Below are 54,940 nucleotides of genomic sequence, written 5' to 3'. Positions count from 1 at the left end.
ATCGTTCGAGTTCGGGAACGGCGATGAGCATTGCGACCGAGAGCAGCGTGACCCCGAGCAAGAAGGGCAATTGCAGACGCACGAACAACTGACGAGGAAGAAGGGGCGTCCAAATTGATCGATCGGGCATGCCGCCCCCTTCCGCGCGCCACAGGACGGCGCTGCCTCGTGCGATTTTGCCAGCATCTGGGATGAGGTTCTTTGCGCCGACCATCACGGTACTTTCCGGGCAAGATATCTCATATGGGAGCTTCGGTTGTGGTTGTGGACGACGACGATGACATCGCCGATCTGTTGCTGATGGGTCTCGACCGAGCAGATATCTCAGCCGTTCGGGCGAGCAACGGGGAGGAAGGCGTCGACGCCGTGCTGCGCGAACGGCCGCGCGTCGTTCTTCTCGATTGGATGATGCCCGTCATGGACGGCATCCGAGCGTGCGAGAAGATTCGGGCGACGTGCGGTATCGAGCAGCCCCGCATCCTCATGCTCACCGCCCGCGCGCAGTCGGAAGATCAGTGCCGAGCGCGCGAGTCGGGCGTCGACGCGGTCATCTCGAAACCTTTCCGACCGCGGGCGGTCGTCGCCCAGGTTCGGGAGATCCTCGAGGGTTGACCGAGGACTCCGGCGGAGCCGCGTCGCCGCGCCCTAATCCGCCTCGACACCCGGCGCAAGACACACCGGCCATGTCGGAGGTCCCCACTACCGTGTGAGCATGGGCCTGTTCTCCCGCCACCCCGCGCCGCACGACACCGTCCGTTCCGTCCCCCCGGCGGCACAGACGCCATCGAAGAGCCTGTGGTCCGACGGCTTCGGGCGTCTCGCCATCCGCGCCGTACAGATCATCATCGTCGTGGTGCTGGTGACCGGGCTCATCTGGGGCATTCGTCAGGTCACGCTGGTGATCATCCCACTGGTCCTCGCCCTCATCTTCGCGTCGGCCTTCGGGCCGGTCACGATGTGGATGAGGCGAAAGGGCGTGCCCGCCATCTTGGCGACGCTGCTGACGCTGCTCGCGGTCGTCGTCGTTCTCGGGGCGCTCGGCTGGCTGGTGGCGAACGCCGTCATCAATCAGTGGGACTACCTCAGCTCGCAGGCCACGCAGGGCTTCGAGCAGGCACAGGACTGGTATCACACGCTCCCCTTCGCCATCTCGCCCGACCAGGTGAATCAGGCGCTGCAGGGGGTCCAGAGCTTCGTCACGAGCTCGGAGTTCGGCACCGGAGCCCTCGCCGGGGTCAGCGCTGTCGCATCGTTCGTCACCGGCTTAGTGCTCATGGTCGTCATCCTGTTCTTCTTCCTCAAGGACGGCCCCCGCATGTGGGAGTTCGTGCTGCGCCCCTTCCGCGGCAGCGACTACGAGCGCGCACGCCGGATCGGAGACAAGACCGTCACCGTGCTGGGCTCGTACGTCCGCGGCACGGCCTCCGTCGCCGCCGTCGACGCGATCGGTATCGGCATCGGGCTGGCGATCCTGCAGGTACCCCTCGCCCTCCCCCTGGCGGTTCTTGTCTTCCTTCTCGCTTTCATCCCGATCGTCGGCGCCGTCACCGCCGGCATCTTGGCCGCTCTCGTCGCCCTCGTCACCAACGGGCCGATCGTCGCCCTGATCGTGGTCGGCATCGTGGTGCTGGTCAACCAGCTCGAGGGCAATTTCCTGCAGCCGGTTCTCATGGGTCGCTCGATGAAGCTGCACTCCTTCGTCGTCCTGGTGGTGCTCGCCGGTGGCACCGCGATCGGCGGCATCCTGGGCACGCTCCTGGCCGTCCCGCTGACCGCCGTGGTCTGGGGCGTGATCAGCGTCTGGAACGGCGATGACAAGCCGGCCGAGTGGGCGCGCCGCAAGAAGCGTCGCAACCCAGTTCCGCTCGCCGGGGGCGAGAGCGAGGACTGACGCCGTGGGCTATGACATCCCCGCACCGATGCTGGCGAAGTCGGTGCCCCAGGTGCCCGAGCACGCCAAGGTCGCGGGCGGGTTCAGCTACGAGCCCAAGTGGGACGGCTTCCGCGCGCTGGTGTCGTGGGACGGCACCGACGTCGAGATCGGCAGTCGCGGGGCGAAGCCCCTCACCCGGTACTTCCCCGAGCTGGTCGCGGCGTTCGCCGAGATCCTGCCCGAGCCGTGCCTCATCGACGGAGAGGTCGTGGTCGCCCGCGGCGAGGCCGGCGCGCAACGCCTCGACTGGGAGGCCCTGTCGCAGCGCATCCACCCCGCGGCCTCGCGCGTGGCCCTGCTGTCCGAAGAGACGCCGGCGATGTTCATCGCGTTCGACCTGCTCGCCCGCGGCGACCGCGACCTGCAGAACGAGCCGTTCTCGGAGCGCCGCGCGCAGCTCGAAGACCTGTTGGGCACCGTGCCGCACCCCGTTCACGTCACCCGCACGACCGACGACCCCGACCTCGCGCGCCGGTGGCTCGCCGAGTTCGAGGGCGCGGGCCTCGACGGCGTGATCGCCAAGCCGCTCGCCCAGCCCTACGCCCCGAACAAGCGCACGATGTTCAAGATCAAGCACGCCCGCACGGCAGACGTCGTGGCCCTCGGCTACCGCATCCACAAGTCGGGCGAGGGCGTGGGTTCGCTCCTCGTCGGTCTGTACGACGACGAGGGTCGCCTGCACGGCGTCGGCGGTGTCTCGGCATGGACCGACAAGAAACGTCGCGAGCTCATCGACGAACTCGCCCCGCTCGTCGAGCGAGATGCCGATGGCGCCGCCGTCGTCGGCGAGACCGACCGCTCACGCTTCTCGGCGTCGAAAGACGTGTCGTTCGTCCGGCTGCGCCCCGAGCTCGTGCTCGAGGTGCGTTACGACCAGCTCGAGGGCATGCGCTTCCGCCACACCGTGCAGTTCGACCGCTGGCGCCCCGACCGCGACGCCCGCTCCTGCACGTTCACACAGCTCGAGACGGTGTCGTCGTACGACCTGGGCGACGTGCTGGACTGAGTCCGGCGACTCCCGCACTGTCGCTCAGTCGGTGGGAGCGGCATCCCTTTCCCGCTCGGCCCGCCGCGCGATCACGACGACTCCCGCAGCCGCAGCGGCGAACATCGCCGCAAGAATCGCCCACCCGCCCGTGCCGAGATCGATCGCCGTGAGCGTCACCACGGCGGGGGCGATCATCGCGCCGACGGCGTACCCGGTGCCGTAGACGCCCTGGTAGCTGCCCATACGCTCCTGCGGGGCGAGGTCGAAGCTGAGGCTCCACCCCGCAGCGCTCGAGGTGATCTCGGCGAGGGAGTGCACGACGGCCGCGGCCAGCAGCACCACGATCACCGCCGCCACCGGGCCCCACCCCTCGCCGCCGATCCAGCCGGCGCCCGCCCAGAGCGCGCACGCCGCGACCATGAGCCACCCTGCCCTGCTCATCGCGCGTCCGGCCCCGGCGAAGGTGCCGGTCCCGCGACTCATCCGCACCTGCAGCAGCACCACGACGACCGTGTTGACGAGCAGCAGTGGGCTGACGACCACGTCGGGGGCGATCGTGTGCGCGACGACCCACAGCGGTACGCCGATCTCGAACACACCGAACTGGATGCCGAACACTCCCATGAGAGCGGTGAGCCACAGGAACCGCGGGTCCCGATAGGGACTCCGGCCTGCCTCGGCGGGGGCGTCCGGCGCGGGTTCGGCGGTGGAGACGTCGACGCGAGCCGGGTCGAGTCCGGCCACGAGCAGCGCGGACAGCAGGAAGAACGATCCCGAGACGGTCATCGTCACGTGGAAGGCGAACGGCGTGCCGAGGGCGAGCGGGATCGCCGCGACCGCGGTGCCGATCCCGATCCCGACGTTGGTCACGGTACGCATGGCGGCACGGATGCGTACGCGGTCGTCTCCGCGGAACGCCCGCCCGACCACGGACGAGCGCACGCTCCCGCCGCCCTGCTGAGCGAGCAGCACGAGCGAGGCGACGATCACGAGAGAAGCAAGATCCCTCACGAAGAGGTAGCCGATGAGCGCCGTGCCCTGCACCACGTGCAGCACGATCAGCATCATCCGTGCGCTGAAGCGGTCCGAGAGGTGGCCGAAGGCGAGCGAGCTGGCTACCCCCACCGCGCCGGCGATGGTCAAGCCGATACCGACCGTCACGGGCTCGAGTCCCACGATGAGCGTGAGATACAGCGTCGTCAGAGTGAAGAACGCGCCGCGTCCGAGGGTGTCGACCAGCGTGATCGTGAGCAGGCGGCGCAGAGTCTTGTCCGTCTGCGCGAGAACTCTCAGGGGGACGGCGGGGATCGTGCTGGTCACCCCTCCATTGATCCAGTCGGCAGAGAGGCGTTCAATCGATGTAGCGTGAGGCTTCATGATCCGGTACGAGCTGGAGGCCGCCGACATCTCGGCTATCCGTTTCGGCATCTCCCCGTTGTCGGAGCTGGGGCTCGGACTCCGCGCCCTGTCGCAACCGGAGGGGTACCCGCTGCAGGCTCCGTGGCTCCGGCAGATCGCAGACGTGCGCCCGCTCCTGGATCTCGAGGTGCTGCTCGCGCTGATCAATGACCGCAAGTGGACGGCCGACTTCGTCAACCCGCGGCCCGCCTCCCCTCTTACGTCGTTCGACGACGAACTGGCGGAGCTCGGCCGCATCTCGCGGGCGCGCTTGCACACCGATCTCGAGCGGGTGCACGGGGAGGTGCCGACGGTTTTCCGCGGGCGCCACGATCTCGTCGTCGCTCGTCTGCAGCGAGCGCTCGCGACCACGTGGGACCTCTGCTTCGCGCCGCACTGGGCGCGCATGAGCGCGGTCCTGCGCTCCGACATCGCCTACCGTGGGCGCGTCGCCGCGCAATCCGGCATGGGTACGGTCCTCAACGGCCTGTCGGATGCCGCGCGCTACGACGGACGACACCTCGACGTGCGGTTGTGGAACCCCGAGGTTCGCCGCCGACCGGTCCTCGGCGAAGGCCTCACCCTCGTCCCGTCGATCTTCACCGTCCGGGTGTCCACGCCGATCGACGACGACCTCCCTCCCACGGTGATGTACCCCGCGCGCGGGCAGGGGGCGATGTGGTCCACCAGCGCGCAGCCCGCACCCGACGCCGTCGTCGACCTGCTCGGTCGCACGCGCGCGACACTTCTCGTGGCGCTGGGTGAGCCGGCATCCTCCACCGATCTCGCCCTGCAGCTCGGTGTCTCGACCTCCGCGATCAACCAGCACCTGCGCGTGATGGAACGCGCGGGGCTCTTGAACCGCACGCGATACGGACGCGCCGTGCTCTACTACCGCAGCGCCGCGGGCGACGCGCTGAACCCCTAAGCGTCTGGGGCCTTCGCCCGCGAGGGCTGCACGCGCGGCGGCTCACCCGGCATCTTCGGGAACTCGGGCGGGAACGGCAGCTCGCCCAGCCCGGCGTCGAGGTCGCGCTGCCACCATTCCAGCAGCGTGTCGATGCGTCCGGGCTTCTCGCTGAACCCCGCCCACGGATCCCCGACCGTGTCCAACCGCTCGGGAATCGAGCGCACGGTGAACGCGAGCGGGTCGAGGCCGTCGAGCTCGTCCCACGACACCGGAGTCGACACGGTCGCGGTGGGCAGAGCCCGGGGCGAGTACGCCCCCGCCATCGTCCGGTCGCGGTTGGCCTGGTTGAAGTCGACGAAAATGCGCTGACCCCGCTCTTCCTTCCACCAGCTCGTGGTCACGGCATCCGGCATCCGTCGCTCCAGTTCGCGCGCGGCGGCGATGACCGCGTGCCGGACGTCGAGGAACTCGTGCGTCGGCTCGATCGGGCAGAACACGTGCAGGCCGCGGTTGCCGCTGGTCTTGATCCAGGCCTCGAGGCCCGCTTCGCGAAGGACCGTACGCAGTTCGTGCGCCGCGCTGACCGCCTCGGCGATACCCGTTCCCGGCTGCGGATCGAGGTCGATACGCAACTCGACGGGGTGGTCGGCGTCGCTCGTGAGAGAGGCCCAGGGGTGGAACACGATCGTGTTCATCTGCGCGGCCCACACCGCCGACGCGATCTCGCCGAGGAAGAGCTGCGGATGCCGGCGCCCGCTGTTGTACGTCACAGTGACGGCCTCGACGAAGTCGGGCGCCCCCTTCGGCGGGTTCTTCGAGAAGAAGGCCTCGCCTCCCACCCCCTCGGGAAAACGCTCGAGCGACACCGGCCGATGCCCGTTCGCCGCGATGAAGGGGTCGGCGACGGCGATGAGGTACTCCGCCAACTCGCGCTTGGTGATCCCCACCTCGGGCCACAGCACGCGATCGGGGTTCGAAATGCCCACCTCCCGATCGCCGTCGGGGCCCGGCACGGTCAGCGTGATGCGGGGGGATGCCATGTCCCGACGCTAGTGCGCGGGCGACGGTCGTGTCTGCCGGGTTGCGCGAGAGGGCGGAAGCCGTGGTACCCCGGAGACGTCTTCGAGCAGAGCGGGCGCCGCCTCGCTGTCCAGCCCGAGTCCTGGCATCCGGCAGCCGTTTACGCTCGGACCATGACCTCCGCAGCCGCCCGGACCGCCCTCGACATCGCCGACTGGCGCCGACGCGTCTTCGCGCTGTACGACGCGGTGCGCGAAGCCGACGACCCCGAAGACGCCCACGAGCTGTGGCGCATCGAGCGCGACGCGCTGTTCGCCGATCATCCGGCCACGCCGTTGCTCCCCGAGCAGCGCGACGGCTTCGTCGGTCTGCCGCTCGCGCCCTACGACGCCGCGTGGCGCTTCGAGGTTCCCCTGCTCGACGCCGACGAGGCCTCGTTCGTGGCCACGACCGGCACCGACGGCGAGGTCGGCTTCGAACGCATCGGTCGTGTCGAACTGCCCGAGACCGGATCCCTCGACGTGTGGCGGCTGACGTCGTACGGCGGCGGGCTGTTCGTGCCGGTTCGGGATGCCGCGGCCGGCCGCCCCGGGGGCACCTACGGCGGCGGGCGTTATCTGCTCGACACCATCAAGGGCGCCGATCTCGGCCGGGGCGCCGCGCCCGACACCCTCGTCATCGACTTCAACTTCGCATACAACCCCTCGTGCGCGTACGACCCGATGTGGGCCTGCCCGCTGGCCCCGGCCGGCAACGTGCTCCCGGTGGCGGTGCCGGTCGGCGAGCTGTACGGGGTCTGACACGAACGACGGCGGGCCGCCCCGAGAGGGAGCGGCCCGCCGTCTTGTCGTCGAGTCAGGCGGTGGGCTCGGAGCCCTCTTCCGCCAGAACGATCACCGGAGCGAGCTCGTCGCGGTCGATGCGGATCCACGGGCCGGCAGGATCGATCAGGATGCCGGTGAGTGCGGCGTCACCGGCCAGAGCCTTCGCGAGCTGTGTGCGCTGGATGGGCAGCGGCTGGTCACCGCGGCCGAGGGCGAGAAGTTCGAGCGGGTGCGTGAAGACCTCGAGGAAGCGCTCGCCCGTGGCCGACCGCGACTCGGCGACGCCGATCGGGCCGCCCTCCTCGGAGCGGTTCACGCCGATCCACAGGGGAGCCTCGGCGACGATCGCGTCGACAATCTTCGACGCGGTGGAGTCATCGCGCGTCTCGCACAGGGCGGTCTTGATGCGCAGTTCGGGGTCGACCTCGGCGACCATGCGCTCGAGGAGAGCCTTGGGCAGCACGGCGCGGTTCGGCTGGGAGGCGGGGTCGAGGATGATGCCCGCGTAGGGACCGGCGAGCACGTGACGCAGCAGCGCCATGACGGGTTGGCCCATCGCGGACGTGTCGCGGTCGCCGTCGGCATCGACGCTGGCACGCAGGGCGAGTCCGCCGCTGTAGGCGAGGACGAGCTGCTCGTCGCCGTTGTTCGCGACGGCGAGCGGGAGGTCCTTGCCCTCGGCGAGGAGCGCTCGGGCGTCGCCCTTCACGCGGAGGAAGACGTGCCCTTGCAGCAACTGCCGCGCGATGTTGAGCAGCTGAGCGGGCTCGGGCTGCCCGTCGACCTCGGCGAGGGCATTGCCGAGCAGGACGTTGTCGCGAAGGCCCGGCACCGTCTCGGGTGCCTCGGGGGCCTCCATCGCGCCGGGCTGGCGCGCCGAGGGACGAGCTGCCACCGGCGGAGCCGACGACGGCTCGGGAGTGTCGGGGCCGGCGCCCACCCCGCGGAACGACGACATCGAGATGCCCACGGTCGGGGCGGCTTCAGCCGGAACCTCCGCGGCCGGAGCGGCATCGCTCGGGCCCGCGGGATCGACGGGCTGTTCGCCCGGCTCGATCGCGGTGTCGGGCCGGTCGGCCGATACGTCGTCGGAGTCGGACTTCTTGCGGCGCGAGAAGAGAGCCATTGCGCAAGCCTATCCGGGCGGTCCGCGGGCCGGGCCCGGCGGGGTGCCCGCGAACGGCGTCCGCGCCCCGGTCGAGGCCACGACCGCATGGCGTTCCTGCGCGGGACGGCGCCTGCGGGCACCGATAAACACGATCAGCGCCGATAAACGCGAGGAGCACGCGTTTCTGCGCGTGGATCGCGTTTATGCGTGGGACGGACCCGCCGCGCCCGCACCCCCGACGGCGCGCACGCGCTCGCGCTGGCACCCCCACCCGCGCTCGCGCTGGCACCCCCACCCGCGCACGCGCACGGCACGCGCACGCGCCGCCGTACTCATGCCCGCCGCACCCGCGCCCGCGCCTCCGCGCACCCACGCACGCCGCACCCGCGAACGCGCACGGCACGCGCCCGGCTCACACCCGCGGCCCCCCGCCCGCGCACGCGCACACGCCCGTGGCACCACACGCCGGGCACGGCACGCCGACGGCCCGGGCCAGGAGCCCGCGAACCGCCTCGCGACGCGTTCTACAGCTTGGTGATGGGCGCGATCTTGACGAGCAGCTTCTTCGGCCCGACCGTGTCGAAGCGCACGTGTGCCACGCGCTTGGCGCCTTCGCCGGTCACGGCGTCTACACGGCCCTCGCCGAAGTCGTCGTGACGGATGCGGTCGCCCGACGCGAGCTGCATGTCGCCGTTGTCACGGACCTTCGCCGGGATGCGGTTGGGGAACTTGCTCGGGTCGGCCGGCGCGCGCTTGGGCAGCGGCACGAGGTCGTCGCCGTAGCGGTTACCCGCGCTCCCGGCCTGGCCGGGGCGTCGTCCGCGGGCGTTGAGCGCACGCGACTGCGAGCCCCCGCGGCCGTTGACGTCGCCGGGCGACTGCCGCCAGTCGATGAGGTCGGCGGGGATCTCCTGTAGGAACCGGCTAGGCATCGCGACCGTGACCTCGCCGAACTGCGCGCGGGTCATCGCGAGCGAGAGGTGCAGACGCTTGCGGGCGCGGGTGATGCCGACGTAGAACAGCCGGCGTTCCTCCTGTGGCCCGCCCGGCTCGTTCGCCGAGATGCGGTGCGGGAGCAGGTCTTCTTCGACGCCGGTGAGGAACACCGCGTCGTACTCGAGGCCCTTCGCCGTGTGCAAGGTCATGAGCGACACCGAGCCCGACGCGTCGTCGAGGTCGTCGGCATCGGCCACGAGGGTGACCTCGGTGAGGAAGTCGATGATCGTGCCCTCGGGGTTGTTGCGCGCGAACTCCCGCGTCACCGCGACGAGCTCGTCGAGGTTCTCGAGACGCGCCTCGTCCTGCGGGTCTTTGCTCGCGCGCAGGGCATCGAAGTACCCGCTCTTGTTCAGCAGCAGCGTGAGACCCTCGGTGACCGAGGTGGAGGGAGCGAGCTCTCCGGATGCCGGGAGCATGACCGCCGTGGCCTCGGTCAGCACCGCGTCGAGCTGGTCGATGGCCTTCTGCAGCTTGGGGCCGACGCCGATCTGGGCCGAGTTGGCCAGGGCATCGCGGAAGGTGATCCCGTGCTCTGCGGCGTAGCGGGCGATGGCCGTCTCGGTGACGTCGCCGATACCGCGGCGCGGCCGGTTGAGGATGCGCCGGAGGGCCATCGAGTCGGCGGGATTGGCCACGGCGACGAGGTATGCGAGGGCGTCTTTGATCTCGGCGCGCTCGTAGAACTTGGTGCCGCCCATGATCTTGTAGGGCACGGCCGAGCGGATGAAGATCTCTTCGAGCGCACGCGACTGCGAGTTGGTGCGGTAGAACACCGCGACGCCCGAGTAGTCGACGCCCTTCTTGTGGAGTGCCTCGATCTCGTCGGCGACGAACTGCGCCTCATCGTGCTGCGAGTAGCCGGTGAAGCCGATGATCGGATCGCCGGCGCCGACGTCGGTCCAGAGCTTCTTGTCTTTGCGGTCGAAGTTGTTCGAGATCACCGCGTTGGCCGCGGAGAGGATGTTCTGCGTGGAGCGGTAGTTCTGCTCGAGCAGTACGACCTTGGCGCCCGGGTAGTCGCGCTCGAACTCGCTGATGTTGCGGATGTCGGCGCCGCGGAAGGCGTAGATCGACTGGTCGGAGTCACCGACGACGGTGAGGGATGCGGCGTCTTCGCCCGCCGGCTCGGCGTCGAAGATCATCATGCCGCCCGACGAGAACGGCTCGGCGTCGGCGCCCGGAGGCCGTGTCAGCTCGTGGATGAGCGCGTATTGCGCGTGGTTGGTGTCCTGGTACTCGTCGACCAGGATGTGCCGGAACCGCTTGCGGTACCGGTCGGCCACCTGCGGGAACGCCCGGAACAGGTAGACGGTCTGGGCGATGAGGTCGTCGAAATCGAAGGCGTTGGCGCGCTGCAGCTCGCGCTGGTACGAGCCGAAGATCTCGACGAACACGCGCTCGGCCGGGTCGCTCATGTTCGCGGATCGCGCGTAGGACTCGGCATCCGCCAGCTCGTTCTTCAGCTTCGAGATGCGGCTCTGGGTACCGGCCGGGGTGAGGCCGAACGAGTCGCCTTCGTGCTCTTTGACGAGACGCTTGATGAGGGCACGCGAGTCGCCGGAGTCGTAGATGGTGAACGACTTGGTGAAACCGAACTGCTCGGCCTCGCGGCGGAGAATGCGCACGCAGGCGGAGTGGAACGTCGAGATCCACATGCCGTCGGCCTTCTGACCGATGAGCTGGTGCACGCGCTCGCGCATCTCGCCCGCGGCCTTGTTCGTGAAGGTGATCGCGAGGATCTGGCTGGGATACGCCTCGCGCGTGCGCAGCAGCGAGGCGATGCGCCGCGTGAGCACGCTCGTCTTACCGGAGCCCGCGCCCGCGACGATGAGCAGCGCCTGGCCGCGATAGGTCACGGCCTCGCGCTGCGGACCGTTCAGCCCCTCGAGGAGGTCGGCGTCGGGTCGGGATGCCGACGGTCCGGGACCGTCGACGATGAGGGGCGTGGAGGCGTCGGTCATGGCGGGGTCAAGTCTAGGCGGGGCCTCCGACATCGGCCCCGTCGGGGCTCAGCTCCGCGCCTCCCCCGCCGCCCCCGACGACAACAGCGACTGCGCGCGCGCGAAGTGCTCGGCATCCACCGTCACGTCCCAGCGCTCGGCCTCGAAGCCCTGCACCGACGAGAAGTCGCGGCGTCCGCCCGTGAACGCGTGCCCGGCGAAACCGAAGACGGCACCCCAGACGGCTCCGAGCACGAGGCCCAGCAAGACGAAACCGAGGAAGCCGTTGACGCTGAGCAGACCGATCAGCACGCCGATCATCAGGCCGAACCAGGCCCCCGACGCGGCTCCGAGCCCGGCCGCGCGACCGCGCGTGAGGCGGCCCGTCACCTGCTCGACGATCCGCACGCCGGTTCCGACGATCGCGGTGTGCTCGACGGGGAAGCCCGCGTCGGACAACCGGTCGACGGCGGCTTGTGCCCCGGTGTAGTCGGTGAAGCTCGACAGGACGCGGCGTTCGGGCGTGGCCCGGGTGATGTCGGACATGGCGGTTCCTTCCCTCGGTGGCCCCACGCTAACGGCGCCTCCCGCTCGCCGCGGGGCGGTTGCGCGTCGAGGGAGCCCGGGTTAGGGGCCAAGAGTCAAACCCGCACGCCATTCAGCCGACACCTGGATGATGGAGGCATGCACCTGATCCTCAACGTCCTCTGGCTCGTCCTCTCGGGCTTCTGGCTCTTCCTCGGCTACCTCGCCGCGGGGGTCGTGCTGTGCATCTTCATCGTCACGATTCCCTGGGGCATCGCGTCGTTCCGCATCGGCCTGTACGCCCTGTGGCCGTTCGGTCGTGAGATCGTGGCGAAGAGGTCGGCGGGAGTCGGCTCGTTCCTCGGCAACGTCGTCTGGGTGATCCTCGCCGGATGGTGGCTGGCCCTCGGCCACGTCTTCACCGGACTGCTGCTGTGCGTCACGATCATCGGCATCCCGCTCGGGGTCGCGAACTTCAAACTGGTCCCGGTGTCGCTTATGCCGCTGGGCAAAGAGGTGCGTGAGATCGGTCGCGGCGGGCCGTTCGACCAGACCCTGGGACGCTGACGCTCAGCGCCCGTACACGCGGCGCGGCAGAGCGAGCAGGATGCCGACCACCAGCGCGACCCCGCCGATCACGGCCGTGGTCGTCATGATCTCGAGGGGAAACGCCCCTTCGCGTGCTCCGCTGAAGCGCGCGAGATCCCAGGGAAGCACTCCGATCTGCTCGTTCCAGGAGCGGAGCGCGTCGTGCGCCCCCATCACCGCGATGGTCCCCGCGGGCAGGGCGTAACCGACGCCCATCCCGGCGAGGGCGACGCCCGCAGCACGACGGCGGCCGAGCTGCGCCGAAAGCGACCACCCGGCCACGACGAACACCCACGCCACCAGCGCGAAGGCGACCGCGAGGTAGAGGATGCGCACCCACGGCTGCGCCCAGATCGTCGGCCAGACGCCGTCCGGCCCCGACAGCGACACGGCCGACAGCGCGACCACGCACCGCAGTACGAGGGCCCCGCCCACCGCCGCGATGATCGGCCAGGGCGAGCGGCGCCCGAGCAGCAGACGCACCGTGGCGGCGAACACGAGCCACCCGGCGACGGCGATGAGGATGCCCCACAGCCCGTCGCGCGGCGTCTGGACGACCCGCGTCATCACGAGGAGCGCGCCCGGCACCAGGATCATGAGCCAACGGTCCAGCGGCAGCAGGCCGAGGCTCGACTCCCGCGACCGCCACGGCCGGGTGGAGGCGATCCACGACGCGCGCGCGGCAGCGGCGCCGGGTCGTCGAACCAGACGCGTGCGCGCGGCGATCGCACCGATCAGCAGCCAGACCACGCCGAAGACCAGCAGCACGCGCGCGACCCATTCCGCCGTCGGGTCGACCGTCACCTGCTCGCGCGTGAACGGATCCACCAGCACGGCCAGAACCGTGCCGACGGCGAGGAGGATCACGGCGACGCTGAGGGCCAGGATGCCTCGCCCCGCCGTCGTCGCCATGTACCCACGTTACCCGCCCGTTCCTGGGCTTCCGCCCGGCCGGCGGCGGGCATCGGAGCGGGTGAATTCGAGCGTGGGCCGGGGTGACGGCATCCGTTCCGCTCGAGCATCGCCGTCACGCGGAGTCCACCGCCGACACGCCGTCCCCCGCCCGCGGAGACCGGCGTGTCCCGCCCCGACTCCGCCGGACGGTCCCGGATGCCGGGAACCCGCCGCCCCGCCCGGCCGAAACACCCGCCGCCCGACACCGCCCCCGACCGACCGTCCCGCGGAGTCCACCGCCGACACGCCATCCCCCAGCCACGGCAACCGGCGCGTCCCGCCCCAACTCCGCCGGACGGCCCCGGATGCCGGGAACCCGCCGCCCCGCCCGGCCGAAACACCCGCAGCCCGACACCGCCCCCGACCGACCGTCCCGCGGAGTCCACCGCCGACACGCCGTCCCCCAGCCACGGCCACCGGCGTGTCCCGCCCCGACTCCGCCGGACGGCCCCGGATGCCGGGAACCCGCCGCCCCGGGCTCACCCCCTGTCGTGCAGGGTGACGTGGTAGCCGTCGGGGTCGGCGAAGGTGAAGGTGCGGCCGAACGGTCCGTCGATCGGGGCCATGACGATCCGGTGCCCGTCGGCGGCGAGGGCGTCGTGCATCTGCTGCACCTCGGTGGCGTGGAGCCAGACGGCGACGCCGACGCCCGGCTGGTCCACGCCGGTGAGGTCGGTGCCGGGCGCGAGGTCGCGCAGAGCGAAGGCGATCGGTGCGGTGTCGAAGACGACGGCGTGAGGAGGGCCGGTGGGCGAACGGCGCAAGCCGAGGTACTTCTGGTAGAAGGCGTGGGAGGCGGCGAGGTCGCGCACCTGCAGAGAGATGAAGTCGGGTCCGGTGGCGGGCATGGCATGCTCCTTGCGTGTCAGTTATCTGACACAGAGCGTATGTCAGAATACTGACATGGCGCAAGAGGCAATCGACTTGGACACCTCGCTCGGCTACCTCCTGAAAGAAGCGGCGAGCGCTCTGCGCGCAGCAATGGAAGACGTGCTACGCCCACTCGGAATGACGATCACGCACTACTCCTGCCTCGAGCTGCTCGCCCAGCGGCCCGGCCTGTCGAACTCCGACCTCGCGCGCGGCGCTTTCGTCACACGACAGTCGATGAACGTGCTGCTGCAGAGCCTCGAGCGCGACGGCATCGTCGAGCGACCGGACACCGCCCCTGTCGGCAAGGCGCTCCCCACCCGCCTCACCGAGAAGGGCCGACGCACCCTCGCTGCGGCGAGCGCCGCCGTCCGGTCCGTCGAGAAGCGCATGCTGAGCGGGATGACGGATGCCGAACAGGCCGCCGCCCTGCACGCGTTGCGATCGATGATCACGGCGCTCCGTGACTGAGACGTACGACGACGCGCAGATTGTGTAACAATCCATGCATGCTTCCCGCCCTCGCGATCCTCGCCGCGGCGCTGTGTTTCTCCACCACGGGCACGGCGCAGGCCCTCGCGGGCGTCGACGCCTCGCCGCTCGCGGTCGGGGCGGCACGGATCGTGGTGGGTGGTGGCATCCTGGGCCTTCTCGCCCTGACGCAACGCGCGCCCGTGCGGCCGCACCGCGGCTCTCGAACGTCGACGTCGGCACTCATCGCCATCGGAGCGGTCGGAGTGCTCGCCTACCAGCCCCTGTTCTTCCTCGGCACGCGCGAGAACGGTGTCGCAATCGGCACGGTCGTCGCCCTCGGCTCGGCGCCCATCGCCACCGGGATCGCGGATGCCGTGCGCCTGCGCCGCGCCCCGTCACCGCGCTGGATGCTGGCGACCGCCGTCGCCCTGCTCGGGGTCGTTCTCGTGTCGGGCATGACCGGCGGCGCGACCGCGCTCGCCCCGGCGGGCCTACTCGCCTCGGCGGGCGCGGGAATGTCGTACGCCCTCTATACGGTGTGCGGCAAAGCGTTGATCGAGAGGGGGTGGAACTCCACGCGCGTCATGGGGGCGGTATTCGGCGTCGCCGCCGTGGCGAGCCTGCCCGTGCTCCTGCTCGCCGGAGCGTCATGGCTCCTCACCCCGAACGGTCTTGCCCTCGCCCTGTGGCTCGGGGTGGTGACGACGGCGATCGCCTACCTGCTGTTCGGGTGGGGCCTGGCGCGGCTGAGCGCCGTCACGGTGTCGACACTGACGCTGGCCGAACCCCTCGCCGCCACCCTGCTCGGCCTCTTCGTACTGCGCGAGCAGCTCACGCTGGTCAGCGGCATCGGCCTGGCCCTCATCGCGGTGGGCCTCGCCGTGGTGTCGGCTCCGTCTCGTCGTGGTGAGGAGGTTCCGGATGCCGCGGCACGGGCCTGACGCGAACGAAGGCGCTGCGGCCGGGGCGGGCCGCACCCCGCCAGGAGAGGCCGAGCGCATCGCCGCGGATGCCGCGGCACTCACGACCGCAGCCGCGCGCCGATCTTCGCCGTCCGTCCCCGGCCCCCGCACCGCCGACGCGGTCGCCGCCGCTGTGCGCTCCGAGATCCTGTCGGGCGAACTCGCGCCCGGCACCCCGCTGCGGGAAGAGGATCTCAGCGCGGCGCACGGCGTCTCGCGGCACACCGCGCGCACCGCTCTCGCCACGCTGACCGCCGAGCGACTCACCACCGCCGAACCGTACCGCGGAGTCCGCGTGTCCCTTCTCGACGACGACGCCCTGATCGCCCTGCAGCAGTTGCGATGCGCCCTCGAGACCGAGGCCCTGCGGATCGTGCGCGATCGCGGCATCCGCCCCTCCGCCGCCGGCGCCGCGCTCGATGACCTGGCCGTGGCCGAGGCCGCGGGCGACTGGCCCGCCACCCTCGATGCCCACGCTCGCGTGCATCTCGCACTCGTGGACGCGTCCGGCTCTTCGCGCATCGCCGAGGAGTACCGCCGCCTCGACGGCGAGATGCGGCTGCTGCTCACGCACGTGCGGCCGGCGTACGCACCGGGGGCACTGACGGAGGAGCACCGCGCGTACGTCGAGGAGGCGTTGCGAGCCCCGGAGCGGGTGGTCCGCGCGCACCTCGAGCACTCGACGCGGGCGATCATCGACGGGCGCGCCGGTCGCTGACGAGCGCCCCGAGCGCCATACGACGACACATCGCGTCACGCCGCGCAACGCCTCTTCGCCCCTCCCGCACCCCGGGTTAGCGTGGGGACACATCGCGGCGATCCGGGCGGTCCCGGGCCTCGGCTCATAACCGAAGGCGTGGCGGGTTCGACTCCCGCCGTCGCGTCTACGCCTGCCCGGTCAGTGCCCGAGTTGTACGATATATCACGGAGGTATACCCGTGATCCGACACGTCGACCGAAGCCGCGCCGCGCACGTCGTTCGGGCCGCGCGACTCGACCGGGGCATGTCGCAGGCCGACCTGGCACGCGCCGCAGGGATGAGCCAGCCGAATGTCGCCGCCATAGAGAACGGCACGAGGAACCCCAGCGAAGACGCCCTCGAGCGGCTCCTCCGAGCCGCCGACTACCGACCCAGCCTGGCCCTCGAAGACAACGCCGAGGCCATCGTCGAGGCAGGACGACGGCACGGACTCCATGACATCCGCGTATTCGGCTCGATTGCGACGGGCGCGGATCATTTCACGTCGGACATCGACTTTCTCGCTCGCATCGACAGCGGCCGTGGGTACTTCGACATCGCCGCCTTCACGAGCGCGGTCGAAGAGCTCACGGGGTTCACCGTCGATGTGATCGTCGACGATGAGCAGCGTCCCTCTTTCCTCGACTCGACGGTGATGGCGGCCCTGTGACGGCTTCCGATCCACAACCGGCGAAGCGCTTCACGCGGGCGCCACGGACAGAGCGCCCCCTCACAGACCATGCTCGGGCGAACTTCCTCGAGAGCGTCGACGCGATCGCGGCCTTCCTGAGCCATGCCGTGGGGAGCGGGAGGGGTGCTTTTCTCCGCACCTCCCCCTCGTACGCGTCCGGCTCGATGGCGATCATCCGGACTGCCGCACTCTTCGAGACCGACGACTTCGCACCGTTCGTCACGGACACCCCCGCCGAGGTCGTCGCGGCCCTGCGGACGATGCGCAACATCGCGTCCCATGCGGGTTATCGCGCGATGAACGATGAGCGCCTGTGGGTGACCCTGACGACCGAGCTCCCCCCGTACATCGCCGACTGGCGGCGCGCCGGCGAGAAGCCCCCGTCCGACTGATCCCGCACGACTACGCCTCAGCCGACACCGTTCCTCGCGCGACCGGCCGGCGCTTGCGCACCTCGCGCAGCACGATCTGCTCGGGACACACGGTCGACAGGAAATCCCCCACCGACAGCGCCAGCCGTTCCCCGACGAGCGAATACAGGATGCGGTTGGCATCGCGACGCTCCGTGACGAGACCGGCTTGGCGCAGCACCCCGAGGTGTCGCGAGATGGTCGGTCCGCTCGCGTCGAACCGCGCGGCGATCTCGCCCGCGGCCATCTCGCCGTCCTTCAGGTCTTGCAGGATCTGGCGCCGCGTCGGGTGCGCGAGAGCCGCGAAGATGTCGGATGCGGTGTCGGTCACGCCACCCAATCTAGCACTGTAGCTAAATTGCGTGTAGCTTCTTCGCTAAATAGCCAAGGAGGCGTCATGACCACTCAGACAAACATCGGGGGCAGCACGAACCCGGTGCCGGCGATGGCCGCGACGATCGTCCACCGCGTCCTGGTCAACTACCGCGTCGACCCCGACGCCGCACGATCCCTGCTCCCCCGGGGCTTGCGCCCTCAACTCGTCGCCGGCAGCGCCGTTGCGGGCATGTGCCTGATCCACCTCGCCTCCGTCCGTCCCGCGTGGTTCGCGCCCGCCATCGGGCATCGCAGCCGCAATGCGGCGCACCGCATCGCGGTCGAGTGGGATGCCGCTGACGGCCCGCGAACCGGCGTCTACATCCCCCGGCGCCACAGCTCGTCCCGACTCGTCCGACTCGTCGGCGGTCGCGTCTTCCCCGGCACACACTCCCCCGCCACCGTCTCCTTCGACGCCTCGCGCGCCAGCCTCGCGGTCCGCGTCGACGCGAGCGACCTGCACGTTCGCGTCGCGGGTCGCCGGGGCCCCGGCATCCCGTTCGACAGCCGCCTCTTCGAGAGCCTCGACGACGCGTCGGCGTTCTTCCGGAAGGATGCCGTTGGCTGGTCGCCCGCGCGCGCGGGAACGCTCGAGGGGCTACGGCTCGACACCGACGCCTGGCGCGTCGAACCCCTCGCCGTCACCGACCTCGCCTCGAGCTTCTTCGAAGCCCTGCCCGCCGGCACCGCCGAGTTCGACCACGCCCTGCTGATGCGCGACGTGCCGACGCGCTGGAGCAGCGTTTCCGAACCCGCACCGGCCGCGTGACTCCTGCGAGACTGGATTCATGACCACCCCCGCGCCCCAGGATGTACCCATCGGCAGTGAGGGCATCCGCCTCGGCCCGTTCATGAAGTTCGCCGGCATCCTCGACTCGGGCGGAGACGTGAAAGAGGCGATCATCGACGGCTACGTCGAGGTCAACGGCGAGGTCGATCGCCGCCGCGGACGCCAGCTGCAGGTGGGCGACGTCGTGACGTTCGAGGGGCGCTCGTTCCGCGTGCAGGCCTGACCGGGGGCACGCGAGGATACCCGTGCGACATCGACAACCGCGGGGATGCCGTAGCCCGGCGTCGTGGGCCCCGCTCCGAGCTCACCCCCTCACGCACCGTGCGCATTGTCGGTCCAACCGAGGGGTAGGAGCAAGTCCCGCCCATTGCGGATGTCGTGAGCGGAACCAACTCCGCGGTTCAAAATGCGAGAAGCGCCGAAATCTAAGTTGCAGGCGATCTCAATCCCCACCCGTTGGCAGAAAGATCCCCGACTGCAACGCTTCTGACGCGTGTTCAGTATCACGCGAAACGCATCAGGTAGAGGCTTTGCGAGACACACTAGGACTGAAACCTGTATCGTCATCCGTGGTTGCGAGAGAGTCGTGATTTGCCGGAAATGACTGAAGGAGTGGGCATTGAAACTCGAGCCCTGGGAGCCCGATCTGAAGAGCCTGCACCTTAGATACACGGAAGGGAGCCTCGACCTGCAACCAGCCTTCCAACGTGGATTGGTCTGGCCCCGAGAGAAAAAGGCAAGGCTAGTCGACACAGTTCTGCGGGGTTGGCGGGTTCCGCCCGTGCACCTCGTCGTCGAAGAGGACGAGAGCCTTTCCGTCTTGGACGGCCAACAACGCCTCCAAGCCCTGTTCGATTTCATAGAGGGCAAAGTCACAGTTGGCACGTTCGCCCCTGTGGATGAGAGCGTGTCCCAGTACAAGGGGCTGACATTCAGCCGACTGCCCCCCCTCATACAGAGGAGGATCCTGTCGGCCCGTATCAGCACCTACCGCCTGTACGACTTCGAGCCCGATGAGCCCTACGAACTCTTCTTCAGACTCAACCTGCCGACGGGACTTACGTCGGCCGAGAAGCGTAATGCCCTGTCGGGAACGACGCGCCGCCAGATACGCGAGATAGTGCAAAGCGCTGCCGCTATGGGGTGGAGCAAGGACCTCTTGGGCTTCTCGGATGGGCGGCTCGCATACGACGATGTCGTCGCCCGCTTGTGTGCATATCTGTTGCGAGGGTCGCTCAAAACTCCCCTCACTGCCCGCGATATGGAGGCCATCTACAGAGACCAAGACGGCCTTCCTGCTGGCGTCATCGAGCGCGCGAACCAGAGCGTCGAACTATTCACATCAGAAGCTCACACGTTGCACGCTGTGAAATTCAATAAAGCTACCTTGCTGACGTGGCTTCTCGTGGCCGCGCGGGCTAGTACTTCAAATGCGCCTGCGCCACTGAGACTCGGCGAAGCAATGCAGCTTCTCGAGCGGGGCAGAATCATGACCTCGAAGGGCGACCTCGCCGCGTCATCGAAAGAGTTCAAGAATCCAACTCGCACTGCGCCACTCGTTGCGCTGTATGCCGACCGAGCCAGCCTCCGTGTGGCGGACGTGCTGTCAGTTCAAGCTCGCGACGCTGTTGCCTGGCTAGCTGTATCGGAGTACAACGAAGCGATAAGTTTGCCGGACATAGTGCGTGAACTAGACACACGCGTTCGAGACATTCAGTGGGAAGGAGCTGATGCATTCGAGCTTCAGGTGCTGGAGCTCGTTTCGGAGTGGGACGAGTGGAGTGCGATCGCATGAAGTCCGTGCAAGCCAAGCATAGCTGGGACCGCGTCACCTCCGACTGGACTGGACGCCAATCGATGTCATCATTGTCAACTCGCAGCGGACAAGGGTTTGCTGACAGCAACGTGACCATGTCGGGCGGCTTGTTGATTTTAGCCGGCGTGAATTCTGGCGGAAAATCGCGCATCCTGCGCTCCATTTGGTCCGAGCGAAATGACCCCCAGTCCTCCAACACCGTACTGACTTGGGTTGGCGACGAACCCGATGACTTCGTGTACGTCGATCTTTTCGAGCTACTATCCCGTCAGTGGCGATCACACCGAATTCCAGATCTACGAGAACAGGTCGACGCGGCCGGTCTGTCACCGCTTCGATCTTCGGATACGGCAACTTTGTCTTACGTTCTCGGCCGAGAATATGACTCGATCCGAGTCGCTGAAATCGATAGTTCTCTCGTGACTGACGAAACGAGCACGGAGGGTGTCCCCTTATACAGGGAGGAAGTTGTTCCGTACTTCGAGATGACCACCAGCGGTGGCACGCACAGTTCGCCCAGCCTGAGCAGGGGTGAATTGAGTGCGCTTACGCTTCACTGGGCGCTGAAAAGCGCACCCCGAAACGCAGTTTTGCTTCTCGACGAGCCGGACATCATGCTTGCTCCGATGTCTGCTCGACGGGTGTTGGACTTGATCGTCGATCACGCAAACAGCCAAAAGTCGCCCGTCATTATTGCTACGCACTCCTACCTGAGCCTTGCCGATGCACCACGGAGTGCGCAAGCGCTTCTGCGGGTCGGCCTGGACGGAAAGTCTTCCCTCGCCAAGCCAGATGATTACGCACTGTGGGACGCATTGCGGGTCGCCGCACCGAAGCAAATAGTTTTCGTGGTCGAAGATTCGATGGCTAGACTCCTACTGAACCAACTTCTGGTTATGGCAGACTTTCCACACTTCGATGTGAGCGAAATTTGGATCGGAGGCAGCGCGGCGGAAGTCCGCGCGGTAGGCAAGCTTCCGCAACTTAAAGAGACTAAAATTTCCCTATGGGGCGTGCTCGATGGGAATGAGAAAATATCACCCTCGGAAAAGAGGTGCTTGAAACTCCCGGGCATTTTGTCGCCGGAAGAAGGAGCGCTCCTCGTGGCCGAAAATCATGAAGATCTTCTTTCCACAGACGCCGGAATGTTGAAGCGGGCGCTCGAGCGCACGGTGGGGGATAACCCTCACGATCGCGCGAATTCGGTTGCCTCCGCCGTGGGCAAAAGCGGTTCCCAATTTGTCGTCGAAACTTGGACCGCCTGGTTGACGGCAACAGTCGAGGGGCGGGAAGCCCTCGAAACGTTCCGGCAGTCGCTCCGGGCGGTAACACCACCGGAACGACCTGTCTGAGTCCGAGGCCCGCCACCCCGAAAGGGGAAGCGGGCCTCGCTGCATCCTGAGCTCGTGACACAGGATGCCGCTCGAGCTCAGTGCTCGTCGTAGTGATCGGCGTGCAGCGCGTGACGGTGTCCGTCGTGCACGTAGTCGGCGTGGCCGTCGTGCTCGACCTTCTCGTGACCGCAGTCATCGCCGTGGGCGTGCTCGTCGACGGTGTGCTCGGCCTTCGACTCGTGCTCGTCGTAGTGGTCGCCGTGGAGGGCGTGGTGATGGGTCCCGTGCACGTAGTCGACGTGGTCGCCGTGCTCGATCTTCTGGTGGCCGCAGTCGTCGCCGTGCGCGTGCTCGTCGACGGTGTGCTCGGCGTGGGTCTCAGCGATGCTCATTGTTCGTTCCCCTGGTCGTTCGGTTCCTGGACGTGGGCGATCGCATCGAGCACGACATGAGCGACGTGCTGGTCGGCGAGGGCATAGCGGATCTCTTTGCCCTCGCGTTCCGAGCTGACGAGCCCCGACTGCCGCAGGGTCCGCAGGTGCTGTGACACCAGCGGCTGCGACAGTCCGGCGCGCTCGGCGAGCGCGCCGACCGTGAGCGGTTCGCGGCTCAGCAGCCAGACGAGCGCCAGACGCGACTCGTTGCCGAGAACCTTGAACAGCTCGGCGGCCTCGTCGAGCCCCGCGATCTTGTCCACGACACCTAGACCACCACACACATGCACGGATTGCAATGTGTTCACCTATCTGGGAACGGTTCTCGTTTCCGTTATCGCAGCGACCCGGCGATCACCCCTGTCGACCCTTGAAGCGCGGGTTGAGCTTGTTGATCACGAACACCTTGCCGCGCCGACGCACGACCTGCGCACCGGGCTGTTTCTTGAGGGACTTGATCGACGCTCGGACCTTCATGGCATCCTCCTTGTTGATAAGCGTTATCAATAACAAGCTAGAGTGTCCCCACTCCCCTGACAAATGAGAGGTGGATGCCATGCCCCGCACGATCGCCATCATGGGCGTGTGCGCCCCCGAGCGCCGGACCTACTCGGAACGGACCGCCGTCGCCCTGTCGCGGCCCCTTCATCTGCTGCGGTACGCCGACCTCCGCGTGCCTCACGCGCTCCCGCTCCCCCGGCCGCGCGCGGACGACACCGCGTCCGTGGTCGATCTCGGCACCGACGTCGACCTCATCCACTCGATCGCGGCACGCGGCGGATCCGAGGTCGAGGCGGTGTGCGTCGTCGACGCCCGCCACATGAGGTGTGCGTCGTCGACGCCCGCCACATGATCGGCGACCTTCTCGACGACGCCCCCCTGTCGGCAGCCGCGAATCACGGTGACACCCGCGGTGACGTCGGCGCGCGGGCGCGTCAGGCCGCCCTCGCGCTGGAGCTCGCGACCCGCATCGTCTGGGTGAACTGGGAGCAGGTGCCGACCCCGGCGCTGGCGGTGCAGATGGCACTGGCCTCGCACCTGAACCCGACAGCGGTCGTCCGGCTGTCGCGCGACCCGGTGAGCGACCTGCACTCGGCCGCGACGCACGAGGGCGAGATCCTGGAGCGCGCCGGATGGGTGCACGCCCTCAACGGCGAACACGACCCCTACATGCGCGACAACCGCGTGATGACGCTCCGCCACGAGCAGCTGCGGCCGTTCCACCCCGCGCGCCTCTCGGCGGCACTCGACCGGCTGGACGCGGGCGCTGCCGGACGCCTGGTGCGCTCGGCGGGCTTCTGCCGCCTGGCGTCTCGCCCCGGCATCCTGGCTCGGTGGGAGCACGTGGGCTCCGCGATGTGGATCGAGCCGCTCGGCACCGACGACGGCCGCATGGGCATGGGCCAGGAGATCGTCTTCACCGGACTCGATCTGTCGGCACCGAAGCTCGCGCACGTCCTCGACCACGCGGCCCTCACCGACGACGAGCTCGCCGCCGGGCCCTCGGCGTGGCTGGCGTTCGATGACCCCCTGCCTGCCTGGCCCGCGGTGGATTCGTCGATCCCGGATGCCACCGACTGACCGTGTCAAGCCGGTCGCCCGCACCGCACCGGAGGAGGAGCGTGAGCGCATGAGCACTCCTGACATCCCCTCCCGCCACTCCGACGACGCTCGCGCCGACTCGGCCGCCCCCACCGACGCCGTGACCGACGAGGTCCGCGAAGACGCCGCCGAAGCCGAGGAGCACGTGAGCCTCGACGACCACACCGGCGACGCCCTCGACGGCGACGACGCTCCCGCCGCCGACCCCGGGTTCCCGGCGGCCGAAGGACACGCCTGAGTCTCGCAACGAACCGGAGGGGCGCCCATCCTGATCCAGGAGGGTGCCCCTCGCCCGTTTGCGCGCGCACGGCCACCGTGAGCGATGACCGGCGGCACGCCCGGCGGGCGACGGCGGCCGACGGGCCGCGCTAGGCGATGCGCGTCCCCGGCGGCAGCCTCTTCGCGGGCGTGCGCGTGCGGGCGACGCCCCATGCGAGCAGACCACTCGCCAGCAGCAACTGGACGAACAGCCCGACGAACCAGCTCGGCGCGGTGCCCGCGACTAGCTGCTCGGTGCTCGGGTAGGCATCGACGTTCCACCCGCGGGATTGAGCACATCCGTCGAACGACGTGGTCGCTTCGGGAGCGATCTGCGCCAGACGGACGCCGGAGGCGATCTGCGAGAACAGGTCGGTCGGGTAGCCGTCGACGTACGTCGGCGGAGTCGCGTCGGCGAGGATCACGAAGGGGTTCGCCGCGAGGATCCACCACACGCGATCGAAACGCGGCTGCTCGGAGAGGGTGCGGGACTCGACGCACGGCAACTGGTCGTAACTCGGGCAGTCGGTCGAGCGCACCGGGGCGCCGGGGTCGCACCCGGCAGGGATGGCGTTCCAATCGACCTCGCGGCTGATCGTCGTCGTCTGGGTGCGCAGAGCCGCACCCCCGAGTCCGAAGGCGATCAGCGTCCCCACCGTCAACGCCGCCACCAACAGATACGTCGACGCGACGGAGAAGATCGGCCGGGCGATCACCGCGCTCAGCCCCACCCCGATCGCTGCGACGACGCCGACCTCGATGATCGGGATGCCGAGCGAGGTCACGATCGCACCGGGGTTGAGCACTCCGGCGAGGGTCGCAACGACGAGGAACGGCAGCGCCACTACGAGGAATGCCAGTCCCGAGATCCACGCGGCGAGGAACTTGCCGATGACGATCTCGGCCGTCGTGACGAGAGTGACCTGGACGGGGGCGAGGGTCGCCGCATCCCGATCGCCGTTCACCGCGCTGCCGCTCAGCGTCGGTGAGACCAGCAGCGTAAGCAGCAGCACGAGCATGATGACGAGCGAGAAGAACCATTCGCTGCCGCCCGTCGTGAGCGAGAACGCGGCGAACGAGAGGCTCAGCAGGGCGATGAGGATGACCGCGAAGATCCCGAGCAGCACGTACCAACCGACGGAACGCACGCGCTGACGCAGCTCGATGCCGATGATCGTGCGAAGGCGATGCAGGTTCACGAGGCGCTCCCGTCGTCGGTACGGTCGGCGGGCGGCTGCCAGGAGCCGGGTGGTGCGGGATCGACCACGGGTGTGGAAGCGCCCTCGGGTACGGACGGCGATGCGTCGGCCCGCAGATCGAGGAACGCGTGCTCGAGATCGCCGACGGCCGGGGCGAACTCGACGATCGGCAGCCCCGCGCTCACGAGCGAACGCAGACCCGCGACGGCGCCCGCCTCGTCGACGAAAGGCACGAGCACGTCACGCCGGTCGACGCGCACCTCGCCGGCCGTGCGCCCGAGGGCGGCCGCGACGTCGTCGCGCACGGCGTCCGGGGAACGCGCGACGTCGGCGGGGACCCGCACCCGCCACACCCGCACGCGGGTCGCCGCGGCCGCGACGCGGTCGGTGCCGACGGTGCGCCCGTCGACCAGGAAGACGGCGTCGTCGACGACCTCTTCGAGCTCCGCGAGCACGTGGCTCGAGATGAGGATGGTGCGCCCCTCGGCCGCCAGCCGCCGCAGCAGCACGCGCAATGCGATGCGCGCTTGAGGGTCGAGGCCGGAGGCGGGCTCGTCGAGCAGCAGCACCCGGGGGTCGTGCACCAGAGCACGCGCCAACGCCAGTCGCTGCTTCTGCCCCCGTGACAGCACCCGGGCGGGAGAGGCGGCGAGCGCGCCGAGGTCGACGAGCTCCAGCAGGTGGTCGGCCCGGGCCCGCGCGTCCTCGCGCGAGAGGTCGTAGAGCTGCGCGGTCGCCACCAGCACCTCGCGCGAGGTGAGGCTCGGCCAAGCGCCGAGGGAATCCGGCATCCATCCGAGAAGACGACGCGCGCCGGCGGGGTCGGACACGGGGTCGATGCCACCGATGCGCATCTCGCCCTCGTCGGGTCTCAGGAGCGACGCGAGCATGAGCATGAGCGTCGTCTTGCCCGAACCGTTGGGCCCGACGAGTCCGGTGACCCGGCCGGGCAGGGCCGTGAACGTCACCTGCTGTACGGCGTGCACCGCTCCGAAGGAACGTTTGACTCCCGCGACGTCGATACCGGCATCCATAGCCTCACCATAGAGGGAGCCTCCGACACCGCCGAGGACTCTCGTCGTCGAGCGGCCGTCACGCGCCGATGATGGCGAGGTTCACCAGGGCTTTTCGCTCGGTCGCCGCCCGCGCGTGTCCTCGATGCCCTTCAGGATGCCGCGAGCGCCCGCCCCAGCGCGTCGCCCGAGGTCCACGCGGTGCGGACGGCGGCGCTGTCGCCCCACGCGTCTCCGCAAGCGGAGAGCCCCGGCGAGCGGAAGAACGGTTGCCCGGTCGTTTCGACCGGCCGGGCGAAGGTCCAGCGATGCGCGCGCGTCGACACCGGTTCGACATCGATGCCGAGCAGCCGCCGGGTCGCCGCGAGCACCGGGGCGATGGCCGCCTCGGGGTCGTCGAGGTGCTGTCGGGCGCGGTCGGCCGTGGTGTGGACGACGAGCACGGCAGCGTCGTCCCCGCGGCGGTCGCCGTCGTCGGCGAGGAACGACACGTCGGCGTCGCCGTCGGCGAAGGCGCCGTGCAGGTCGGCATCCCACTGCCGCTGATCCCACCGCAGGACGACGGCGATCACCGGATCCCACTCCTGGGCGCCGCCGGGCGCCTCACCGGTCAGTCGCGCCGCCTGCGGAGCCGGCATCGCCAGGACGACCTCGCCCGCATCCTCACCGTCGACCCGGAAGGGCCCCGCGCTTTCGACGACACGCTCCGACGAGACCTCGAGCCCCTCGGCGAGGTCGAGAGCGAGCGAGCGCAACCCGGCGGGAGCGGCCCACCGCATCGGTCCGGGCTTGGGCGTGCACCCGCCATCGGGGTCGATCACCTGGAACGTGTCGGTCCACGGCCGCGCGAGCCCGCGCTCCTCCCAGTCGGCGACGACGTGGGCGAAGCCCTCCGCCTCCCCGACCACGAAGTACGACGCCCCGAGATCCACGGGCCGCCCGTCGATCGTGCGGCTCGACAGACGTCCGCCCACCCGGCGCCCGCGATCGAGCACACGCACCGCGCGACCGGCCTCGTGAACCGCCCGCGCGCACGCGAGACCCGAGATTCCGCCGCCGATCACCGTCACATCCATCGTCATGCGGCCATCCTGTCGGCTGCGCGCGTGCCGGGCGTCGGGGTTGCGCGGGGCGAAACTCCTGAGAATCGCCGCCTCGACGCGGTCCAGCGGCCGAAACGACCGACACGCGGGTCGAAACTCAGGAGTTTCGTCCCGCCCCGAAGAACTCGACGCCCAGATCGGGATGATCCACGAACACCCCGTCGAGCCCGGCGTCGCTCAACACGGTCCACTCGCGTCGCCAGTCGCCGAACGCGGCGTCGCCGCCCGGCCCCCGATAGGCGGGCAGCAGGAAGGCGTTCTCGGGGCGGCACGTCCACGTGAAGACCCGCAGGCCCCGATCCTGCGCCTCGCGCACGAACCGCGCCGGTCCTCGCGCGACGCCGCGCTCATCGGGCGCGAGCACCGAGCGTTTGTCGGGGCTGATCCCCTGCACCTCGCCGGCGAGAACATCGAGACCCGCCGCAGTCAGCATCGAGGCGTACGAGGCGGCGTCAGTCCCGTCGCGCTCCCGCAGATCCCACGGCGCCCCCTGCGCGTCGATGAGCTGAACGAGCGGGATCCGGATGCCGCGCTCTCGCAGCCGCGCCAGGACCAGGGGCTCGAACGACTCGATGACGAGCGCGTCCTCGGCGTCCTGCCATCCCGCCGCGCGCAGCTCGGCGTCGACGAGCTCGGCCAGGTCGAACCCGAGTCGGGCGAAGAACGCCGCGTGCTTGATCTCGAGCACCACGCCCACCCCGCCCTGCCGGGCGAGGTCGAGGACGTCGCGCAGGCGCAGCAGTGGTTCGGTGTCGTCGTGGGCGGCGCTGTCGGGACGGAGCGCGGGGATCCGCTCGCGGCAGTGCAGGGTCCGCAGCTCCTCCCACGTGAAGTCCTCGACGAACCAGCCGGTCAGCCGCTCCCCGTCGACGATCTTCGACGTGCGCCGCTCGGCGAACTCCGGTCGCGTCAATACGTCCGTGGTGCCTGAGATCTCGTTCTCGTGCCGCACGACCAACACGCCGTCGCTCGAGGGGACGACGTCGGGCTCGACGGCATCCACCCCCTCCGCGATCGCCCGTAGATACGAGCCGCGGGAGTGCTCGGGCAGATATCCGGGGGCACCGCGATGACCGATGACGACAGGCACCTCGACACGCTAGCGAGACCGTGTGACGAGCGGGTGCGCTCAAAGCAGAATCCCAGTCAGCACAAGGAATCTGCCGCCCTGCTCGGCTAGTGTTGTCTGACAGCACGGTGCTGTGATCACCATCTTTGGAGTGTGAGTTCCCGTGGCCCTCAACAACCCGGCATTCAACAACCCGGCGTTCCAGGACCCTCGAGCCGGTGGCGCGAATACGCGCTACAGCCCGCCCCCGGCCGTCGATCCCGCCGCCGCCGCCTCGATCGAAGGCGCGTACGCCGCCCCGTCGGCGAGCGCCGTCGACACCGGCCGTATGACGGTCGAAGACACCGTCATGAAGACGCTCGCCCTGTTCGGCATCCTCGTCGTCACGGCCGTCGTCGGCTGGATCTGGTCGATGGCCGGCGTCAGCGCCGCCAACCCGAACCCCAGCGCTGCGCCGATGATCGTCGGTGGCCTCGTCGGCTTCGTGCTGGCGATGGTCGCAACGTTCAAGAAGAAACCCTCCGTCCCCGTCTTCATCGCCTACGCGGCGTTCGAGGGCCTGTTCGTCGGTGGCATCTCGGCCTTCTTCGAGTTCATCTTCCCGGGCATCGTCCTGCAGGCGACCCTCGGCACCCTGTCCGTCGTCGGTGTGACCCTCGCCCTGTTCGCGAGCGGCAAGATCCGCGCCTCGGCGCGCGCCACCAAGATCTTCATGATCGCGATGGTCGGCTACCTGGTGTTCAGCCTGGTCAACCTCGGCCTCATGCTGTTCAACGTCCCGATCGCCGGTGGCGCGTTCGGCCTGCGCAGCTCGATCGAGATCTTCGGCATCCCGCTCGGCGTGATCATCGGCGTCTTCGTGGTCATCATGGCCGCGTACTCGCTCGTGCTCGACTTCGACCAGATCCAGCGCGGCGTCCGCAACGGCGCTGCCCGGGTCTACGGCTGGGTCGGCGCTTTCGGCATCATGGTCACCGTCGTGTGGCTGTACGTCGAGATCCTGCGCATGATCGCGATCCTGCGCGGCAACAACTGACGCACTCGCTTCACACGAAGGGCCGTCCCGTTTCGGGGCGGCCCTTCGTCGTAGAGTGCCGGCATCCGGGCTCCCCCCTTCTCTCCCTCACTCCCCCACACGCCCACACGCCCACACGCCCACACGCCCACACGCCCACACGCCCACACGCCCACCACCATTGAGTGTCCGAAACACCCGGACCCCTCGAGAAACTGTCCGGGCGCCCTGGCCTCTTAACGCCTCGCAACGCCCCGGCACCCCGCCCCGTTACGAGTGTCCACAACACCCGGACCCGCCGAGAAACTGTCCGGGTGTCCTGGACACTCAACACGCCGCAACGCCCCCGCACCCCGCCCGCAAGGGGTTCGAACCCCGAATGCCGCGGCGCTAGCCTCCCGCCATGAGCCCCGCGAAGACCCCGGCCGAGATCCTCGACGTCGACGGCCACGAGGTGCGCGTCACGAGCCCCGACCGCGTCGTCTTCCCCGAGCCCGGCCTCACCAAACTCGACCTCGTGCGGTACTACCTCGCCGTCGCCGAGGGCGCCCTGCGCGGAGCGGGCGGTCGTCCGATGGTGCTCAAGCGCTTCTCGAAGGGTCTCGATCATGAGCCCTTCTTCCAGAAGCGCGTCCCCGAGAACCACCCCGCCTTCATCGACACCGCCACCCTGTACTACGCCTCGGGCACCTCGGCCGAAGAGACGGTGATCCGGGATGCCGCGGGACTGGCGTGGGTCGTCAACCTCGGCTGCCTCGACCTCAACCCGCATCCCGTGCGCGCCGAAGACCTCGATCATCCCGACGAGCTCCGCGTCGACCTCGATCCGATGCCCGGGGTCGACTGGGCCCAGATCGTGGACGTCGCGTTCATCGCCCGCGAGGTGCTGGAGGATCACGGGCTCGTCGGATGGCCGAAGACCTCTGGGTCCCGGGGGCTGCACATCCTCGTGCGCATCCGTCCGGAGTGGTCCTACGCCGACGTCCGCCTGGCCGCCGAGACCCTCGCCCGCGAGGTCGAGAACCGTGCGCCGGGTCTCGCGACCGCCCGCTGGTGGAAGGAGGAGCGCGGCGAGAGCGTCTTCGTCGACTTCAACCAGAATGCCAAGGACCGCACGGTCGCCTCGGCGTACTCGATCCGCGCACTTCCCGACGCTCGCGTGTCGACGCCGCTCACCTGGGACGAGGTGCGCGACCGTCGCCCCGGGGAGTTCACCGTTCTCACCGTGCCCGAGCGCTTCCGCAGCGTGGGCGATTCCCATGCCGGCATCGACGACGCGGCGGGCTCGCTCGATGCACTCCTCGCCCTGGCGAAAGAGCTCGGCCCCGCCGAGAAACCCCCGCGCGGCTCCGACGGTTCGGGTCGCCGAGCCTCGACCATGCCGCTCATCGAGGTCGCGCGGACGAAGACCAAGACCGAGGCGCTCGACGCCCTCGAGACCTGGAAGCAGCGGCATCCCGACGCGGCATCTGAGCTCCACCCCGCCGACGTGCTCGTCGACGGTATGCGCGGGTCGAGCTCGCTCTGGTACCGCGTGCGCGTGAACCTCCAGCACGTGCCGGATGCCGAGCGCCCGGCGCAGGAGGACCTGATCGCCGACTACGACCCCTGGGCCGGCCGCTCAGCTCCCTGATCCCGCGTGAGCGAGGCGACCAGGTGGCGCCGACCGTAGCGGTACGCGTCGTCGAGGTCGCCGCCGAGGCGGAAGGCCCCCGCGAGCTCCATCGTGACGAACCCGGTGGCCCACGCCGTCAACAGCCGAGCGGCGTCGAGCGCGTGCGCCTCACCCACCGCCGACGTCGTCGCGCGCAGCACCGGCGCGCTCGTGGCAGCAAGTCGGTCGGCATCCACCACCGTCGTGGACAACAGACGGAACGCCTCCGGCCTGTCGTGCCCGAACGCGCGAAAGGCGACCAGTAGGTCGTCGAGATTCGCGGATGCCGTCTCGAGCCGCACCGTCAGGTCGTCGGCCGCGGCTGCCCCGACGAGTCCGAGCAGGGCCTCGCGGTCGCGCACCCTCTTATACAGCGACGGAGCCTTGACCCCGACCGCCTGGGCGACGGCCTGCATCGTCACGACGCTGGGTCCGCCCTCTTCGAGCAGTCGCGCGGCCGCCTCGACGATCTCGTCGAGCGACGTTCTCTCCGGTGTGGGCACGGACCCTCCTCATGGCTACGCTAATAAGCTATCATGGCTAATGTTCGTAGCCATTCAGAAAGGCACCCCGTGAGACTCGCTCCATCGCTCCACCGCATCGGCAACGACATCGTCGCCTCTTACCTCGTCGTCGCCCCCGACGGCATCACCCTCGTCGACGCCGGACTCCCCGGCATGTACGCCGACCTGCGCCACGAACTGGACGGCCTCGGCCGAACCCTCGACGACATCCGCGGCGTCATCCTCACCCACGGCGACAGCGACCACGTCGGCTTCGCGGAGCGGCTCCGCCGCGAGCACGGCGTCCCCGTCTTCGTGCATGCGGGCGACGCCGATCGCGCCCGCGGGGGCGACAAGCCGAAGAGCGCGATGGGCCCGTTCCGCCTCGGCCCACTGCTGAGCTTCGCCGCCTTCGGCATCCGCAAGGGGATGCGTCCGCAGTGGCTGACCGAGGTGCGCGAGGTCGCCGACGGCGAGACCCTCGACCTCCCCGGAAGCCCTCGCATCGTCGGCATGCCCGGTCACTCCCCGGGTAGCGTCGCGGTCTTCTCCCCCGCGGTGCGCGCCGTGTTCGTCGGCGACGCCCTCACGACGCGCCACGTCCTGACCGGTCGCACCGGCCCCGGACCCGCGCCCTTCACCGACGACCCGGCCGAGGCGCTCGCCTCGCTCGATCGCATCGCGGGACTGGATGCCGACTGGGTGCTGCCCGGCCACGGCCCGGCGTTCCGCGGCTCTCCGGCGGATGCGGCGGACGCGGTGCGGAGGGTCGCGCGCGGCTGACGCGGACGCCTACGCGGCTCGGACCGTGTCGGTCGGAGCGGGACGTACGGGTGGGCGAGGACCCCGGCACCGCCAGGCCGCGCCTCGGCTCGGCTCGAGCGACAACGCACACGGAACGCAATCCCGGGTTGCGCGATTCAGCGCCGGCGCGACCGCCCCAGCACCTCTTGTGCCACAGCCGCGAGGGTGCTCATCGCGCGCGCCGGGCTCACGGCATCCGCTGCCTGCCGCGCCTCGGCCGCAAGACTCTCACGCAGCCCGTCGTCGGTGAGCACCCGCCGCAGCGCATCGACCAGAGCGTCGTCATCGCCGTCCGGAACCAGGATGCCGCCACCCGACGCGAGCATGTCGCGCGGGCCGTAGCGGATATCCCACGCCACCACCGGCGTCCCGTGCGCGAGAGCTTCAGCGAGAGCGAGCCCCTGCCCCTCGAAGGCGGAGGTCGTCAGGTACACGGCGGCTCGGTCGAGCACAGCGCCCGGCTCGGTGGTGAGCCCGGGCAGCGAGACGGCGTGTTCGTGTCCGTGTTCGGCGACGAGAGCCTCGAGTGCCCCGCGCTGCGCTCCCTCGCCCCAGAGTTCGAGCCGAGCGTCCGGCACGTCGCCGAGAACGCGCGCGAAGGCGTCGATCGCCCGGTCGAGCCGTTTGCCGGGGGCGAGTCGCCCCAGCACCACGACGAGGCCCCGCTCACGCTGCGACGCCGACACAACGGCATCCGGAGCCTCCACGCCGTGCGGTGCGACCACGTCGTTCGCCGCGGTGCCGAAGCGCGCCCGCACGTCATCGCGCTGGTACGCGGTCGGCCACAGCACGGCGTCGAAGCGCGGTGAGATCTCAAACCACCGCGTCCACAGGGGGTTCAGCTCCGAGTCGGCCTGGAACGGCGGCTCGAGGTGGATCGTGTGCACCGCGTGCACGATCCGCACGTCGTCATCGCCCCAGCCCGCGATGAGCTCGCCGAGCTGCCGCGACTCGCAGATGACGACGATCGGCCGGTCGTTGTCGACACGGAGCCGGTCGGCCAGGTGCGTCAGCCACGCGCGGTACAGCGCCCCGAATCCGTCGATCACGCCGACGGGTCCGCCCGCGGCATCCCGGATCACGATCGGCGCGGTCGCGAGGTGCCAGTCGGGGTCGATGACCACGGGGAGCTCGACCGCTCCCCCGGCCACGAGGCGGTACTCCAGCGCCGGGTCGGCGTCCCCCGCGTGCGCCGCTTCGCGCAACCACGCCGCGGCTCCCCCCTCGGCGTCGACGGCCTCGTCGAAGAGGTTGCGGAAGATCCCGGATGCCGAGGCCGCCCCCCGCTCGACGAAGGTCGCGCGCTGCGCAGAGTGAGCGTCGGCGTCACCCGGGTCGACGGTCAGCAGGAGGGGGTCCGCGCCGGCCTGGGCCATCTGCCGCGCCCGCGCGAGGGTGGCGATCGTGTACCCGCCGTCGAGGTCGGGTATCAGCCGGCTCGACAGGATGAGGTACCACGCGTCGGGGAAGTCGCCGGAAGTCACGCCCCCATCCTCCCCCACCCGCCGCGTCCCCCGCGGCACGTCGGAGACACGGCAGCCCTGTCCTTCTTTCCGCCGGAAGCGCTGGAACGCACGCCCAGCCGCGAACGCGAGGACACGTGACACGCCCTCCCGAGTCGATCGGGCCAGCGTCCCGGTTTTGCATACCCTCCGCGGACAGACGGAGCGCCGCCGACGCCGGACGGCGAAGGGGCACCGTCTTCGGGTCGATCGGGGTAGGGGCCCCGCTCTCGACCCGAAGGCGGTGCCCCGGAGCCGGCCGACGACGTCGGCGCGGGAGCGGGCTAGACGCTCACTCCCATTCGATCGTCCCCGGCGGCTTCGACGTCACGTCGAGAACCACGCGGTTGACGTCGCGCACCTCGTTGGTGATGCGGTTCGAGATCTTCGACAGCACGTCGTAGGGCAGGCGCGTCCAGTCGGCGGTCATCGCGTCTTCGCTCGAGACCGGGCGCAGCACGATGGGGTGTCCGTAGGTGCGGCCATCTCCCTGGACGCCCACCGAGCGCACGTCGGCGAGCAGCACGACGGGGCACTGCCAGATCTCGTTGTCGAGACCGGCTTTGGTCAGCTCGGCGCGGGCGATGGCGTCGGCCTCACGCAGGATCTCGAGACGGTCAGCGGTGACCTCACCCACGATGCGGATGCCAAGGCCGGGCCCCGGAAAGGGCTGACGGCCGACGATGGCTTCGGGCAGGCCCAGCTCGCGTCCGATGGCGCGGACCTCGTCCTTGAAGAGGGTGCGCAGCGGTTCGACGAGCTCGAACTGCAGATCTTCGGGCAGGCCGCCGACGTTGTGGTGGCTCTTGATGTTCGCGGTACCGGCTCCGCCACCCGACTCGACGACGTCGGGGTAGAGCGTTCCCTGCACGAGGAAGCGCACCTGCTCCCCCTCGGCCTTGGCCTCGGCGACGAGATCGGCCTGCACCTTCTCGAAGGCGCGGATGAACTCCCGGCCGATGATCTTGCGCTTCTGCTCGGGATCGCTGACCCCGGCGAGGGCGTTCAGGAACGTCTCACGCGCGTCGACGGTGATGAGCTTCACACCGGTGGAGGCGACGTAGTCGTTCTCGACCTGCTCGCGCTCGCCCTGGCGGAGCAGACCGTGGTCGACGAACACGGCGATGAGCTGGTCGCCGACGGCCTCGTGCACGAGCGCGGTCGAGACGGCGGAGTCGACGCCGCCGGACAGCGCCGAGATCACGCGGCTGGTGCCGACCTGCTGGCGGATGCGCTCGACCTGCTCGGCGATGACGTTGCCGCTGTTCCAGTCGGCGGGGAGGCCTGCGGCCTTGTGCAGGAAGTTCTCGAGCACGTGCTGGCCGTGGTCGGAGTGCTTGACCTCGGGGTGCCACTGCACGCCGTACATGCGGCGCGCGTCGTTCGCGAAGGCCGCGACCGGGGTGTGGGCGGTGCGGGCGAGGACCTCGAAGCCCTCGGGAGCGCGGGACACCTGATCGCCGTGGCTCATCCAGACGTTCTGCTCGGCGGGCTGCCCCTCGAGCAGCGTGCCCTCGGTGACGACCGTGGCATCCGTCGCCCCGTACTCGCGGAGACCGGTGTTCGCCACCTCTCCGCCGAGCGCCTTGGCCATGACCTGGAAGCCGTAGCAGATGCCGAGCGTGGGTACGTCGAGGTCGAAGACGTCGGCGTCGAGGCTGGGCGCTCCCTCTTCGTACACCGACGACGGGCCACCCGACAGGATGATGCCGACGGGGTTCTTGGCGGCGATCTCCTGCGCCGACGCGGTGTGCGGCACGATCTCGCTGTAGACGCCGGCCTCGCGGACGCGGCGGGCGATCAGCTGCGCGTACTGGGCGCCGAAGTCGACGACGAGGACGGGGCGCTGGGACGTTTCGGTCTGTTCGGTCACCGGTTGCCTTCCGGGGCGGGAACGGGAGCGGCGGCCTTCGCGGCCTCACGCTCGGCGAGATAGGCGCGCACGCGACGGGCGGTGCGCACCTCGAGGATGAAGGAGAGGAACGGCACCACGCCACCGAGGGCGAGGAAGACGAACCGGCGGAACGGCCACCGCATGAGGCTCCACACGCGGAAGCACGAGATGAGGTAGACGACGTAGAACCAACCGTGGACCACCAGGATCGCCAGCGAGACGTTCACGCCGTCGCCGGTCGACAGGATCGAGCAGCCGTTACCGCCGGGGACGAAGAGCGAGAACCACTGGCAGTCGGGGCCGGGCACGGCATCCGCGAACCACAGGAATCCACCGGATCCGCCGAGGAACAGCTCCACGTGAATGGGCGTGTACTTCAGGATCATCTCGGCGACCAGCAGCAGCAGGCCGATACCCGTGATGATCGAGCAGATCTGGTAGAACTTCAGGGCTCCGCGGATCGCCGGGAAAGAGGCGAGCTTGGGGGCGCGGGGCATGGAGGCCAGTCTAGTCGCGGGATTCCGCGGCGCCCGCCGCGAGGGCCTCGGACTGTTCGTCCTCGAGATCTTCCACTTCTTTCTCCCAGGCGTCGCGCGCGAGGCGATACCAGAGGTACAGCGCGAAGCCGGCGAAGATGGCCCACTCGGCCGCGTAGAAGATGTTGAGCCAGTTGACGCGCGAGCGCTCATCGGGCGCGGGCGATGCGATCGCGTCGAGCGGGCCGATCGCCGTCTGCGACGCGATGTATTGCCGGTAGACATCGAGACCCTGCGTGTCGTGCCAGCGGCCCAGCAGCATGGCCGGCGACATCTTCACGAGCGTCAGAGGATCGGCGTCGGCGGGCGGAATGGACGCCCCCTCGTCGGAGATGAGACGGCCGGTGACCTCCACCACCGCGGTGGGATCGGCCTCGGCCTCGGCGCGCAGCTCATCGGCGGCCGCATCGGCCTGATCGCGGCTGCTCGTCCACCCGGTGGCGACGGCGATCGACGTCGGCTGAGCCGCGCCGGCGACGCGCAACTGCCCGGTCACCCAGTAGCCCTGGACGTCGTCGTTGTACCGCGACGAGACGACGATGAAGTCGGATGCCACCCAGGTGCCGCTCGTCTCGACCCGCTGTCCCACGAGGGGCTCGGCAAGGTAGTCGCCCGGCTGGACGACGTCGGCGAGCGGTCGCACGATCTCGGTCTGACCCGGCTCGGGGGGTGCGGTGTCGACCGCGCGCCCCAACTGCCACTGCCCCAGCCACGCCAGCGCGCCCGCCACGATGAGCGAGAACGCCAGCAGCGCGATCCAGCGCGGCCGCAGCATGACCTCCCGCAGCGTCGGCGGAAAGATCTGCGGCGGAGCCGGCTCGGTCGTGGGGGTGGAGGTCATGGGGCTCCGGGATCAGTGCCCGTAAGGGGCGACGACGACCTCGACGCGTTGGAATTCCTTGAGGTCGGAGTACCCGGTGGTCGCCATCGACTTCTTGAGGGCGCCGATGAGGTTGGCCGTGCCGTCGGCGACCGGAGCGGGGCCGTAGAGGACCTGCTCGAGCGGACCGACGCGGTCGACCTCGACACGACGACCGCGGGGAAGCTTGGGGTGGTGCGCTTCGGGACCCCAGTGGAAGCCGCGGCCGGGGGCATCGGTCGCGCGGGCGAGCGCGACTCCGAGCATGACCGCGTCGGCGCCCATGGCGAGCGCCTTGACGATGTCGCCCGAGGTGCCCACCCCGCCGTCGGCGATCACGTGCACGTAGCGTCCGCCCGACTCGTCGAGGTAGTCGCGGCGAGCGCCGGCGACGTCGGCCACCGCGGTGGCCATCGGGGCGTGCAGTCCGAGGGTGGCGCGCGTGGTCGAAGCCGCTCCCCCGCCGAACCCGACGAGCACGCCCGCGGCACCGGTGCGCATGAGGTGCAGAGCGGCCGTGTAGGTGGCCGCCCCGCCCACGATCACGGGGACATCGAGGTCGTAGATGAACTTCTTGAGGTTGAGCGGCTCGGCGACCTTCGACACGTGCTCCGCCGACACCGTGGTGCCTCGGATCACGAACAGGTCGACGCCCGCGGCGACCACGGTCTCGTACAGGTCCTGCGTGCGCTGCGGCGTGAGGGCGCCCGCGACCGTGACGCCCGCGGCCCGCACCTCGGCGAGGCGATCGCGCACGAGCTCGGGCTTGATGGGCTCGGCGTAGAGCTCTTGCATGCGACGCGTGGCATCGGCGTCCGCGAGCGTGGCGATCTCGGCCAGCAAGGGCTCGGGGTCGTCGTAGCGCGTCCACAGCCCCTCGAGATCGAGCACGCCCAGTCCGCCGAGGCGGCCCAGCTCGATCGCCGTGCGGGGGCTGACCACGGAATCCATGGGGGCACCGAGCACGGGGATCTCGAAGGGGAACGCGTCGATGGTCCACGCGGTCGAGACGTCTTCGGGGTTGCGCGTGCGCCGCGACGGCACGACGGCGATGTCGTCGAAGGTGTACGCGCGGCGGGCGCGCTTGGCGCGGCCGAGATCGATCTCCATGGTCACCCCCTCAGCCTACCCGCGCCCTCCGACATCCCCGTCGGGATCGTCCACCGACGAATGTCGGCCACCCAGCGCGCGTGTCAGCGGCCCGTCGACGACGTACAGCAGGAACGCCCAAGAGCCCAGCCACGGGCTGAGCGCGACGACACCCGCACCGACGACGACGGCGGTGAGACCGGCCCGCCCGGCGGCGCGCGTCTCGACAGCGGAGAGGTCGGCCACGGCGCCCGACCGCGCGGCCCAGAGCCATTGCAGCCAGCTGAAGAACAACGACACCAAGAACACCCCGGGCAGCACGAGTTGTCCGAGCCTCAGGTTCTCGCCGCCGTAGTTGACGGAGGCCGCGAACGGCACCAGCACGACGAACAACAACCGCAACGTGTTCAACCACATGCCCAGGGTGTCCACCCGCACGATGTGCTCGAACTGTTCGACGTGCGTCATCCACAAGCGGCAGAGCACCAGGAACGCGATGACGAACGTCGCGAGCGTCGGGGCGAGCTCGGCCAGCGCGGTACCGAGCGCCGCGTCGGAATCCAGCGCCCCCACGGGGTGGTCGGTGAGCCCGAGAACGAGCAGGGTCGCGGCGATCGCGAACACGCCGTCGGTGAAGGCCTCCGTCCGGCGCGCCGAGACCGAAGCTCGGGGGTGACTTCTGCGTCCGATCATGCCGTCAGCGTAACGGCGGGCGATTCGGGCCCACCTCGTGACGCCCTCCCGGGTCGCAGAACGGCCGGGCACTCGTGCACCCGGCCCTTCGCTGCGACGCTTACTTCTTGTAGTTCGGCGCCTCGACCACGATCTGGACGTCGTGCGGGTGCGATTCCTTCAGACCCGCCGACGTGATGCGGACGAACCTGCCCTTGGACTTGAGCTCCTCGACGGTGCGTGCACCGACGTAGAACATCGACTGGCGAAGGCCCCCGATGAGCTGGTACGCCACCGCGGCGACCGGCCCGCGGTACGGGACCTGACCCTCGATGCCCTCGGGGATGAGCTTGTCGTCGCTGGGGACGTCGGCCTGGAAGTAGCGGTCCTTCGAGTACGAGGTCTTCTTGCCGCGCGTCTGCAGAGCGCCGAGCGAGCCCATCCCGCGGTACTGCTTGAACTGCTTGCCGCCCTGGAACACGATCTCGCCCGGCGACTCGTCGGTACCGGCGAGGAGCGAGCCGAGCATGACGGTGTCGGCGCCCGCCACGAGGGCCTTGGCGATGTCGCCCGAGTACTGCAGGCCGCCGTCGGCGATCACGGGCACGCCCGCGGGGATCGCCGCCTTCGCGGCCTCGTAGATCGCGGTGACCTGCGGCACGCCGACGCCCGCGACCACGCGGGTGGTGCAGATCGAGCCCGGACCGACGCCGACCTTGACGGCATCCACTCCCGCGTCGATGAGCGCCTGGGCGCCCTCGCGGGTCGCGACGTTGCCACCGATGACGTCGATGTGATCGAACGAGGAGTCTGCCTTGAGACGGCTCACGATGTCGATGACCCCGGCCGACTGCCCGTTCGCCGTGTCGACGACGAGGACGTCGACGCCCGCGTCGCGCAGGGCCTCGGCACGCTGCCACGCGTCACCGAAGAAACCGATGGCAGCGCCCACGCGTAGTCGCCCCTGGTCGTCCTTGGTGGCGAGGGGGTACTTCTCGCTCTTGTCGAAGTCCTTGATCGTGATGAGGCCGGCGAGCTTGCCGTCGTCGTCGACGAGCGGGAGCTTCTCGACGCGGTGCTTCGCGAACGTCGCGATGACGTCGTTGGCGTGGATGCCGACGTGCCCGGTGATCAGGCCGTCCTTCGTCATGACGTCCCTGACCTTGGTCGTCTGGCGCTCGAAGCCCGAGACGAAGCGCATGTCGCGGTTCGTGATGATGCCGACCAGAACGCCGTCGAGATCGACCACCGGCAGGCCCGAGATGCGGTACTGCGCGCACATCGCGTCGACCTCGGCCACCGTGGCATCCGGATTCGTGGTGATCGGGTTCGAGACCATGCCCGACTCGCTGCGCTTGACCTGGTCGACGATGCCGGCCTGGTCCTCGATCGAGAGATTGCGGTGGACGATGCCGATACCGCCCTGACGCGCGATGGCGATCGCCATGCGCGCCTCGGTGACGGTGTCCATCGCGCTCGAGAGCAGGGGCGTGGCCACCGTGATTCGGCGGCTCAGACGCGACGACGTGTCGGCCTCGCTCGGGATGACGTCTGTGTGGCCGGGAAGCAGCAACACGTCGTCGTAAGTCAGTCCGATGAAACCGAACGGGTCGTGCTGCTCCATGAATCCTCCTGCGCGCGCGGCGCCTGCTCGAAAAGGGACGTCGTCGGCCGGGGCGCGTGCGGCGCGCTCCGCCTGAAAGTGTAAGCGCCGTAGGGACCTCTTTTCTTCCCCGCTCGCGCGATATACCCCACATCACACGCCCGCCACTACCCCCGTTGCGCAGGGGTGAAGACGCCCCGAATGCGCAACGCACAGCGAATACATCGCGTCCGGGTATCGTTCTCGCATCGACTGCTGCGATGGAAACAACGCGGCAATAATCCCGGACTACGGTGTCCGGGCGGCGACGGTCCACGTCGTCGAACGACCAGGAGGTTTCGTGACCACTCGGCAAGCATCTCCACGGATGCCTCGCCGTCGACGCTCGATCCTGACGCTGCTGTCAGGACTCTTCGCTGCCGCTCTGGTGCTCGGGTTCGCCCCCGCATCGACGGCAGCCGTCAACGACGAGGATCTTCCCTATTCCATCACGGTGAACGTGCGCTCCGAGGGAGAGCCCGTCGCTCAGGCGAAGGTCACCGCCACCGACGGTTCCTTCACGGGCGAGGCCACGACAGACGAGCGCGGTCGCGCGACAATCAAGGTCCCCACCAAAGAGGGGTCCTGGACAGTGGACCTGGATCGCAACTCCCTCCCCTCGGGTGTGACTGTTCCGGACGGCCAGGAGTTCGAGCGGCAGGTGCAGTTCGGCAGCTCCAGCACCGTCTCGAGCAACTTCACCCTCGGCGCCGCGGAACGCCAGACGGTCGGCTTCATGGACCAGCTGCTCTCGCGCACGGTGAACGGCCTGAACTTCGGCCTCATGCTCGCCCTCGCCGCGATCGGACTCTCGCTCGTGTTCGGCACGACGGGCCTGTCGAACTTCGCCCACGGCGAGATGGTGACCTTCGGCGCCATCGCCGCGTTGTTCCTGAGCGCGGGCACCGGATGGTCGATCTGGATCGCGATCCCCCTCGCGGTTGTCCTCTCGGGAGTCTTCGGCCTCGCGATGGATGCCGGGATCTGGAGGCCCCTTCGAAGGAAGGGTCTCGGCATCGTCCAGCTCATGATCGTCTCGATCGGTCTGTCACTGGCGCTGCGCTACGTGTTCCAGATCTTCATCGGCGGCGGCACGCAGCAGCTCCCGGGCGCGTCGAGCGACATCATCCCGGGCCTCGGATCGATCCGCATCAGCGTGACCGACCTGACGAGCATGGGCATCTCGATCGTCGTGATCGCGGCCTTCGCGTGGTTCCTCACCCGGACGCGTCTGGGCCGGGCCACCCGTGCGGTGTCCGACAACCCCTCGCTCGCCGCCGCCAGCGGCATCGACGTCGACAACGTCGTGCGCATGGTCTGGATCCTGGCATCCGCTCTCGCCGGTCTCGCGGGCGTGCTGTGGGCCTACTTCCGCCCCGGCATCCGCTGGGACATGGGTTCCGGCATCCTGCTGCTCATGTTCGCCGCCGTCGTGCTCGGCGGACTCGGTACCGCGTTCGGAGCTCTCATCGGCTCGATCGTGGTCGGCCTCCTCGTCGAGGTGTCCACCCTGTGGATCCCCTCCGACATGAAGTATGTGGGCGCCCTCGTCGTGCTCATCGTCATCCTCCTCTTCCGGCCGCAGGGCATCCTCGGCCGCCGAGAGCGAATCGGGTAGGTAAACCATGGACTTCCTGCAGATCCTCTCGAACACGGCCTCGCAGATCCTCGCGCCGGCCACGTTCGGTTACGCCCTTGCGGCCATCGGCCTGTCGATGCACTTCGGCTTCGCCGGCCTTCTCAACATGGGCGTCGCCGGCTTCATGGCCATCGGCGCCTACGGCTTCGCGATCTCGATCCTGACGTTCGGCCTTGCGTGGCCGCTCGCCGCTCTGATCGGTTTCGCAGCGGCCGTCGTGTTCGCGCTCATCATGGGCATCCCGACGCTTCGGCTGCGAGGCGACTACCTCGCCATCGTCACGATCGCGGCCGCCGAGATCCTCCGACTGGTGTTCCTCACCTCGACCTTCCGTGGCGTCACGGGCTCGGCCGACGGCCTGTTCAACTTCCAGTCGGGGTGGCGCGGCGAGAACAACCCGCTCCCGGCAGGGGACTACGGCATCGGCCCGTGGACGTACAACGCCAACCGCTGGTACGTCATCCTCATCGGCCTGGTCGCCGTCGCCGTCGCGGTCCTCCTCGTCTGGATGCTCATGCGCAGCCCCTGGGGTCGTGTCATCCGCGGCATCCGCGAAGACGAAGACGCCGTGCGCGCACTCGGAAAGAACGTCTTCGCCTTCAAGATGCAGGCACTCGTCATCGGCGGTGTGATCATCGCCGCGGGCGGCATCATCACCGCCATGGACACGAACGTGAACCCGAACGTCTACGTCACCTCGCAGACGTTCTTCGTGTACACGGCGCTCCTGCTCGGTGGTGCGGCGACGATCTTCGGCCCGGTGCTCGGCGCCGTGCTGTTCTGGGTCGTGCGCGCGTTCCTGTCGAACCTGTTGCCGGCGCTGTCCTCGATCGGACTGCTGCCGTTCCTCACCGCAGACCAGTCCCAGATGCTCGTCTTCGTCATCGTCGGCGTCGCGCTCATGCTGCTCGTGATCTTCCGCCCCCAGGGCATCCTGGGCAGCAAGAAGGAGATGACCTTTGTCCGATGAGTCCACGCCGGTCGTGCCCAGCGCCTCGGCGCCGCGGGTGAAGGCGACCGGGCTGCACAAGGGCGAGATCGCCCCCGGCGTCGCGAAGGTCGACCCGATCATCATCGCCGACAACGTCCGCCGCGACTTCGGCGGCAACACCGCCGTCGATGTGAAGCACCTAGAGATCCCACGAAATGCCATCACGGCGCTGATCGGGCCCAACGGTGCGGGCAAGACGACGCTGTTCAACCTCCTGACCGGCTTTGACAAGCCCAACAGCGGCCAGTGGTCGTTCGACGGCCGCAACCTCGCCGGTATCCCCGCGTTCAAGGCGGCCCGCATGGGTCAGGTGCGCACGTTCCAGCTCACCAAAGCGCTGGGTCTGCTCACCGTCCTCGAGAATATGAAGCTCGGCGCGACGAAGCAGAAGGGCGAGAGCCTGCTCTCGAGCATCCTCCCGTTCGTGTGGCGTAAGCAGGAGACCGACAACGACGCCAAGGCGCGCGAGCTGCTCAAGCGTTTCAAGCTCGACAGCAAAGAGACCGACTTCGCGGCCTCCCTCTCGGGCGGCCAGCGCAAGCTCCTCGAGATGGCGCGAGCGCTCATGAGCGATCCGACGCTGGTCATGCTGGACGAGCCGATGGCCGGGGTCAACCCCGCGCTGACGCAGTCGTTGCTCGACCACATCCTCGATCTCAAGGACCTCGGTATGACCGTGCTGTTCGTCGAGCACGACATGCACATGGTCCGCCACATCGCCGACTGGGTCGTCGTGATGGCCGAGGGCAAGATCGTCGCCGAGGGGCCGCCCGACACCGTCATGAAGGACCAGGCCGTGATCGACGCGTACCTCGGCGCACACCAGGACGTCGACCTGGGTGTTGTCACCGGCCGCCACGAGGGCACGGTCGACTCGACCGCAGCCGCCGAGCTGCTCGAGACCGCGCAGCAGGTCGACGCCGCGATCGACGCAGAGTCGTCGCACGAGAAGGAGGACGGTCGATGACCGCCAACGTTGTCGAGCTCCGCGACGTGCATGCCGGGTACCTGCCGGGCGTGAACATCCTCAACGGCGCCAACCTGACCGCTGCTCCCGGCGAGCTCATCGGCATCATCGGCCCCAACGGCGCCGGAAAGTCGACGATGCTCAAAGCGATCTTCGGCCAGGTGAAGGTACGCTCGGGGTCCGTTCTGCTGCAGGGCGAAGAGATCACGGGCCTGCGGGCCAACAAGCTCGTCGCCAAGGGCGTCGGGTTCGTCCCGCAGACGAACAACGTGTTCCCGAGCCTGACGATCGCGGAGAACCTTCAGATGGGCCTGTATCAGCGACCGAAGGGGTTCAACGAGCGCGTCGACTTCGTCACGAGCATCTTCCCCGACCTCGCCAAGCGCCTGAAGCAGCGCGCCGGCTCGCTGTCGGGCGGTGAGCGCCAGATGGTCGCCATGGGACGCGCGCTCATGATGGACCCGAAGGTACTGCTGCTCGACGAGCCGTCGGCCGGCCTGTCTCCGGTTCGTCAGGACGAGGCGTTCATCCGCGTATCCGAGATCAACAAGGCCGGGGTGACCTGCATCATGGTGGAGCAGAACGCCCGCCGCTGCCTGCAGATCTGCGACCGCGGCTACGTGCTCGACCAGGGTCGCGACGCCTACACGGGAACCGGTCGCGAGCTCATGGACGACCCGGCTGTGATCGGTCTGTACCTGGGCACGCTCGGCACCTGAGCCGAGCCCCCGCCGGAAGGCCCGAGTCCCCCAGGGGCTCGGGCCTTCCGCTTTGCCGCCGAGGTGCGCCCGCTCGGCTTCCCCGCCCTAACCGCTTCGAAGGCGACGACGTGCCCTTCTCGGAGGTCAGTGCGCGCCGTCGTCGGGACGCTCGTTGCAGCGGACGCGCTGTACCGCCCGGGCGAGGCGGGAGAACGGATGCCACGGACCCGAGCTTCTGATTCGCTCTACGGTCCGCGCCGACTAGCTGGGCCCCTCCGACGCAGCCTTGTGCTGACGTGCGCCTGCCACGAGGCCGCGGTCAGAGCCTGTGGACGCCTCACTGTCCGGGCCTTTTCGAATGCGGACGAACGCACCCCGCCCGGAACCTTCGCGGCCAACCGTTCGAGGTGCGCGCCGCCCGCAGGGAGCTGAAGGCGCGTGGATGCCGTGGCCGAGCCGCGGAACGGTCTCCCCCCGCGCACGGGAAAGGGCCCCGGGACCGAAGTCCCGGGGCCCTTCACGGGGAACCGATCAACCGGCGCGGAGCCAGCTGTAGTTGTTGTCGTCGCCGTACTCGAAGACACCGATGGTGGCCTGCGTCGGGTCGCCCACGTCGTTGAACGTGATCGGGCCCGAGACGCCGTCATAGTCGGCCTCGCCGCCGCCGATGATGATGTCGGCGCACGCGGCGTAGGTGGTGCACTTCGTGCCACCGCCCGTACCGCCCGAGACCGCCTGCATGTTGGCAGCCACGTCGGGACCGGCCGCCGAGCCCGCCTTCAGCGCCGCGAGGGCGAGGAGGATGACCGAGTCATACGACTCGGGGGCATAGGTGAAGTCGTCGAGCTTGGGGTTGCCCTTACCGGTCCAGAACGACTCCAGCGTGCTGCGGAAAGTCGCCGTCGAATCGGGATCGACGCTCGGGTAGGTCCCCTTGGCGCCGGTGAGGGTGCCGTTCGGGAACTGCGTACCGAAGTTCTTCAGGTTGCCGTCGACGAAGAACAGCTTGTCCTTCGCGAAGCTGGCGGTCAGGTCGGGGATGATCGTCGAGACCTCGTCGAACGTGATCAGGGCGATCGCATCGGGCTTCTGGGCCAGGACGTCCTCGATCTGCGCCGAGAAGTTCGTGTCACCGGTGTTGTAGAGGCTGGTGGCCACGACGGATCCGCCGGCACCCTCGAACGCCTTCTTGGTGAAGCACGCGAGACCGGTGCCGTACGAGTCGTTCAGCACGATCATGCCGAGAGTCTCGTTGCCCTCGGAGGCGATCAGGTTGCCGAGGACCTCGCCCTGGAGCACGTCCGAGGGAGCAGTCCGCCAGTACAGGCCCTTGTCGTTGTACCCGGTGAAGGCCGCCGAGGTGTTGGCAGGCGAGATCTGCACGGCGTTCGCCGCGATGACCTGGTCGATGAACTGCAGCGAGGTTCCCGACGATGCGGCACCGACGATCGCCGTCGCACCCGCACCCAGCAGGCGCGGGATCTCGGTCTCGTAGGCCTTGTTGTCGGTGTCACCCGAGTCGCCCTGGAGGAGGTTGATGTTCACGCCCTTGGCTGCGGCGTTGACATCGGCGGCCGCGAGCTCGGTGCCGGCGATCTCGGGCGGGCCGAGGAAGGCGAGGTTACCGGTGACGGGCAGCGCCGTGCCGATGTTGTACGTGAGGTCTTTGGCGGGGCCGGTCGAAGTCGACGAGTACTCGGGCGTGTACGAGGCGGGTTCGGCGGCGTTGCAGTCGATCGGGAAATCGCCTCCACCGGCGGCGTTGCCGGAGTCGGACGGAGTGCTGGTACCGGTACAACCGGCGAGGACGAGCGCGGTGACGCCGACCACGGCGAAACCGCCGATGACCTTCGCCGCACGCGAACGGGAGAGGACACTCATATGGGTGCTCCTTGGTGAGTTGGAACCGCGCGGATAACCCGCTCGGATTGTGACAAACCTAATGGCGCACTTGTAGCCGCGATGTTGCAATGTGTTAACGGTCGATTACGCGACCTAATCGTTACTTTTTCGCGGCAATTCCGAGCCGCGAAACGAAAGAAACAGGTCAAACGGGCTCGGACACGTCCACCGCAGCCCGGCGATGACGCCGCGAGGCGACGACGGAGTCGACGCTGAGGATCACGAGCGCCACCCACACGAGTGCGAACCCGATCCACCGTTCGAGGGTCATGGGCTCGTGCAGCACCCATACACCGATCCCGAACTGGATGATGGGCGCGACGAACTGCAGCAGGCCGATGACGGTGAGCGGTACGCGCCGTGCCCCCGAGGCGAACAGCAGGAGGGGGACGGCGGTGACGGCTCCCGCGAGCAGGAGCAGAACGGTGTGCAGTGCTCCCGCCGTGCCCAGGGTGATGCCGGTGAGGTTCGCGACGAACACCAGCTGGATCGCCGCGACCGGGAGCAGCCACAGCGACTCGAGGGTCAGCCCGCTCACGGCATCCACCGCCGGTCCGATCTGCTTCTTCACTAGGCCGTAGAAGCCGAACGAGAAGGCGAGGGTCAGGGCGATCCAGGGGAAAGCGCCATAGCCGATGACGATGACCGCGACCGCGACGACCGCCAGGCCGATGGCGGTCCACGGCACGACGCGCAGCCGCTCACGGAGCACGATCACCCCGAGCAGCACCGTCACGATGGGGTTGATGAAGTAGCCGAGGCTCGTCTCGATGACGTGGTTCGTCAAAGCGCCGTAGAGGTAGGTCTGCCAGTTGATGTAGATGAGTACGCCCGCCAACGCGGTGAGCCCCATGAGCCGCGGCTGCCGCACGATCGCGAGGAACGGCCGCCACGTGCGCAGCACCGTCAACAGCAGCAGGCAGAACACGAACGCGAGGATGATCCGCCAGGCGACCACCTCGAACGGGCCGGTGGGCCTGAGCTGCAGGAAGTAGAGGGGGAGGACGCCCCAGAGCAGGTATGCGCCGAGCGCGTACAGCGCCCCGCGGGTGCTCCCGCCGGTCGGAGCGGGAGGCGCGGGGGTCACCGCTTCAGCCTAGGGGTCCCTCGGTGACTCGCAGCGCCGACCGTCGCGTCTTTCCTGCCACATCGGACTCCGGCGGCGGGTACGAAGAAGGCCCCGGATGCCGTGGCATCCGGGGCCTTCGAACGATCTCACTCGATCAGCGGACGACGACCGCCAGGACGTCGCGAGCCGAGAGCACGAGGTACTCGTCGGCGCCGAACTTGACCTCGGTGCCGCCGTACTTGCTGTAGAGCACGCGGTCGCCGACGGCGACGTCGAGGGGGACACGGTTGCCGTTGTCGTCGATGCGGCCGGGGCCGACGGCGACGACTTCGCCCTCCTGCGGCTTCTCCTTGGCGGTGTCGGGGATGACGAGACCACTCGCAGTGGTCTGCTCAGCCTCGACCTGCTTGATGACGATGCGGTCCTCGAGCGGCTTGATGGAAACCGACACGGTCTACCTCTTCTTTCTCGTTACAGAAGACTTGTCAGCACTCACGCGGGGAGAGTGCTAATTCGAGTGTAGAGAAGCGCTGGCACTCACGCAACGCGAGTGCCAGCAAGAACCCCCGCCTAGGCTGAATCAGTGGATACCAGCGAGCTGACCGCCCTGCTCACGCCCGAGGGCCTGCGCCTCCTCGACGAGGTGGGCACCCTCGATTCGGTCGATGAGGTCGCCCGGTCGGTGTCGCGCCTGCGGGCCGCCGGCCACTCCCCCGATCTCGTGTCGGCCGTCGTCGGCCAAGCACGCCTGCGGGCGCGCGCGACGGCGAAGTTCGGACCCTTCGCCGACCGCATGCTCTTCACGCGCGCCGGCCTCGAGCAGGCCACCCGCCTCTCGATCGCCGCCCGTCACGCCGGACGCTTCCGCGCCGCGGGAATCGACAGCGTGGCGGACCTCGGGTGCGGGATCGGCGGTGACGCCCTCGGGATGGCGGGCCTCGGCATCCGGGTCCACGCCGTCGACGCCGACGAGGTGACCGCCGCCATCGCCGCCTACAACCTCGCCCCCTTCGGCGACGCGGCGACGGTGCGGCACGCGCGCGCCGAAGACGTGGACCTGGGCGCGACGGATGCCGTGTGGCTCGACCCCGCGCGACGCACCGCCGGTCATGCCGAGACGCGACAGGTGTCGTCGGCCGAGTGGTCGCCCTCGCTCGAGTGGGTCTTCGAGCAGTTGAGGAAGACGCCGGGCGGCGTGAAGCTCGGGCCGGGCTTCGACCGCACGCAGATCCCCGACGAGTTCGAGGCGCAGTGGATCAGCGCCGACGGTTCGACGATCGAGCTCGTGCTCTGGGCCGGCGCTCTCGCCCGAGAGGGCGTTCGCCGCGCGGCACTCGTCGTGCGCGCCGACGACGCGTGGGAGCTCACCGCCCCGGGCGACAGCCCCGACGTCGAGGAGCGCGAGCTCGGCGAGTTCGTGCACGAACCCGACGGGGCCGTCATCCGCGCGCGTCTCATCGGCGAGGTCGGTCGAGCCCTGGATGCCGGCATGCTCGCGCCCGGCATCGCCTATCTCACCTCGGATGCGGCGTTGACGAGCCCGTTCGTGTCGTCGTTCCGGGTGCGCGAGCAGCTGCCCGCCGACCCGAAAAAGCTCGCGCAGGCGTTGCGCGCGCGGGGCATCGGCACGCTGGAGATCAAGAAGCGCGGCGTCGACGTCGACCCGGCGGTGCTGCGGAAGAAGCTCGCTCTGCGCGGCGATTCCTCGGCCACGCTCATCCTCACGCGCGTGGGGTCGAAGCGTCTCGCGCTGCTGGCCGACCGCGTCTGACGGCTCCGCTCACCCGACGGCGAGCTGCGAGAAGCCCCAGACCAGCCAGCCGACGCTGAACGCGACGGAGAGCAGCGCGAGCGCCAGGGCCCACACGGCGACCCGGCGGCTGTCGTGGGCCCGCCGGAGCGAGACGATCGCGAGAGTCGAGCCGATCACACCGACCGGAAGCAGCCAGCCGGTGAACAACGCGGCCGCCAGCGCGATGACCGCCACGCCGAGGGCCCAGGGCGCGACGGACGGCGGCTTCGGAGGGACGGGCGGCGCATACGGGATCAGGTGATCGCCGAACGCCGCCATCTCGAGCTGGGCGGTGGGCAGACGGTTGTCGTCGTCCACCTCGGGGGCGACGATCTCTGACCCCGCGGCGCGGACGCCGGCGGGCAGGGGCGGCACGGGGGGAAGGTCGACCGCGGGGCCGGCCTCTTCCTTGCGTGCACGGCGCGTGGGCGGCGGCGTGTCGGTCACGGCGTCGTTCCCGCGCGTGGCGCCGGGGCGTCGGCATCCGGATCCTCCGCCACCTGGATCTCGGTGACGGGCAGCGTCGAGTCCGCTCCGAAGGCGAGGGTCGAGGGGCGGCGACCCGACGAGATGAGTTCCGCGGCGAGAGCGGCGATCATCGCGCCGTTGTCGGTGCACAGGCGCAGCGGCGGGATGCGCACGGCCACACCGGCGGCCGCGGCCCGCTCGAGGGCGACATCACGCAGGCGCTTGTTGGCGATGACGCCTCCGCCCAGCAGCAGGCGGGGAACGCCGTGACGCTCGCAGGCGTCGAGGGCCTTGGTCACGAGCACGTCGACGACGGCCTCTCGGAACGAGGCGGCCACGTCGGCGACCGGGACGACCTCGCCCGCGGCCTCGTGCTGTTCGACCCACCGAGCCACGGCCGTCTTCAGGCCCGAGAACGAGAAGTCGTAGCGGTGGGATGCCATGTCGGAGGCCCGCGAGAGCCCGCGCGGGAATCGGATCGCGGTGGGGTCGCCCGAGGCGGCGACCCGATCGATCTCCGGGCCACCGGGGTACGGCAGCTTCAGCAGGCGCGCGACCTTGTCGAAGGCTTCACCCGCTGCGTCGTCCATCGTCTCGCCGAGGAGCTCGACATCGCTCGTCAGGTCGCGGACCAGCAGGAGCGAGGTGTGCCCACCGCTGACGAGAAGGGCGACGGTGGGGTACTCGAGTTCTCCCGCGTCGGCGTCGAGGATGTCGGCCGCGATGTGCCCGACCAGGTGGTTGACGGCGTAGAGAGGCTTGTCGAGGGCGACGGCGAGCCCCTTGGCGGCGCCCACCCCGACCATCAGGGCCCCCGCGAGACCGGGACCGCTCGTCACGGCCACGGCGTCGAGGTCGCCGAGGGTGACGCCGGCCTCGGCGAGCGCCGCGTCGATCGAAGGCTGCAGCGCCTCGAGGTGGGCGCGCGCGGCGACTTCGGGCACCACCCCGCCGTAGCGGGCGTGCTCGTCCATGCTCGAGGCGATCGTGTTGCTGAGCAGCTGTCGGCCGCGGACGATGCCGATGCCCGTCTCGTCGCAACTGGTCTCGATACCGAGTACGAGGGGCGCGTTCATCAGCACCAGCCCTTTCCGGAGGCGGTCGGTGGCGTGGATTCGGACGAGGTCAGGGGAATCGCCTCTCCCGGCGCCTCCGATCCGATTCCGTGAGACCGGTCCGGTCCTTCGAGACCGGATGCCGGGATGCCCGCGGTCTCCGCCCGCCGCCCGGCCCACCCGCGCAGATCGAGCTGCATGACGATCGCGTCGACGTCGTCGGGTTGGTAGTACCGGGGGCGGCGACCGACCTCGGCGAAGCCCTCGGAGAGATACAGCTTCTGCGCGACGGGGTTGTCGGCGCGGACTTCGAGGAACACGTCGTGCACCTCGCGGCGAACGGCCTCCTCCAGCAGAGCCGTCAGCAGAGCCCGGCCCCGCCCCCGGCCGCGCGCGGCCTCGGAGATGGTGATCGTCTGGATGTCGGCATCCCGGGCCCCGCGCACCGCGCGAAGCCCCGCGTAGCCGACGAGTCGACCCGCCTCTTCGACGACGACGTACCAGCCGTGCGGTGAGGCGAGTTCTTCGCGCATCATCGCCGGGCTCCACGCATCCGTCGGGAACGAGGCGCGCTCGAGCGCCATGATGCCGTCGAGATCGGCGACGGTCGCGGTGCGGGTCGCCATCAGCTCACCCGCTTGGGCGCGTGCGCGGCGACCACATCGGGGCTGCGCAGGTAGAGGGGCTCGGAGTCCGCGAGCGTGCGGCCGGCGTCGAGGGCTCGCGCCGCGGCGAGCGCGATCATCGCGGCCGACACGGTGGTGGCGTCGTATCGACGGGCGCCTGCGGCAACCAGCCGGGCGTCGAGGTCGTCGCGAGGGCTCAGCTGCGCGTCCGACACCCGCACGGGAAGACCGTCGTCGTCGATGCCCTCGTAGACGCTGTAGGCGAACTCCCTGCGCCGCGCGTCGGTGACGACGGCGAAGCGACCGGTGTCGGTCCCCGTCAACACGTCAGCGAGGAGGAGACCGAGGGCGATGCCGTCGTGGCTCGGCACGGGGACGGCGGGGATGCCGCGGCCGAGGGCGTACACGCGAGCGGTGGCGATACCCACCCGCAGCCCGGTGAAGGGACCGGGGCCCATGCCGACAGCGACGTGCGTGGGGGCGGGGGCTGCGACCGTGGCCCGGCGCAGGAGATCGCCGATCACCTCGGCGTGGCCGAGCGGGTTGGAGCTCTGCTCGTCGGCGAGCACCTCTCCGTCGCGGGCGATCGCGGCGACGGCGGTGCCGAGGGAGGTGTCGATGCCGAGAATCACGCATCCAGCGTATCCGGCCGCTCCTCGGCGGCATCCGAACTCCCCCTCCGCTCCAAAGAGGGGGCATGGATCATGACGCCCTCGGCCTCCGCCGCGTCGTCGTCCCCACCGGGGCGGCGCCGATCGTGGTGCACGCGGGTCGGCGGTCGGGGAGCCCCGTCGCCACGATCCTGCTGCACGGCGCGGCCGGGTCGTGGCGCACGTGGCGTCCGATGATCGCGGCGAGCGACCAGCTCCGCCTCCCCCTGTCGGACATCGTCGCGGTCGATCTGCCGGGCTGGGGCGAGACGCCGGGGCCGGTGCCGGAGCCGGCCGAGATCGCGGTGGCGGTAGCCGGCGTCGCCCGCGCACTCGGCTACCCGAGATGGCGCGTCGTCGGGCACTCGCTCGGGGGCGTGATCGCTCTCGACGTCGCCGCCCGCTTCCCCCGTGAGACCGTCGCGGTCGGGGTGGTCTCCCCCAGCGGCGCCGGTGCGCGCGCCGTCGCCCGGCGGCCGTTCCGTCAGGCTCCGAGGCTGCCGTGGTTGGCGGGGATGGTTCTCGCCATGCGGGTGTTGCGCGGTCTCGGCCCCCTCGCCCGCCCGCTGCTGCGCCTGCTGCGTCGCACGGGAGCGTTGCACAGCCTCTCTCGCCCGCTCTTCCGGCATCCGGAGAGCGTCGACCGGTCGGTGACCGACGATCTCGCCGACGAGATCCGTCCCTCGGCCTTCCTGTCCGCGGCCCACCTCTCTCGCGCGCACGACGATGGCGTGTGGCGACGCATCTCGTGCCCGGTTCGCTCCGTCCGGGGTGCGGGCGATGTCTTCGTCGCCGAGCGCGACGCCCGCCAGTGGGAGCGACTGATGCGCGACTACGACGACCGTGTTCTGGAAGAGAGCGGGCACTTCGCCCACGTCGAGCAACCGGTCGAGACCCTGCGCGCGCTGCGCGAGGTATGGGCTGCGGACCGCGCCCCGGCATCGCGCGGAAGAGGGGGAGGATCCGGCGGCTCCTCTGCGCGTCGAGCGGGGTTCAGGGCAGACGCGAGATCGTGACCCGCCGCGGGGCGTCGGCGTCGAGCTCGACGGTGTGCACGGCGATCTCGCCGCAGGCGTTGTCGACCCCGCGTCCCCCGACCTGACGGTCGATCTCGATCTCCCACCACGTGTCGGCGAGGTACTCCGCGACGCCGCGGCCCCACTCCACGATCACCGCGGAACCCGCGACGTCGATGTCGAGATCATCGAGCTCGACCGCGGCCCCCAGTCGATAGGCGTCGACGTGCACGAGAGGGGTGCCCCCGACCAACGAGGGATGGGTGCGGGCGATCACGAAGGTGGGGCTCTGGACGGGACCCCGGATGCCGAGCCCCTCGCCGATTCCCCGGGTCAGGGTCGTCTTGCCGGCGCCGAGAGGCCCGGTCAGCACGACCACGTCGCCCGGGGCCAGTGCGCGGCCGATCTGCCGGCCCAGCTCCTCCATGTCGCTCGGGCTTTCGATCACCCGCTCGCCGAGCAGTGCGTCGGGAACACTCACGCGCGGACCTCCCGTCGGGGCACGCGAACGCCCACGCGCGTGACGATCTCGTAGTCGATGGTGTCGGCGGCATCCGCCCAGTCCCGCGCCGAAGGCACGCCCAGGGTCGGGTCCCCGAAGAGGACGACCTCGTCACCCACCGCGACCGGGTGGTCGCCCACATCGACGATGAACTGGTCCATCGCGATGCGTCCGGCCACGGTGAACCGGCGGCCGTTGATCGAGACCGGCCCCCGACCCGAAGCCTGCCGGGGCACGCCGTCGGCGTAGCCGAGGGGGACCAGCGCGAGCGTCGTCTCGCGGTCGGTGCGGTAGTCGTATCCGTAGGACACCCCCGTGCCCGCAGGAACCCGCCGGACGGCCGCGACCGCGCCGCGCAGGGTCATGGCCGGGCGCAGGCCCAAGTCGGCCGACGAGCGATGCTCGAACGGGGAGATGCCGTACAGACCGATGCCGATCCGCACGCACCCGAGCCGGGTCTCGGGTAGTGCGATGGCCGCGTTCGTGGCCGCGATGTGCCGCAGCGGCGGATTCAGCCCCACGGATGCTGCGAGCACCACTCCTTCTTCGAACCGGGCCAGAGCGGCGCGATCGTCGGCCTCGCTCGTGTTCGACAGGTGCGAGAACAGCCCGACCACGTGCAGCCGGCCGATGCGCTCGAGACGCGCGGCCTCGGAGAACACCATGCGCCAATCGGCGGGGGCGATGCCGTTTCGAGACAGCCCGGTCTCGATCTTGAGGTGCACGGTCGCGGGTCGCTCACCGTGAGCGGCCTCGGCCGCGCGGAGCAGCTGGTCGATGTCGGAGATACCGAGCTCGATCTCTTCGCGCACGGCCTCGACGAACGATGCGCCCGGAGCGTGCAGCCAGGCGAAGAGCGGGGCGGTGATGCCGGCGCGGCGCAGAGCCAGCGCCTCGTCGATGTCGGACACGCCGATGCGCGTCGCCCCTCCGCGAAGCGCGGCGACGGCTGTGCGGTGAGCCCCGTGCCCGTACCCGGCGGCCTTGACGACCGCGATGATCTCCGACCCCGTCAACGCGCGCAGATGACGGACGTTCTCGGTGATCGCATCGACGTCGATCATCG

60 protein-coding genes and 1 tRNA gene (2 of these 61 only partly in view) are annotated in these 54,940 nt (G+C 69.5%); 28 read left to right on the top strand and 33 right to left on the bottom strand.

Annotated elements, in window-relative coordinates:
• Positions 1-130, bottom strand: partial view of a sensor histidine kinase gene (locus tag OVA17_RS09080; RefSeq protein WP_267786223.1) — the beginning only. It extends 1,550 nt beyond the left edge of the window; the window shows 130 of its 1,680 coding nt (coding positions 1-130); its start codon is at positions 128-130; the stop codon falls past the left edge of the window.
• Between the two features lie 134 nt (positions 131-264).
• Between OVA17_RS09080 and OVA17_RS09075 the strand changes: the two genes are divergently transcribed.
• The 3 genes from OVA17_RS09075 to OVA17_RS09065 all read left to right on the top strand — a co-directional run bounded on the left by OVA17_RS09075 (position 265) and on the right by OVA17_RS09065 (position 2,939).
• Positions 265-612, top strand: a complete 348-nt coding sequence (locus OVA17_RS09075; RefSeq protein ID WP_267786222.1) for a response regulator — start codon at positions 265-267, stop codon at positions 610-612.
• Between the two features lie 100 nt (positions 613-712).
• Entirely contained in the window at positions 713-1,891 is a 1,179-nt protein-coding gene (locus OVA17_RS09070; protein ID WP_267786220.1) for an AI-2E family transporter, read from the top strand.
• A 4-nt stretch (positions 1,892-1,895) separates the two neighbouring features.
• Positions 1,896-2,939, top strand: a complete 1,044-nt coding sequence (locus OVA17_RS09065) for an ATP-dependent DNA ligase (RefSeq protein ID WP_267786219.1) — start codon at positions 1,896-1,898, stop codon at positions 2,937-2,939.
• Positions 2,940-2,963: 24 nt separating this feature from the next.
• On the opposite strand, the gene OVA17_RS09060 is transcribed toward OVA17_RS09065, so the two are convergent.
• Positions 2,964-4,241 carry an MFS transporter gene (locus OVA17_RS09060; RefSeq protein WP_267786218.1) on the bottom strand — a complete coding sequence of 426 codons (1,278 nt, stop codon included), beginning with the start codon at positions 4,239-4,241 and terminating at the stop codon, positions 2,964-2,966.
• A 55-nt stretch (positions 4,242-4,296) separates the two neighbouring features.
• Here OVA17_RS09060 and OVA17_RS09055 point away from each other — a divergent pair, with 55 nt between their 5' ends.
• Entirely contained in the window at positions 4,297-5,247 is a 951-nt protein-coding gene (locus tag OVA17_RS09055; RefSeq protein WP_267786216.1) for an ArsR/SmtB family transcription factor, read from the top strand.
• Here OVA17_RS09055 and ligD (OVA17_RS09050) read toward each other — a convergent pair.
• The gene (gene ligD / locus OVA17_RS09050; protein WP_267786215.1) at positions 5,244-6,269 is read right to left on the bottom strand and encodes a non-homologous end-joining DNA ligase; all 1,026 of its coding nucleotides are present in this window, start codon (positions 6,267-6,269) and stop codon (positions 5,244-5,246) included. The two genes, OVA17_RS09055 and ligD (OVA17_RS09050), sit on opposite strands and share 4 nt — an antisense overlap.
• A 153-nt stretch (positions 6,270-6,422) precedes the next feature.
• On the opposite strand from ligD (OVA17_RS09050), the gene OVA17_RS09045 reads away from it, so the two are divergent.
• A complete protein-coding gene (locus OVA17_RS09045) occupies positions 6,423-7,049 on the top strand; it encodes a DUF1684 domain-containing protein (RefSeq protein WP_267786214.1) in 627 nt (208 codons plus the stop codon).
• Between the two features lie 55 nt (positions 7,050-7,104).
• Here OVA17_RS09045 and OVA17_RS09040 read toward each other — a convergent pair whose 3' ends face one another.
• From OVA17_RS09040 to OVA17_RS09030, 3 genes are all read right to left on the bottom strand, one after another.
• On the bottom strand, positions 7,105-8,199 hold the full coding sequence (locus tag OVA17_RS09040; RefSeq protein ID WP_267786213.1) for an SseB family protein: 1,095 nt from the start codon (positions 8,197-8,199) through the stop codon (positions 7,105-7,107).
• 506 nt (positions 8,200-8,705) lie between these two features.
• Entirely contained in the window at positions 8,706-11,141 is a 2,436-nt protein-coding gene (locus OVA17_RS09035) for an ATP-dependent helicase (protein ID WP_210072253.1), read from the bottom strand.
• Between the two features lie 48 nt (positions 11,142-11,189).
• On the bottom strand, positions 11,190-11,666 hold the full coding sequence (locus tag OVA17_RS09030) for a general stress protein (protein ID WP_267786212.1): 477 nt from the start codon (positions 11,664-11,666) through the stop codon (positions 11,190-11,192).
• A 138-nt stretch (positions 11,667-11,804) separates the two neighbouring features.
• Here OVA17_RS09030 and OVA17_RS09025 point away from each other — a divergent pair, with 138 nt between their 5' ends.
• A complete protein-coding gene (locus tag OVA17_RS09025; RefSeq protein ID WP_267786211.1) occupies positions 11,805-12,212 on the top strand; it encodes a YccF domain-containing protein in 408 nt (135 codons plus the stop codon).
• A gap of 3 nt (positions 12,213-12,215) precedes the next feature.
• On the opposite strand, the gene OVA17_RS09020 is transcribed toward OVA17_RS09025, so the two are convergent.
• The gene (locus tag OVA17_RS09020) at positions 12,216-13,145 is read right to left on the bottom strand and encodes a hypothetical protein (protein ID WP_267786210.1); all 930 of its coding nucleotides are present in this window, start codon (positions 13,143-13,145) and stop codon (positions 12,216-12,218) included.
• A gap of 521 nt (positions 13,146-13,666) precedes the next feature.
• Positions 13,667-14,035 carry a VOC family protein gene (locus tag OVA17_RS09015; RefSeq protein WP_267786209.1) on the bottom strand — a complete coding sequence of 123 codons (369 nt, stop codon included), beginning with the start codon at positions 14,033-14,035 and terminating at the stop codon, positions 13,667-13,669.
• A 55-nt stretch (positions 14,036-14,090) separates the two neighbouring features.
• Between OVA17_RS09015 and OVA17_RS09010 the strand changes: the two genes are divergently transcribed.
• The 6 genes from OVA17_RS09010 (at position 14,091) to OVA17_RS08985 (ending at position 17,315) form a co-directional block, all read left to right on the top strand.
• Positions 14,091-14,528: a MarR family winged helix-turn-helix transcriptional regulator gene (locus OVA17_RS09010; RefSeq protein ID WP_267786207.1), complete on the top strand. Its 438-nt coding sequence runs from the start codon at positions 14,091-14,093 to the stop codon at positions 14,526-14,528.
• 38 nt (positions 14,529-14,566) lie between these two features.
• The gene (locus OVA17_RS09005) at positions 14,567-15,472 is read left to right on the top strand and encodes a DMT family transporter (protein ID WP_267786206.1); all 906 of its coding nucleotides are present in this window, start codon (positions 14,567-14,569) and stop codon (positions 15,470-15,472) included.
• Complete coding sequence (locus OVA17_RS09000; RefSeq protein ID WP_267786204.1) at positions 15,453-16,211, top strand: GntR family transcriptional regulator; 759 nt, start codon at positions 15,453-15,455, stop codon at positions 16,209-16,211. Before OVA17_RS09005 ends, OVA17_RS09000 begins: the two co-directional genes overlap by 20 nt.
• A 93-nt stretch (positions 16,212-16,304) precedes the next feature.
• Positions 16,305-16,377: transfer RNA gene (locus OVA17_RS08995), tRNA-Met, on the top strand.
• 54 nt (positions 16,378-16,431) lie between these two features.
• On the top strand, positions 16,432-16,902 hold the full coding sequence (locus OVA17_RS08990) for a helix-turn-helix domain-containing protein (RefSeq protein WP_267786203.1): 471 nt from the start codon (positions 16,432-16,434) through the stop codon (positions 16,900-16,902).
• 185 nt (positions 16,903-17,087) lie between these two features.
• Complete coding sequence (locus OVA17_RS08985; RefSeq protein WP_267786202.1) at positions 17,088-17,315, top strand: hypothetical protein; 228 nt, start codon at positions 17,088-17,090, stop codon at positions 17,313-17,315.
• Positions 17,316-17,325: 10 nt separating this feature from the next.
• On the opposite strand, the gene OVA17_RS08980 is transcribed toward OVA17_RS08985, so the two are convergent.
• The gene (locus tag OVA17_RS08980) at positions 17,326-17,664 is read right to left on the bottom strand and encodes a metalloregulator ArsR/SmtB family transcription factor (RefSeq protein ID WP_267786201.1); all 339 of its coding nucleotides are present in this window, start codon (positions 17,662-17,664) and stop codon (positions 17,326-17,328) included.
• 66 nt (positions 17,665-17,730) lie between these two features.
• Between OVA17_RS08980 and OVA17_RS08975 the strand changes: the two genes are divergently transcribed.
• The 4 genes from OVA17_RS08975 to OVA17_RS08960 all read left to right on the top strand — a co-directional run bounded on the left by OVA17_RS08975 (position 17,731) and on the right by OVA17_RS08960 (position 21,666).
• On the top strand, positions 17,731-18,477 hold the full coding sequence (locus OVA17_RS08975) for a DUF2071 domain-containing protein (RefSeq protein ID WP_267786200.1): 747 nt from the start codon (positions 17,731-17,733) through the stop codon (positions 18,475-18,477).
• A gap of 19 nt (positions 18,478-18,496) precedes the next feature.
• On the top strand, positions 18,497-18,721 hold the full coding sequence (locus OVA17_RS08970) for an RNA-binding S4 domain-containing protein (protein ID WP_267786199.1): 225 nt from the start codon (positions 18,497-18,499) through the stop codon (positions 18,719-18,721).
• 396 nt (positions 18,722-19,117) lie between these two features.
• Positions 19,118-20,293 (top strand): DUF262 domain-containing protein, encoded by a 1,176-nt coding sequence (locus tag OVA17_RS08965; RefSeq protein WP_267786198.1) that lies wholly within the window; start codon positions 19,118-19,120, stop codon positions 20,291-20,293.
• Complete coding sequence (locus OVA17_RS08960; RefSeq protein WP_267786197.1) at positions 20,290-21,666, top strand: AAA family ATPase; 1,377 nt, start codon at positions 20,290-20,292, stop codon at positions 21,664-21,666. The genes OVA17_RS08965 and OVA17_RS08960 overlap by 4 nt, the downstream gene beginning before the upstream one ends.
• A gap of 77 nt (positions 21,667-21,743) precedes the next feature.
• Here the strand turns inward: OVA17_RS08960 and OVA17_RS08955 are convergent, their stop codons facing one another.
• The 3 genes from OVA17_RS08955 to ykgO form a co-directional block, all read right to left on the bottom strand.
• Positions 21,744-22,040: a hypothetical protein gene (locus tag OVA17_RS08955; RefSeq protein ID WP_267786196.1), complete on the bottom strand. Its 297-nt coding sequence runs from the start codon at positions 22,038-22,040 to the stop codon at positions 21,744-21,746.
• Positions 22,037-22,345 carry an ArsR/SmtB family transcription factor gene (locus tag OVA17_RS08950; protein ID WP_267786195.1) on the bottom strand — a complete coding sequence of 103 codons (309 nt, stop codon included), beginning with the start codon at positions 22,343-22,345 and terminating at the stop codon, positions 22,037-22,039. The genes OVA17_RS08955 and OVA17_RS08950 overlap by 4 nt, the downstream gene beginning before the upstream one ends.
• A gap of 91 nt (positions 22,346-22,436) precedes the next feature.
• The gene (gene ykgO / locus OVA17_RS08945) at positions 22,437-22,559 is read right to left on the bottom strand and encodes a type B 50S ribosomal protein L36 (protein WP_056226526.1); all 123 of its coding nucleotides are present in this window, start codon (positions 22,557-22,559) and stop codon (positions 22,437-22,439) included.
• Positions 22,560-22,638: 79 nt separating this feature from the next.
• Between ykgO and OVA17_RS08940 the strand changes: the two genes are divergently transcribed.
• From OVA17_RS08940 to OVA17_RS08930, 3 genes are read left to right on the top strand one after another with little or no spacing between them, the layout of a single operon-like run.
• Positions 22,639-22,935, top strand: a complete 297-nt coding sequence (locus OVA17_RS08940) for a hypothetical protein (protein WP_267786194.1) — start codon at positions 22,639-22,641, stop codon at positions 22,933-22,935.
• The gene (locus OVA17_RS08935) at positions 22,932-23,663 is read left to right on the top strand and encodes a GTP-binding protein (RefSeq protein ID WP_267786193.1); all 732 of its coding nucleotides are present in this window, start codon (positions 22,932-22,934) and stop codon (positions 23,661-23,663) included. The genes OVA17_RS08940 and OVA17_RS08935 overlap by 4 nt, the downstream gene beginning before the upstream one ends.
• A 49-nt stretch (positions 23,664-23,712) precedes the next feature.
• Entirely contained in the window at positions 23,713-23,922 is a 210-nt protein-coding gene (locus tag OVA17_RS08930; RefSeq protein WP_210072266.1) for a hypothetical protein, read from the top strand.
• A 130-nt stretch (positions 23,923-24,052) separates the two neighbouring features.
• Here the strand turns inward: OVA17_RS08930 and OVA17_RS08925 are convergent, their stop codons facing one another.
• From OVA17_RS08925 to OVA17_RS08910, 4 genes are all read right to left on the bottom strand, one after another.
• Positions 24,053-25,141, bottom strand: a complete 1,089-nt coding sequence (locus tag OVA17_RS08925; protein ID WP_267786191.1) for an ABC transporter permease — start codon at positions 25,139-25,141, stop codon at positions 24,053-24,055.
• Positions 25,138-26,175 carry an ABC transporter ATP-binding protein gene (locus tag OVA17_RS08920; protein WP_210072268.1) on the bottom strand — a complete coding sequence of 346 codons (1,038 nt, stop codon included), beginning with the start codon at positions 26,173-26,175 and terminating at the stop codon, positions 25,138-25,140. Before OVA17_RS08920 ends, OVA17_RS08925 begins: the two co-directional genes overlap by 4 nt.
• A 131-nt stretch (positions 26,176-26,306) precedes the next feature.
• Positions 26,307-27,236, bottom strand: coding sequence for an NAD(P)/FAD-dependent oxidoreductase (locus tag OVA17_RS08915; protein WP_267786188.1), 930 nt, complete (start codon positions 27,234-27,236; stop codon positions 26,307-26,309).
• Between the two features lie 118 nt (positions 27,237-27,354).
• Positions 27,355-28,347, bottom strand: a complete 993-nt coding sequence (locus OVA17_RS08910) for a glycerophosphodiester phosphodiesterase family protein (RefSeq protein WP_267786187.1) — start codon at positions 28,345-28,347, stop codon at positions 27,355-27,357.
• A gap of 142 nt (positions 28,348-28,489) precedes the next feature.
• Here OVA17_RS08910 and OVA17_RS08905 point away from each other — a divergent pair, with 142 nt between their 5' ends.
• Together OVA17_RS08905 and ligD (OVA17_RS08900) are read left to right on the top strand one after the other, a co-directional pair.
• Positions 28,490-29,362, top strand: a complete 873-nt coding sequence (locus OVA17_RS08905; protein ID WP_267786186.1) for a Bax inhibitor-1/YccA family protein — start codon at positions 28,490-28,492, stop codon at positions 29,360-29,362.
• A gap of 382 nt (positions 29,363-29,744) precedes the next feature.
• Positions 29,745-30,974 carry a non-homologous end-joining DNA ligase gene (ligD, locus tag OVA17_RS08900; RefSeq protein ID WP_267786184.1) on the top strand — a complete coding sequence of 410 codons (1,230 nt, stop codon included), beginning with the start codon at positions 29,745-29,747 and terminating at the stop codon, positions 30,972-30,974.
• Here ligD (OVA17_RS08900) and OVA17_RS08895 read toward each other — a convergent pair.
• Positions 30,941-31,498 (bottom strand): TetR/AcrR family transcriptional regulator, encoded by a 558-nt coding sequence (locus OVA17_RS08895; RefSeq protein WP_267786183.1) that lies wholly within the window; start codon positions 31,496-31,498, stop codon positions 30,941-30,943. The two genes, ligD (OVA17_RS08900) and OVA17_RS08895, sit on opposite strands and share 34 nt — an antisense overlap.
• A 69-nt stretch (positions 31,499-31,567) precedes the next feature.
• On the opposite strand from OVA17_RS08895, the gene OVA17_RS08890 reads away from it, so the two are divergent.
• Complete coding sequence (locus OVA17_RS08890) at positions 31,568-32,281, top strand: MBL fold metallo-hydrolase (RefSeq protein ID WP_267786182.1); 714 nt, start codon at positions 31,568-31,570, stop codon at positions 32,279-32,281.
• 137 nt (positions 32,282-32,418) lie between these two features.
• Here OVA17_RS08890 and OVA17_RS08885 read toward each other — a convergent pair whose 3' ends face one another.
• The 7 genes from OVA17_RS08885 to guaB form a co-directional block, all read right to left on the bottom strand.
• On the bottom strand, positions 32,419-33,786 hold the full coding sequence (locus OVA17_RS08885; protein ID WP_267786181.1) for a glycosyltransferase: 1,368 nt from the start codon (positions 33,784-33,786) through the stop codon (positions 32,419-32,421).
• 310 nt (positions 33,787-34,096) lie between these two features.
• Positions 34,097-35,677: a glutamine-hydrolyzing GMP synthase gene (gene guaA / locus OVA17_RS08880; RefSeq protein WP_210072274.1), complete on the bottom strand. Its 1,581-nt coding sequence runs from the start codon at positions 35,675-35,677 to the stop codon at positions 34,097-34,099.
• Complete coding sequence (locus OVA17_RS08875) at positions 35,674-36,195, bottom strand: DUF3817 domain-containing protein (RefSeq protein ID WP_210072275.1); 522 nt, start codon at positions 36,193-36,195, stop codon at positions 35,674-35,676. The genes guaA and OVA17_RS08875 overlap by 4 nt, the downstream gene beginning before the upstream one ends.
• Before the next feature lie 10 nt (positions 36,196-36,205).
• On the bottom strand, positions 36,206-37,075 hold the full coding sequence (locus tag OVA17_RS08870) for an SURF1 family protein (RefSeq protein WP_267786179.1): 870 nt from the start codon (positions 37,073-37,075) through the stop codon (positions 36,206-36,208).
• Positions 37,076-37,087: 12 nt separating this feature from the next.
• Complete coding sequence (locus OVA17_RS08865; protein WP_210072698.1) at positions 37,088-38,203, bottom strand: GuaB3 family IMP dehydrogenase-related protein; 1,116 nt, start codon at positions 38,201-38,203, stop codon at positions 37,088-37,090.
• A 15-nt stretch (positions 38,204-38,218) separates the two neighbouring features.
• The gene (locus OVA17_RS08860; RefSeq protein ID WP_267786178.1) at positions 38,219-38,875 is read right to left on the bottom strand and encodes a TMEM175 family protein; all 657 of its coding nucleotides are present in this window, start codon (positions 38,873-38,875) and stop codon (positions 38,219-38,221) included.
• Positions 38,876-38,975: 100 nt separating this feature from the next.
• Positions 38,976-40,478 (bottom strand): IMP dehydrogenase, encoded by a 1,503-nt coding sequence (gene guaB, locus OVA17_RS08855; protein ID WP_267786177.1) that lies wholly within the window; start codon positions 40,476-40,478, stop codon positions 38,976-38,978.
• Positions 40,479-40,824: 346 nt separating this feature from the next.
• On the opposite strand from guaB, the gene OVA17_RS08850 reads away from it, so the two are divergent.
• The 4 genes from OVA17_RS08850 to OVA17_RS08835 are packed head-to-tail and all read left to right on the top strand — an operon-like array spanning position 40,825 to position 44,812.
• Positions 40,825-42,114, top strand: a complete 1,290-nt coding sequence (locus tag OVA17_RS08850) for an ABC transporter permease subunit (RefSeq protein ID WP_267786176.1) — start codon at positions 40,825-40,827, stop codon at positions 42,112-42,114.
• A 7-nt stretch (positions 42,115-42,121) separates the two neighbouring features.
• The gene (locus OVA17_RS08845) at positions 42,122-43,105 is read left to right on the top strand and encodes a branched-chain amino acid ABC transporter permease (protein WP_267786174.1); all 984 of its coding nucleotides are present in this window, start codon (positions 42,122-42,124) and stop codon (positions 43,103-43,105) included.
• Positions 43,106-43,118: 13 nt separating this feature from the next.
• Positions 43,119-44,093, top strand: a complete 975-nt coding sequence (locus OVA17_RS08840; protein WP_267789375.1) for an ABC transporter ATP-binding protein — start codon at positions 43,119-43,121, stop codon at positions 44,091-44,093.
• Positions 44,090-44,812, top strand: coding sequence for an ABC transporter ATP-binding protein (locus OVA17_RS08835; RefSeq protein ID WP_056226465.1), 723 nt, complete (start codon positions 44,090-44,092; stop codon positions 44,810-44,812). Before OVA17_RS08840 ends, OVA17_RS08835 begins: the two co-directional genes overlap by 4 nt.
• 513 nt (positions 44,813-45,325) lie before the next feature.
• Here the strand turns inward: OVA17_RS08835 and OVA17_RS08830 are convergent.
• From OVA17_RS08830 to groES, 3 genes are all read right to left on the bottom strand, one after another.
• Positions 45,326-46,675, bottom strand: coding sequence for an ABC transporter substrate-binding protein (locus OVA17_RS08830; RefSeq protein ID WP_210072281.1), 1,350 nt, complete (start codon positions 46,673-46,675; stop codon positions 45,326-45,328).
• A 166-nt stretch (positions 46,676-46,841) separates the two neighbouring features.
• Positions 46,842-47,783, bottom strand: coding sequence for an EamA family transporter RarD (gene rarD / locus OVA17_RS08825; protein WP_267786172.1), 942 nt, complete (start codon positions 47,781-47,783; stop codon positions 46,842-46,844).
• Positions 47,784-47,919: 136 nt separating this feature from the next.
• Positions 47,920-48,216, bottom strand: a complete 297-nt coding sequence (gene groES, locus OVA17_RS08820) for a co-chaperone GroES (protein WP_039394204.1) — start codon at positions 48,214-48,216, stop codon at positions 47,920-47,922.
• Between the two features lie 132 nt (positions 48,217-48,348).
• On the opposite strand from groES, the gene OVA17_RS08815 reads away from it, so the two are divergent.
• Entirely contained in the window at positions 48,349-49,536 is a 1,188-nt protein-coding gene (locus OVA17_RS08815; protein WP_267786170.1) for a class I SAM-dependent methyltransferase, read from the top strand.
• Between the two features lie 9 nt (positions 49,537-49,545).
• Here OVA17_RS08815 and OVA17_RS08810 read toward each other — a convergent pair whose 3' ends face one another.
• The 4 genes from OVA17_RS08810 to tsaB are packed head-to-tail and all read right to left on the bottom strand — an operon-like array spanning position 49,546 to position 52,338.
• Positions 49,546-50,004: a hypothetical protein gene (locus OVA17_RS08810; RefSeq protein WP_267786169.1), complete on the bottom strand. Its 459-nt coding sequence runs from the start codon at positions 50,002-50,004 to the stop codon at positions 49,546-49,548.
• Positions 50,001-51,101 (bottom strand): tRNA (adenosine(37)-N6)-threonylcarbamoyltransferase complex transferase subunit TsaD, encoded by a 1,101-nt coding sequence (tsaD, locus tag OVA17_RS08805; RefSeq protein WP_267786168.1) that lies wholly within the window; start codon positions 51,099-51,101, stop codon positions 50,001-50,003. Before tsaD ends, OVA17_RS08810 begins: the two co-directional genes overlap by 4 nt.
• On the bottom strand, positions 51,101-51,706 hold the full coding sequence (rimI, locus tag OVA17_RS08800; RefSeq protein WP_267786167.1) for a ribosomal protein S18-alanine N-acetyltransferase: 606 nt from the start codon (positions 51,704-51,706) through the stop codon (positions 51,101-51,103). Before rimI ends, tsaD begins: the two co-directional genes overlap by 1 nt.
• Positions 51,706-52,338, bottom strand: coding sequence for a tRNA (adenosine(37)-N6)-threonylcarbamoyltransferase complex dimerization subunit type 1 TsaB (gene tsaB / locus OVA17_RS08795; RefSeq protein ID WP_267786166.1), 633 nt, complete (start codon positions 52,336-52,338; stop codon positions 51,706-51,708). The genes rimI and tsaB overlap by 1 nt, the downstream gene beginning before the upstream one ends.
• Positions 52,339-52,403: 65 nt before the next feature.
• Between tsaB and OVA17_RS08790 the strand changes: the two genes are divergently transcribed.
• Positions 52,404-53,372 (top strand): alpha/beta fold hydrolase, encoded by a 969-nt coding sequence (locus OVA17_RS08790; protein ID WP_267786165.1) that lies wholly within the window; start codon positions 52,404-52,406, stop codon positions 53,370-53,372.
• Here OVA17_RS08790 and tsaE read toward each other — a convergent pair.
• Positions 53,350-53,853, bottom strand: coding sequence for a tRNA (adenosine(37)-N6)-threonylcarbamoyltransferase complex ATPase subunit type 1 TsaE (gene tsaE, locus OVA17_RS08785; RefSeq protein ID WP_267786164.1), 504 nt, complete (start codon positions 53,851-53,853; stop codon positions 53,350-53,352). The two genes, OVA17_RS08790 and tsaE, sit on opposite strands and share 23 nt — an antisense overlap.
• On the bottom strand, positions 53,850-54,940 hold the 3' portion of the coding sequence (alr, locus tag OVA17_RS08780; RefSeq protein ID WP_267786163.1) for an alanine racemase. The gene runs 31 nt beyond the window's last position; the window shows 1,091 of its 1,122 coding nt (coding positions 32-1,122); its start codon lies off the right edge, out of view; its stop codon occupies positions 53,850-53,852. The genes tsaE and alr overlap by 4 nt, the downstream gene beginning before the upstream one ends.

The organism is Microbacterium sp. SL75 (genome assembly GCF_026625865.1).
Taxonomy (GTDB): Bacteria; Actinomycetota; Actinomycetes; order Actinomycetales; family Microbacteriaceae; genus Microbacterium.
This window is presented reverse-complemented; position numbering and strand designations above follow the sequence as displayed.

Excerpts from the sequence above, each read along its gene's own strand:
- OVA17_RS09070 (WP_267786220.1), top strand. The coding sequence starts at position 713 with ATGGGCCTGTTCTCCCGCCACCCCGCGCCGCACGACACCGTCCGTTCC.
- OVA17_RS09055 (WP_267786216.1), top strand. The coding sequence starts at position 4,297 with ATGATCCGGTACGAGCTGGAGGCCGCCGACATCTCGGCTATCCGTTTC.
- ligD (WP_267786215.1), bottom strand. The coding sequence starts at position 6,269 with ATGGCATCCCCCCGCATCACGCTGACCGTGCCGGGCCCCGACGGCGAT.
- OVA17_RS09045 (WP_267786214.1), top strand. The coding sequence starts at position 6,423 with ATGACCTCCGCAGCCGCCCGGACCGCCCTCGACATCGCCGACTGGCGC.
- OVA17_RS09040 (WP_267786213.1), bottom strand. The coding sequence starts at position 8,199 with ATGGCTCTCTTCTCGCGCCGCAAGAAGTCCGACTCCGACGACGTATCG.
- OVA17_RS09035 (WP_210072253.1), bottom strand. The coding sequence starts at position 11,141 with ATGACCGACGCCTCCACGCCCCTCATCGTCGACGGTCCCGGACCGTCG.
- OVA17_RS09030 (WP_267786212.1), bottom strand. The coding sequence starts at position 11,666 with ATGTCCGACATCACCCGGGCCACGCCCGAACGCCGCGTCCTGTCGAGC.
- OVA17_RS09025 (WP_267786211.1), top strand. The coding sequence starts at position 11,805 with ATGCACCTGATCCTCAACGTCCTCTGGCTCGTCCTCTCGGGCTTCTGG.
- OVA17_RS09020 (WP_267786210.1), bottom strand. The coding sequence starts at position 13,145 with ATGGCGACGACGGCGGGGCGAGGCATCCTGGCCCTCAGCGTCGCCGTG.
- OVA17_RS09015 (WP_267786209.1), bottom strand. The coding sequence starts at position 14,035 with ATGCCCGCCACCGGACCCGACTTCATCTCTCTGCAGGTGCGCGACCTC.
- OVA17_RS09010 (WP_267786207.1), top strand. The coding sequence starts at position 14,091 with ATGGCGCAAGAGGCAATCGACTTGGACACCTCGCTCGGCTACCTCCTG.
- OVA17_RS09005 (WP_267786206.1), top strand. The coding sequence starts at position 14,567 with ATGCTTCCCGCCCTCGCGATCCTCGCCGCGGCGCTGTGTTTCTCCACC.
- OVA17_RS09000 (WP_267786204.1), top strand. The coding sequence starts at position 15,453 with ATGCCGCGGCACGGGCCTGACGCGAACGAAGGCGCTGCGGCCGGGGCG.
- OVA17_RS08985 (WP_267786202.1), top strand. The coding sequence starts at position 17,088 with ATGGCGATCATCCGGACTGCCGCACTCTTCGAGACCGACGACTTCGCA.
- OVA17_RS08975 (WP_267786200.1), top strand. The coding sequence starts at position 17,731 with ATGACCACTCAGACAAACATCGGGGGCAGCACGAACCCGGTGCCGGCG.
- OVA17_RS08970 (WP_267786199.1), top strand. The coding sequence starts at position 18,497 with ATGACCACCCCCGCGCCCCAGGATGTACCCATCGGCAGTGAGGGCATC.
- OVA17_RS08960 (WP_267786197.1), top strand. The coding sequence starts at position 20,290 with ATGAAGTCCGTGCAAGCCAAGCATAGCTGGGACCGCGTCACCTCCGAC.
- OVA17_RS08955 (WP_267786196.1), bottom strand. The coding sequence starts at position 22,040 with ATGAGCATCGCTGAGACCCACGCCGAGCACACCGTCGACGAGCACGCG.
- ykgO (WP_056226526.1), bottom strand. The coding sequence starts at position 22,559 with ATGAAGGTCCGAGCGTCGATCAAGTCCCTCAAGAAACAGCCCGGTGCG.
- OVA17_RS08940 (WP_267786194.1), top strand. The coding sequence starts at position 22,639 with ATGCCCCGCACGATCGCCATCATGGGCGTGTGCGCCCCCGAGCGCCGG.
- OVA17_RS08935 (WP_267786193.1), top strand. The coding sequence starts at position 22,932 with ATGATCGGCGACCTTCTCGACGACGCCCCCCTGTCGGCAGCCGCGAAT.
- OVA17_RS08930 (WP_210072266.1), top strand. The coding sequence starts at position 23,713 with ATGAGCACTCCTGACATCCCCTCCCGCCACTCCGACGACGCTCGCGCC.
- OVA17_RS08920 (WP_210072268.1), bottom strand. The coding sequence starts at position 26,175 with ATGGATGCCGGTATCGACGTCGCGGGAGTCAAACGTTCCTTCGGAGCG.
- OVA17_RS08915 (WP_267786188.1), bottom strand. The coding sequence starts at position 27,236 with ATGACGATGGATGTGACGGTGATCGGCGGCGGAATCTCGGGTCTCGCG.
- ligD (WP_267786184.1), top strand. The coding sequence starts at position 29,745 with ATGAGCCCCGCGAAGACCCCGGCCGAGATCCTCGACGTCGACGGCCAC.
- OVA17_RS08875 (WP_210072275.1), bottom strand. The coding sequence starts at position 36,195 with ATGCCCCGCGCCCCCAAGCTCGCCTCTTTCCCGGCGATCCGCGGAGCC.
- OVA17_RS08870 (WP_267786179.1), bottom strand. The coding sequence starts at position 37,075 with ATGACCTCCACCCCCACGACCGAGCCGGCTCCGCCGCAGATCTTTCCG.
- OVA17_RS08865 (WP_210072698.1), bottom strand. The coding sequence starts at position 38,203 with ATGGAGATCGATCTCGGCCGCGCCAAGCGCGCCCGCCGCGCGTACACC.
- OVA17_RS08860 (WP_267786178.1), bottom strand. The coding sequence starts at position 38,875 with ATGATCGGACGCAGAAGTCACCCCCGAGCTTCGGTCTCGGCGCGCCGG.
- guaB (WP_267786177.1), bottom strand. The coding sequence starts at position 40,478 with ATGGAGCAGCACGACCCGTTCGGTTTCATCGGACTGACTTACGACGAC.
- OVA17_RS08850 (WP_267786176.1), top strand. The coding sequence starts at position 40,825 with ATGCCTCGCCGTCGACGCTCGATCCTGACGCTGCTGTCAGGACTCTTC.
- OVA17_RS08845 (WP_267786174.1), top strand. The coding sequence starts at position 42,122 with ATGGACTTCCTGCAGATCCTCTCGAACACGGCCTCGCAGATCCTCGCG.
- OVA17_RS08835 (WP_056226465.1), top strand. The coding sequence starts at position 44,090 with ATGACCGCCAACGTTGTCGAGCTCCGCGACGTGCATGCCGGGTACCTG.
- OVA17_RS08830 (WP_210072281.1), bottom strand. The coding sequence starts at position 46,675 with ATGAGTGTCCTCTCCCGTTCGCGTGCGGCGAAGGTCATCGGCGGTTTC.
- tsaD (WP_267786168.1), bottom strand. The coding sequence starts at position 51,101 with ATGAACGCGCCCCTCGTACTCGGTATCGAGACCAGTTGCGACGAGACG.
- rimI (WP_267786167.1), bottom strand. The coding sequence starts at position 51,706 with ATGGCGACCCGCACCGCGACCGTCGCCGATCTCGACGGCATCATGGCG.
- OVA17_RS08790 (WP_267786165.1), top strand. The coding sequence starts at position 52,404 with ATGGATCATGACGCCCTCGGCCTCCGCCGCGTCGTCGTCCCCACCGGG.